Origin of the sequence: Actinomadura litoris (genome assembly GCF_009733595.1) — a bacterium.
Classification (GTDB): Bacteria; Actinomycetota; Actinomycetes; order Streptosporangiales; family Streptosporangiaceae; genus Spirillospora; species Spirillospora litoris.
Genome location: NZ_WOFH01000003.1, coordinates 402981 through 460651, shown reverse-complemented (window position 1 = coordinate 460651; position 57671 = coordinate 402981). Strand labels below are relative to the sequence as shown.

At 73.8% G+C, this 57671-nt stretch carries 41 protein-coding genes and 1 pseudogene (2 of these 42 cut by a window edge); 14 read left to right on the top strand and 28 right to left on the bottom strand.

What is annotated here, in order from left to right; translation table 11 throughout:
* Positions 1-689, top strand: the 3' end of a protein-coding gene (locus GNZ18_RS09720) for a glycoside hydrolase family 15 protein (protein WP_156215919.1). The gene continues 994 nt to the left of window position 1, outside the view; the window shows 689 of its 1683 coding nt (coding positions 995-1683); its start codon lies beyond the left edge, outside the window; the stop codon is at positions 687-689.
* Positions 665-1387: pseudogene (locus GNZ18_RS09715) on the top strand (SDR family oxidoreductase); the annotation flags it as partial. The gene GNZ18_RS09720 and the pseudogene GNZ18_RS09715, both read left to right, overlap by 25 nt.
* A gap of 36 nt (positions 1388-1423) precedes the next feature.
* On the opposite strand, the gene GNZ18_RS09710 reads toward GNZ18_RS09715, so the two are convergent.
* Positions 1424-3220 carry a thiamine pyrophosphate-requiring protein gene (locus GNZ18_RS09710; RefSeq protein WP_156215918.1) on the bottom strand — a complete coding sequence of 599 codons (1797 nt, stop codon included), beginning with the start codon at positions 3218-3220 and terminating at the stop codon, positions 1424-1426.
* Between the two features lie 139 nt (positions 3221-3359).
* On the opposite strand from GNZ18_RS09710, the gene GNZ18_RS09705 reads away from it, so the two are divergent.
* The 3 genes from GNZ18_RS09705 (at position 3360) to GNZ18_RS09695 (ending at position 6575) form a co-directional block, all read left to right on the top strand.
* Positions 3360-4217, top strand: coding sequence for a helix-turn-helix transcriptional regulator (locus GNZ18_RS09705; RefSeq protein ID WP_156215917.1), 858 nt, complete (start codon positions 3360-3362; stop codon positions 4215-4217).
* A 70-nt stretch (positions 4218-4287) separates the two neighbouring features.
* Positions 4288-5037 carry an SDR family NAD(P)-dependent oxidoreductase gene (locus tag GNZ18_RS09700; protein WP_156215916.1) on the top strand — a complete coding sequence of 250 codons (750 nt, stop codon included), beginning with the start codon at positions 4288-4290 and terminating at the stop codon, positions 5035-5037.
* On the top strand, positions 5034-6575 hold the full coding sequence (locus GNZ18_RS09695) for an MFS transporter (protein WP_156215915.1): 1542 nt from the start codon (positions 5034-5036) through the stop codon (positions 6573-6575). Before GNZ18_RS09700 ends, GNZ18_RS09695 begins: the two co-directional genes overlap by 4 nt.
* Here GNZ18_RS09695 and GNZ18_RS09690 read toward each other — a convergent pair.
* From GNZ18_RS09690 to GNZ18_RS43610, 5 genes are all read right to left on the bottom strand, one after another.
* Complete coding sequence (locus GNZ18_RS09690) at positions 6560-7333, bottom strand: SDR family oxidoreductase (protein WP_156215914.1); 774 nt, start codon at positions 7331-7333, stop codon at positions 6560-6562. The two genes, GNZ18_RS09695 and GNZ18_RS09690, sit on opposite strands and share 16 nt — an antisense overlap.
* Before the next feature lie 139 nt (positions 7334-7472).
* On the bottom strand, positions 7473-7715 hold the full coding sequence (locus tag GNZ18_RS09685; RefSeq protein WP_156215913.1) for a hypothetical protein: 243 nt from the start codon (positions 7713-7715) through the stop codon (positions 7473-7475).
* Between the two features lie 5 nt (positions 7716-7720).
* Positions 7721-7957 (bottom strand): NAD(P)/FAD-dependent oxidoreductase, encoded by a 237-nt coding sequence (locus tag GNZ18_RS41130; RefSeq protein WP_216651223.1) that lies wholly within the window; start codon positions 7955-7957, stop codon positions 7721-7723.
* A gap of 330 nt (positions 7958-8287) precedes the next feature.
* The gene (locus GNZ18_RS09675; RefSeq protein ID WP_216651222.1) at positions 8288-9712 is read right to left on the bottom strand and encodes an MFS transporter; all 1425 of its coding nucleotides are present in this window, start codon (positions 9710-9712) and stop codon (positions 8288-8290) included.
* A gap of 34 nt (positions 9713-9746) precedes the next feature.
* Positions 9747-10712 carry a helix-turn-helix transcriptional regulator gene (locus GNZ18_RS43610; RefSeq protein ID WP_173390708.1) on the bottom strand — a complete coding sequence of 322 codons (966 nt, stop codon included), beginning with the start codon at positions 10710-10712 and terminating at the stop codon, positions 9747-9749.
* A 375-nt stretch (positions 10713-11087) separates the two neighbouring features.
* Between GNZ18_RS43610 and GNZ18_RS09665 the strand changes: the two genes are divergently transcribed.
* Positions 11088-12449, top strand: a complete 1362-nt coding sequence (locus GNZ18_RS09665) for a carbohydrate-binding protein (protein ID WP_156215911.1) — start codon at positions 11088-11090, stop codon at positions 12447-12449.
* A 198-nt stretch (positions 12450-12647) separates the two neighbouring features.
* Here GNZ18_RS09665 and GNZ18_RS09660 read toward each other — a convergent pair whose 3' ends face one another.
* Both GNZ18_RS09660 and GNZ18_RS09655 read right to left on the bottom strand, forming a co-directional pair.
* Positions 12648-13829: a zinc-dependent alcohol dehydrogenase gene (locus GNZ18_RS09660; protein ID WP_156215910.1), complete on the bottom strand. Its 1182-nt coding sequence runs from the start codon at positions 13827-13829 to the stop codon at positions 12648-12650.
* A gap of 112 nt (positions 13830-13941) precedes the next feature.
* The gene (locus GNZ18_RS09655) at positions 13942-14805 is read right to left on the bottom strand and encodes a helix-turn-helix domain-containing protein (protein ID WP_156215909.1); all 864 of its coding nucleotides are present in this window, start codon (positions 14803-14805) and stop codon (positions 13942-13944) included.
* Positions 14806-14950: 145 nt separating this feature from the next.
* Between GNZ18_RS09655 and GNZ18_RS09650 the strand changes: the two genes are divergently transcribed.
* Entirely contained in the window at positions 14951-16387 is a 1437-nt protein-coding gene (locus GNZ18_RS09650) for an MFS transporter (protein WP_156215908.1), read from the top strand.
* Here GNZ18_RS09650 and GNZ18_RS09645 read toward each other — a convergent pair.
* The 3 genes from GNZ18_RS09645 to GNZ18_RS09635 are packed head-to-tail and all read right to left on the bottom strand — an operon-like array spanning position 16299 to position 17735.
* Positions 16299-16793 carry a Clp protease N-terminal domain-containing protein gene (locus tag GNZ18_RS09645; protein ID WP_156215907.1) on the bottom strand — a complete coding sequence of 165 codons (495 nt, stop codon included), beginning with the start codon at positions 16791-16793 and terminating at the stop codon, positions 16299-16301. The two genes, GNZ18_RS09650 and GNZ18_RS09645, sit on opposite strands and share 89 nt — an antisense overlap.
* A 7-nt stretch (positions 16794-16800) precedes the next feature.
* Positions 16801-16980 (bottom strand): hypothetical protein, encoded by a 180-nt coding sequence (locus tag GNZ18_RS09640; protein ID WP_156215906.1) that lies wholly within the window; start codon positions 16978-16980, stop codon positions 16801-16803.
* A 53-nt stretch (positions 16981-17033) separates the two neighbouring features.
* Entirely contained in the window at positions 17034-17735 is a 702-nt protein-coding gene (locus tag GNZ18_RS09635; protein WP_173390707.1) for a TetR/AcrR family transcriptional regulator, read from the bottom strand.
* 140 nt (positions 17736-17875) lie between these two features.
* On the opposite strand from GNZ18_RS09635, the gene GNZ18_RS09630 reads away from it, so the two are divergent.
* Positions 17876-18832, top strand: coding sequence for an ATP-binding cassette domain-containing protein (locus GNZ18_RS09630; protein WP_156215904.1), 957 nt, complete (start codon positions 17876-17878; stop codon positions 18830-18832).
* Positions 18829-19671, top strand: a complete 843-nt coding sequence (locus tag GNZ18_RS09625; RefSeq protein WP_156215903.1) for an ABC transporter permease — start codon at positions 18829-18831, stop codon at positions 19669-19671. Before GNZ18_RS09630 ends, GNZ18_RS09625 begins: the two co-directional genes overlap by 4 nt.
* A gap of 16 nt (positions 19672-19687) precedes the next feature.
* On the opposite strand, the gene GNZ18_RS09620 is transcribed toward GNZ18_RS09625, so the two are convergent.
* Complete coding sequence (locus tag GNZ18_RS09620; protein WP_156215902.1) at positions 19688-20254, bottom strand: PadR family transcriptional regulator; 567 nt, start codon at positions 20252-20254, stop codon at positions 19688-19690.
* Between the two features lie 120 nt (positions 20255-20374).
* Here GNZ18_RS09620 and GNZ18_RS09615 point away from each other — a divergent pair, with 120 nt between their 5' ends.
* Complete coding sequence (locus GNZ18_RS09615; protein ID WP_156215901.1) at positions 20375-21235, top strand: SDR family oxidoreductase; 861 nt, start codon at positions 20375-20377, stop codon at positions 21233-21235.
* A 4-nt stretch (positions 21236-21239) separates the two neighbouring features.
* On the opposite strand, the gene GNZ18_RS09610 is transcribed toward GNZ18_RS09615, so the two are convergent.
* The 3 genes from GNZ18_RS09610 to GNZ18_RS09600 all read right to left on the bottom strand — a co-directional run bounded on the left by GNZ18_RS09610 (position 21240) and on the right by GNZ18_RS09600 (position 23377).
* Positions 21240-22049 (bottom strand): SAM-dependent methyltransferase, encoded by an 810-nt coding sequence (locus GNZ18_RS09610; RefSeq protein WP_246249558.1) that lies wholly within the window; start codon positions 22047-22049, stop codon positions 21240-21242.
* 122 nt (positions 22050-22171) lie between these two features.
* The gene (locus tag GNZ18_RS09605; RefSeq protein ID WP_156215899.1) at positions 22172-22858 is read right to left on the bottom strand and encodes a S1 family peptidase; all 687 of its coding nucleotides are present in this window, start codon (positions 22856-22858) and stop codon (positions 22172-22174) included.
* 132 nt (positions 22859-22990) lie between these two features.
* The gene (locus tag GNZ18_RS09600; protein WP_216651221.1) at positions 22991-23377 is read right to left on the bottom strand and encodes a hypothetical protein; all 387 of its coding nucleotides are present in this window, start codon (positions 23375-23377) and stop codon (positions 22991-22993) included.
* Between the two features lie 475 nt (positions 23378-23852).
* On the opposite strand from GNZ18_RS09600, the gene GNZ18_RS09595 reads away from it, so the two are divergent.
* Both GNZ18_RS09595 and GNZ18_RS09590 read left to right on the top strand, forming a co-directional pair.
* A complete protein-coding gene (locus tag GNZ18_RS09595) occupies positions 23853-24941 on the top strand; it encodes a glycosyltransferase family 2 protein (RefSeq protein WP_216651220.1) in 1089 nt (362 codons plus the stop codon).
* Positions 24942-24972: 31 nt separating this feature from the next.
* Complete coding sequence (locus tag GNZ18_RS09590) at positions 24973-27351, top strand: beta-glucosidase (protein ID WP_156215898.1); 2379 nt, start codon at positions 24973-24975, stop codon at positions 27349-27351.
* Between the two features lie 57 nt (positions 27352-27408).
* On the opposite strand, the gene GNZ18_RS09585 is transcribed toward GNZ18_RS09590, so the two are convergent.
* From GNZ18_RS09585 to GNZ18_RS42000, 3 genes are all read right to left on the bottom strand, one after another.
* A complete protein-coding gene (locus GNZ18_RS09585; protein WP_156215897.1) occupies positions 27409-29907 on the bottom strand; it encodes an ABC transporter permease in 2499 nt (832 codons plus the stop codon).
* 4 nt (positions 29908-29911) lie between these two features.
* Entirely contained in the window at positions 29912-30694 is a 783-nt protein-coding gene (locus tag GNZ18_RS09580; RefSeq protein ID WP_312874403.1) for an ABC transporter ATP-binding protein, read from the bottom strand.
* Positions 30695-31043: 349 nt separating this feature from the next.
* Positions 31044-32150 (bottom strand): MFS transporter, encoded by a 1107-nt coding sequence (locus tag GNZ18_RS42000; RefSeq protein WP_173390706.1) that lies wholly within the window; start codon positions 32148-32150, stop codon positions 31044-31046.
* 204 nt (positions 32151-32354) lie between these two features.
* On the opposite strand from GNZ18_RS42000, the gene GNZ18_RS09570 reads away from it, so the two are divergent.
* Positions 32355-35480: an AfsR/SARP family transcriptional regulator gene (locus GNZ18_RS09570; protein ID WP_173390705.1), complete on the top strand. Its 3126-nt coding sequence runs from the start codon at positions 32355-32357 to the stop codon at positions 35478-35480.
* A gap of 673 nt (positions 35481-36153) precedes the next feature.
* Complete coding sequence (locus tag GNZ18_RS09565; protein ID WP_156215893.1) at positions 36154-38010, top strand: AfsR/SARP family transcriptional regulator; 1857 nt, start codon at positions 36154-36156, stop codon at positions 38008-38010.
* An 89-nt stretch (positions 38011-38099) separates the two neighbouring features.
* On the opposite strand, the gene GNZ18_RS09560 is transcribed toward GNZ18_RS09565, so the two are convergent.
* From GNZ18_RS09560 to GNZ18_RS43070, 10 genes are all read right to left on the bottom strand, one after another.
* Positions 38100-38609 (bottom strand): flavin reductase family protein, encoded by a 510-nt coding sequence (locus GNZ18_RS09560; RefSeq protein WP_156215892.1) that lies wholly within the window; start codon positions 38607-38609, stop codon positions 38100-38102.
* Entirely contained in the window at positions 38606-40375 is a 1770-nt protein-coding gene (locus GNZ18_RS09555) for an MFS transporter (RefSeq protein ID WP_156215891.1), read from the bottom strand. The genes GNZ18_RS09560 and GNZ18_RS09555 overlap by 4 nt, the downstream gene beginning before the upstream one ends.
* On the bottom strand, positions 40372-41415 hold the full coding sequence (locus GNZ18_RS09550) for a MupA/Atu3671 family FMN-dependent luciferase-like monooxygenase (RefSeq protein ID WP_156215890.1): 1044 nt from the start codon (positions 41413-41415) through the stop codon (positions 40372-40374). The genes GNZ18_RS09555 and GNZ18_RS09550 overlap by 4 nt, the downstream gene beginning before the upstream one ends.
* Positions 41416-41442: 27 nt before the next feature.
* On the bottom strand, positions 41443-42378 hold the full coding sequence (locus GNZ18_RS09545; protein WP_156215889.1) for a TauD/TfdA family dioxygenase: 936 nt from the start codon (positions 42376-42378) through the stop codon (positions 41443-41445).
* A gap of 41 nt (positions 42379-42419) precedes the next feature.
* Positions 42420-43226 (bottom strand): alpha/beta fold hydrolase, encoded by an 807-nt coding sequence (locus GNZ18_RS09540; protein ID WP_156215888.1) that lies wholly within the window; start codon positions 43224-43226, stop codon positions 42420-42422.
* Between the two features lie 7 nt (positions 43227-43233).
* On the bottom strand, positions 43234-44022 hold the full coding sequence (locus tag GNZ18_RS09535; RefSeq protein ID WP_156215887.1) for a phytanoyl-CoA dioxygenase family protein: 789 nt from the start codon (positions 44020-44022) through the stop codon (positions 43234-43236).
* 43 nt (positions 44023-44065) lie between these two features.
* Entirely contained in the window at positions 44066-44278 is a 213-nt protein-coding gene (locus GNZ18_RS09530) for an MbtH family protein (RefSeq protein WP_156215886.1), read from the bottom strand.
* Between the two features lie 98 nt (positions 44279-44376).
* Positions 44377-45135 (bottom strand): sulfotransferase-like domain-containing protein, encoded by a 759-nt coding sequence (locus tag GNZ18_RS09525; RefSeq protein ID WP_156215885.1) that lies wholly within the window; start codon positions 45133-45135, stop codon positions 44377-44379.
* A 23-nt stretch (positions 45136-45158) separates the two neighbouring features.
* Entirely contained in the window at positions 45159-55355 is a 10197-nt protein-coding gene (locus GNZ18_RS09520) for a non-ribosomal peptide synthetase (RefSeq protein WP_156215884.1), read from the bottom strand.
* Positions 55355-57671 carry the final stretch of a non-ribosomal peptide synthetase gene (locus GNZ18_RS43070; protein ID WP_156215883.1) on the bottom strand. The gene runs 10265 nt beyond the window's last position, so only the last 2317 of its 12582 coding nucleotides appear in the window; its start codon lies off the right edge, out of view; it ends in the stop codon at positions 55355-55357. Before GNZ18_RS43070 ends, GNZ18_RS09520 begins: the two co-directional genes overlap by 1 nt.

The following is a 57671-nucleotide window of genomic DNA, read 5'->3' as shown; positions in this document are numbered from 1 at the left end:
GCCGGTTCCAGCTCGACGGCTTCGGCGACGCGCTGCTGCTGCTCGGCGCCGCGGCCGAGCGCGACGGGCTCGACGCCGACGGCAGGCGGGCCCTGCGCACGGCGGTCGCCGCCGTCGACGAGCGCTGGCGCGACCCGGACGCGGGCATCTGGGAGCTGGACGACCGCCGGTGGACGCACAGCGCCCTCAACTGCGCGGCCGGGCTGCGCGCCGTCGGGGAGACCGGGCGGGCCGACGCCATCGTGGCGGCGACGGCGTCCCGCGCCGTCCACCCGTCCGGCCGCTGGCAGCGCTCGCCCGGCGACCCGGGGCTGGACGGCGCGCTGCTGCTGCCCGCGATCCGCGGCGCCGTGCCCGCGGACGACCCACGCAGCCGCCGCACGCTCGACGCCTACCTCACCGAGCTCACCGACGACGGCTACGCCTACCGGTTCCGGCACGCCGAGCGGCCGCTCGGCGAGGCCGAGGGCGCGTTCCTGCCGTGCGGGTTCCTCGCCGCGCTCGCCACCCACCAGCGGGGGGACGTGGCGGCCGCGCTGCGCTGGTTCGAGCGCAACCGCTCCGCGTGCGGGCCCGCCGGGCTGCTGTCCGAGGAGTACGACGTGGAGCAGCGGCAGATGCGCGGGAACCTCCCGCAGGCCTTCGTGCACGCCCTGCTCCTCGAATGCGCGGCACGCCTCGACCACTAGACCGGGTCGAGCGCACGCTCGGGCCGATCGGGGTGTGGGTGAACAACGCCTTCACCGGCGTCTTCGCGCCGTTCGACGAGATCACGCCCGAGGAGTACCGCCGCGTCACCGAGGTCACCTACCTCGGGACCGCGCACGGCACGCGGGCCGCGCTCGCGCGGATGAGGCCGCGCGACTCGGGCGTGATCGTCCAGGTCGGCTCGGCGCCGGCCTACCGCGGGATCCCGCTCCAGTCGGCCTACTGCGGCGCCAAGCACGCCGTCGAGGGCTTCACCGAGTCGCTGCGCGCCGAACTGCTGCACGACCGCAGCGCGGTCAAGGTGACGATGGTCCAGCTGCCCGCCCTCAGCACCCCCCAGTTCGACTGGGTCCGCTCCCGGCTGCCGCGCCGCCCGCGGCCGGTGCCGCCGATCTACCAGCCCGAGGTGGCCGCCCGCGCCGTCGTCCACGCCGCCGACAACCCCCGGCGCCGGGAGCGCTGGGTCGGCGGCTCGACGATCGCGACGCTGCTCGCCGAGAAGGTCGTCCCGGGGCTGCTCGACCGCTACCTCGGCCGGACCGGGTACCGGTCGCAGCAGACCGGCGCCCGGCGGCCCGAGGTCGACCCCGGCAACCTGTGGGAGCCGTGCGACGCCGACCGGGACCACGGCGCGCACGGCGCCTTCGACGACAGCGCCAGGCCGCGCAGCCTGCTGCTCACCCTCCAGACCTGGCGTCCCGGCCGCTCGTGGCCCTCACCTGCCGGAGCGGTGCGGGAGGAGCTCCCGCATCTTGACCTTGAGGCCCTTCTGGACGACGCCCCGGCGGTCCTCGTCGCCCTTCGCCATCGCCTTGGCGGTGTCCTTGGCCTGCTCGAAGGTCGCGTGCGGCGGGATCGGCGGGATGTCGGGGTCCACCAGGACGTCCAGCACGGTCGGCCGGTCGGCCGCGAGCGCCGCCTCCCAGGCCGAGGCGATCTGGCCGGGCTCCTCCACCTTGATCGCGTTGAGCCCGTTGCCCGCCGCGAACGCGGCGTAGTCGCACTCGGGCAGCGTCTGCGACTCGGTGAACTTCGGCGCGCCCTGCATCGCGCGCATCTCCCACGTGACCTGGTTGAGGTCGTTGTTGTGGAGGATCGCGACGACCAGCCGCGGGTCCTCCCACTGCTCCCAGTAGTGCCGGATCGTGAGCAGCTCGGCCATCCCGTTCATCTGCATCGCGCCGTCGCCCTCGAACACGATCACCGGCCGTCCGGGGTGGCCGAACTTCGCCCCGATCCCGTACGGGACGCCCGGCCCCATCGTGGCCAGCGTCCCCGACAGGGAGCCGCGCACGCCGTCGCGGAAGCTCAGGTTGCGGGCGTACCAGTTCGCCGCCGACCCCGAGTCGGCGACGACGATCGCGTCGTCCGGCAGCCGCTCCGACAGCTCGTGGAACAGCCGCATCGGGTTGATCGGATCGGCGTCCACCATGGCCTCCTCCGCCACGGTCTTCCGCCAGCGCCGCACGTTACCCTCGACGGTCTCGCGCCAGCCCCGATCGTCCTTGCGCTCCAGCAGCGGGATCAGCGCGCGCAGCGTCGAGGCCGCGTCGCCGACGAGGTTGACCTCGTAGGGGTAGCGCATGCCGATCAGCTTGGGGTCGATGTCGATCTGCACCCCGCGCGCCTGGTCCAGCTCCGGCATGAACTGGGTGTAGGGGAAGCTGGAGCCGACCGTGAGGAGGGTGTCGCAGCCGTTCATCAGCTCGTAGCTGGGCCGGGTGCCGAGCAGCCCGATCGAGCCGGTGACGTAGGGCAGATCGTCCGGAAGGACGTCCTTGCCGAGCAGCGCCTTCGCGACGCCCGCGCCGAGCAGGTCGGCCACCTGGCGCAGCTCGGTGGCGGCGCCCCTGGCCCCCGCGCCCGCGAGGATCGCGACCTTCCTGCCCGCGTTGAGGACCTCGGCGGCGCGGGCGACCGCCTCCGCGTCGGCGGCGATCGACGGCAGCGACACCCCCAGGCTGGAGGGGACCATCTTGAACGCGTGCGCGGGCGGGCTGTACTCCAGCTCCTGGACGTCGGCGTGGACGATCAGGGCGGTCGGCGTCCGCTCGGCCATCGCGACGCGGATCGCCCGGTCCAGCACGTTCGGGAGCTGCTCGGGCACCGTGACCACCTGGACGTAGTCGCCCGCCACGTCCTTGTAGAGCGACAGCAGGTCCACCTCCTGCTGGTAGGAGCCGCCCATCGCGCTGCGGTTGGTCTGGCCGACGATCGCGACGACGGGCACGTGGTCGAGCTTGGCGTCGTAGAGCCCGTTCAGCAGGTGGACGGCGCCCGGCCCCGACGTCGCCGCGCACACCCCGACCCGCCCGGTGAACTTGGCGTACCCGACCGCCTGGAAGGCGCTCATCTCCTCGTGCCGCGACTGGACGAACTGCGGCTCGTTCCCGGCGCGTCCCCAGGCGGCCATCAGCCCGTTGATCCCGTCGCCCGGGTACCCGAACACCTTCTCGACCCCCCACTCGCGCAAACGCGCCAGTAGGTGATCGGCGACCGTCGTCGTTGCCATGGATCCGCTCTCCTCTCACCGCCCGTCGTTCAGACGTGTCGTCCCGCCTACCCAGCCCGTCGACGGCCTACCACGGGGTGCCCCGCCACGGGGGGTCCCACCACGGGGCGTCCGGCCGCGGACCGCCTAACATGCGGGCATGGGTGGTGCGCGGCTTTCCGCGGAGGCGCGGCGGCGGCGCCGGGACGAGATCCGGGAGTTCCTGCGGTCCCGGCGCGCCCGGCTCACGCCGGAGGACGTCGGCATGGCGGCGGGCGGCGGCCGCCGGACGGCGGGGCTCCGGCGGGAGGAGGTCGCGGTCCTGGCCGGGGTCGGCGTCTCCTGGTACACCTGGCTGGAGCAGGGGCGCGAGATCAACGTGTCGGCGGAGGTGCTGGAGTCGGTCTCCCGGGTGCTGCGGCTGGACGGCGCCGAGCGGGAGCACCTCTACCTGCTCGCCGGGCTCAACCCGCCGAAGGCGGCGCCGGTGGAGCGGGAGGTGCCGGACGGCCTGCGGCGGCTGATCGAGGAGTGGTCGCCCCGTCCCGCCTACGTCATCGACCGGCACTGGAACCTGGTCGCGGTCAACCGGGCGGCCGAGGTCGTGTTCGGTTACGGCGCGGGCGACCACAACTGCCTGGTGAGCTTCTTCACCAACGCCCGGCTGCGCTCGACCGTGCGCCACTGGCGGGACGCGGCGCGCGCCATCGTCGGGCAGTTCCGGGCGGACGCCGCCCGCTACCCGGACGACCCGGAGTTCGAACGGCTTGCCGCCGACATGCGCGCCGCCAGCCCCGCCTTCGCCGAACTGTGGGCCGAGCACCATGTCGGCAGCGCCGCCCAGGGCGTCAAGGCCGTTCTGCACCCCTCGGCCGGGGAACTGCTCTTCGAGTACACGACCCTTCCGCTGACCGATCTGCCGGGACACCGGTTGATGCTCCACACCCCCGCCCAGGACGGGACGACGCCGTCCCGGCTCACCGCGCTGCTGGAGGAACCCGCGCCGCTCGCGGGCTGAGGGTGGTGGTGGCAGACCCAGGCCCACTGGACGCTGCCGGGTCCGCCGCGTCCGGCCGAGGATCGTCGGTATGCAGCGATTCACCGGCAAGACCGTTCTGATCACCGGCGGGACCAGCGGCATCGGCTTCGCCGCCGCGCGCCGCCTGCTCGACGAGGGCGCCCACGTCGCCGTCACCGGCCGCGACGAGAAGCGGCTGGACGACGCCGTCGCGCGGCTGGGGGAAGGGGTCCTCGGCGTCCGCGCCGACGTCGCCTCGCTCCCCGACCTCGACCGCCTGATGAGGCTGATCGAGACGTGGCGGGGCGGGCTGGACGCGGTCTTCGCCAACGCGGGGGTGGGCGTCTTCAAGCCGAGCGCCGACATCACCGAGGCCGATTTCGACGGGATGATCGGCGTCAACCTCAAGGGGGTCTTCTTCACCGTCCAGAAGGCGCGGAAGCTGATGCGCGACGGCGGCTCCGTCGTCATCAACGCGTCCTGGACCCTGCATCGCGGGCTGGCGATCGCCTCGGTGTACTCCGCCGGGAAGGCGGCGGCCCACAACCTCGCGCGGACGCTGGGCGCCGAGCTCGCCCCGCAGGGGATCCGCGTCAACTCCGTCAGCCCCGGCTACATCGACACCGAGATGTACCGGGCCGCCAATCCCGAGCCCGGGGCCGAGGCCCGCGACTCGGCGCAGGTGCCGCTCGGCGTCCTCGGCCATCCCGACGAGGTCGCGGCGGCCGTGGCGTTCCTCGCCTCCGACGACGCCTCCTACGTCACCGGGCAGGACCTGGTGGTCGACGGCGGCCTGCTCGGGTCGGTCCCCGCGGCATGACCTCGCGCACTCCGGCGGTCACCCTCGCCGCCGTCCTGCTGACGCTGGTGGTGCTGCCGACGTCGGTGACCGGGTCGGGGGTGGCGCTGCCGCACATCGAACGCGACACCGGCGCGTCGCTGGAGGCGCTCCAGTGGGTCGTGCACGCCTACAACCTGACCTTCGCGTGCTTCATGCTGGCCTGCGGCTCGCTCGCCGACCTGCTCGGCAGGCGGCGGCTGTTCGCGGCGGGCGCGGCGCTGTTCACGGCGGCGTCGCTGGCGAGCGCGGTGGCGCGGGACGTCCTGCTGCTCGACCTCATGCGCGCGCTGGCGGGGGTGGGCGCCGCCGCCCTGCTGACCAGCGGAAGCTCGATCCTCGCCACGGCGTTCGCGGGGCGGGCGCGGGTCCGGGCCTTCGCCGCCGTCGGCATCGCCACCGGCGGCGGGCTCGCGCTCGGCGCCATGGCGGCCGGAACGCTGGCCGACTCCCTCGGCTGGCGGTGGTTCTTCGGGTCGCACGCGCTGGCGATGCTGCCGGTGCTGGCCGCCGTGCCGCTTCTGCGGGAGTCGCGGGCCGAGTCGGCCGCGCGGGTCGACTGGGCCGGGACCGCGGCCTTCGCGGGCGGCGTGTTCCTGCTGATGTTCGGCATGGTCGAGGGACCGCAGTGGGGATGGGCCAGCCCCGGCGTGCTGGGGCTGCTCGCGGGGGCGGTCCTCCTGGCGGTGGTCTTCGTGCTGGTGGAGCGGCGCCGCCCCGACCCGATGCTCGACCTGGGCCTCGTCCGCAACCGGAGGTTCATGGCGCTGTGCCTGATCCCCGTGGTCGTGTCGTTCTCGTTCGTGATCCTGCTGCCGCTGCTGCCGAACTACCTGGTGGTCGCGAGCGGCATGTCCAGCCGGGCTGCGGGGGCCACGATGCTGCTGATGACCGCGCCGATCCTGGTCGCGCCGCTGCTCGCCGGGCTCCTGATCAGGCGCGGGCTGCCGTCGCGCGCCGTCTTCACGCTGAGCCTGGTGCTGCTGACCGGCGGCGGCGCGTGGCTGGCCGCCGTCCTGCGCCCCGACATCGGGCCCGCGGCACTGGCCGGTCCGCTGATCACGCTCGGGGTCGGCCTGGGCCTCAACTTCGGGCTGGTGGACGGCGCCGTCCTGACCGTCGTCGACCCCCGGGCCACCGGCACGGCGGCGGGGTTCCTCAACACGCTCCGGCTGGGCAGCGAGGCGGTCGTCATCGCGGCGGCGGGCTCGGCCCTGGTCAACCTCACCGAGCACCGGCTGAGCCGGGCGGCGCCGCCCGGCCGGGCCGAGGACCCGGGGGCGGTGGCCGACAGCGTGAACTCCGGCGACCTCGACGGCGCCCTGGCGGGCCTTCCCGCCGACGGGCGCGCGAGCCTCCTCGACGCCATCGCGCACGGGTTCACCGACGCCTGGCAGACCGTCCTGTGGGCGAGCACCGCCGTCTGCGCGCTGCTGTCCGCCGCGATCTACCTCCTCCTCGCCGACCGCGAACCGGCCGCGGAGCCCGCGGGTCGGCCCGGCACTCACTCGACCGTGTAACCGGACCGCTCGGCCAGCCACCGCTCGAAGCCCGTCCCCAGCAGGCGCGCGCCGGGGCCGGGCAGCAGCACGTCACCGGAGTACTCGGTGCCGAAAGGCCCGTCCCAGCTCGGGACGATACGGACCTCGTCCCCGCGCGCGGCGAAGGTCCGGCGGGCCATGTCCACCAGGTCCTCCCTCCCGGGGCCCGCCACCTCGATGATCTGCTCGCCGGCCGGGCCGTCCAGGGCCAGCCCGACCAGCACGCGGGCGACGTCGTCCACCGCGCACGGCTGCACGAGCAGCGGGGGCACCGTCACGGTGTCGGCCTTCCCCGGCTCGGACCGCCTGCTCCACGAGGCGACCTGCTCCGCGAAGCCGTGGAACTGGGTGGCGCGGACGACCGTGGCCGGGGCGGGCGCGCAGAGCGTCAGCACCTCCTGGACGCGCTTCCCGATGTAGCGCGGGCTGCCGACGATCCTGTCGACGCCGACGATCGACAGCAGCACGTGGTGGCCGACGCCCGCGCGCTCCGCCGCAGCCGTCAGCCGCAGCATCGTGTCGCGGAAGAAGGCCGGGGCGCCCTCCGCGTCCAGGAGCGGGGCGTCGAGGACGTCGACGACGGCGCCGGCGCCCTCCAGCGCCTCGTCGAGACCGGCGCCGGTGCGGAGGTCGACCCCGGCCGCGCCGCAGACCGACGCCACCTCGGCGCGGCCGTCCAGCAGTTCGACGACGCGACGGCCGACGAGACCGCTCCCTCCGATAACGGCGATCTTCATTTTCGTTCGTCCCGTCCTGAGTGTTGGTGCTTTTCGTCGGCCGATCAGCAAGACGGCACGACCATCAGGCTCTGGGACGGACACCGGCCCCACGATGTGACATGGCCCCCTGTTCGGGGCGCTCGACGCCTTCGCCCGCCTACGCGGGCTCCGGCCGACCGACCGTTCGCGGGAGGAGGGCGACCAGTGCCACCGGGACGAGCGCGGCGGTCACGCCCCAGCTCAGCGCGTCGGGGACGGCGGCGGCGGTCGCGGCCGGTCCGGCCGTGCGGCCGTGCGGCTCGCGGGTCAGCGGGTTCCCGAAGGCCGCCGCCCCGAGCGGCAGGCCGAGGCCGCGCACCGACACCCCCGGCGCGGCAGCGGACCTGGTCTCGGTCGGCATCGCGGTCAGCCCCCCGCCTTCGCGAAGGGGTGGGGCAGGTCGAAGTCGGCGCAGACCAGGTCCTGGTCGAGGACCGCGGCGGCGACGGTGCCGCTCGCGGCGGCGGCGACGACCGCCGACAGCGGCATCGGCACGCTGGTCCGGCCGAACTCGTCCACCTCCACGCAGCCGTCGGCGAAGGCGGCGCAGCCGAGGCGGGCCGCGAGGTCGGATGCCTGGCGCGGGACGTTGACGACGAACACGGCGCCTCGGGCAGGGGCGGGCCGCCGGCGAACTCGATCCGGTCGAGCCGGCCGTCGGCGCCGGTCAGGCGGGTGACGGCCGCGCGGCGGACGGAGACGCCGTTCGCGTCGAGCTTCGCCCGCAGCGCCGCGTCGAGCGGCTCCCCGTCGGCGCAGAGCGCGACCCCGGCGGCGAACCGGCTGAGCTGGAGCGCCGCCTGCGAGAGATCACGGCGTCCCGGACCCTGATCGGGCACCTCATGGAATGCGGCGCGGACGACTTCGCCCAGTGCCCCGACTACCGGCGCATGGTCGAGAAGGTCGCGGAAGCCCAGGACCCAAGCGGGTGCGTCACAGCGCGGACGTCTCGGCCGGACGCCTCAGCAGGAGGGTGATCAGGATCGTCACCGCCATCGCCGCCGCCCCGGCCAGGGCGGCGACGGTGTAGCCGGCCTCGTCAGGGAAGGTCGCGCCGGACCCCGTATGCGCTTCGAGCACCAGGCCGCCGAGCGCGCTGCCCACCGAGAACCCGACGCTGCGGACGACCTGGTTGAAGCTCATCGCGCTGGAGGTCTCCTCGGCCGGGGTGACGGCGAGGATCGCGGCCGGCATCGCGGCGGAGAAGGCGCCGACGCCCAGCCCGAGCAGGCCCATCACGGCGAACGCCAGCCAGAGGTGGCCGCGCGCGTACGCGAACACCAGCAGCGCCGCCAGGATCACCGCGCCCCCGGCGGCGAGCACGGTCGTGGGGGCGAGGCGCCCGCGCGCGAGCGGCACCAGCCTGCCGCCCGCGAACCCGAGGACCGAGAACGGCACGAGGACCAGGCCCGCGACGAAGACGTCCACGCCGAAGCCGTACCCGGCCGGGCCCGGCGTCTGGACGTAGCGGGTGACCAGCGTCAGCAGCAGGTACATGCCGACGCCGCCGAGGAGCATGCCCGCGTTCGCGCCGGCCACGGCGGGGTGCCGCAGCAGCGCGAGGTCCACCAGCGGGGCGTCGCTCCGGCGTTCGCGCCGCACCCAGGCGGCCAGGAGCAGCGCCGACGCCGCCGGCAACACGGCGAGGACCACCGGGTGGTCGGCCCAGAGGCCGGTCTGGCTGATCGCGAGCAGCAGCGCCAGCAGGGCCGCGCCGAGCAGCGCGGAGCCCGGCACGTCCACGGATCCGGACCGTCCGGGCGGCGCCTGCGGCACCGCCCACCAGGCCGCGACCAGCGCCACCGCCGTGATCAGCAGGCCGAGCCCGTACGCGGCGGGCAGCCCCGCCACGTCGGTGAGCAGCCCGGCGAGCGGGTACCCGATGCCGATGCCGGCGATCGAGGCGACCGACAGCAGCGCGATCGCCGCGCCCGAGCGCTCGGCGGGCAGGTGGTCGCGGGCGACGCCCATCATGAGCGCGGGCAGGCCGAGTCCGGCGCCCTGGGCGACGCGTCCGGCCAGCAGCCAGCCGAACGCGGGCGGCACCACGGTGAGCAGGCTGCCGGCCACCACGACGGCGAGCGTGCCGAGGACGACCCGGCGGCGGTGCGGCCCGGCGCCGAGGCGTCCGAGGACGGGGGTCGCGAGCGCGCCGACCAGCAGCGGCGCGGTCAGCGTCCACTGCGCCGCCGCGAGGGAGACCCCGAACCCGCCCGCGACCTCGGTGATCAGCGGCGCGCCGAGGCTGCCGACCACCGCGACGACGAGCGCCACGAAGACCAGCGCGGGCACCAGCAGCCGGGCCGCGCTCCCGGCCCGGACCCCGGCCGCGGCGCCGGTCACCGCTTCGTCTCCCACACCGGTGCTCCCTGCCGGCGGCCGGGCCACGGGGTCAGACCAGGCCGCGGCGGGCGGCGTGCACGCCCGCCTGGAACCGGGTGCGGGCGTTGAGCGTGCGCAGCAGGCGGGCGACGTGCCTGCTGACGGTGCGCGCCCCCATCCCGGTGTGGCGGGCGACCGCCTCGTCCTTCAGCCCGGCGGCGAGCAGGGTGAGCAGGTGCCGGTCGGCGTCCGACAGCCGGGGCCAGACGCCCGGCGGGCTCGACTCCTCGTCGTCGAAGCGCAGCGGGGTCGCCTGCTCCCAGCAGGTGTTGAACACGCTGATCAGGATGTCGAGCAGGGTGGAGGGGCGGATGAGCGCGGTGATCCCCGGCTCGTCGCCGCGCAGCGGCATCAGCGCCAGCTCGTCGTCGACGATCACGAGCTTGGCGGGCGGGTTCTCCAGGACGCGGGCGCGCTCGCCGATCGCGGTGTCGTCGCGGGCGATCTCCAGGCGCTCGGGGATGGCGAGCGCGTCCGGGGTGTAGATCGCGCGGTACTCGATGCCGTTGGCGATCCGGTCGCGCTCGATCTCGTTCGGACGCGACGGGTCGGTCGCGTAGGGCGGCTTGTCGATGGTCTTGACCTGCCGGGACGCGCCCCGCTGAACCTGCTCCCAGCGCTGGGCCACCGCCTCCCGCCCGTCGATGATCTCCACCAGCTTCTCGGGGTTGCCGCGCTGCTCGGCCGCCAGCAGGTCGCCGCTGAGGCGCTTGGCCTCGATGCGGGCCCGGATGAACTCCGTCTCGCGCTTGCGGATGAGCGTCTCGACGACGGCGTCGGGCGGATAGGGGGTGTAGGCGGGTTCGGCGGAGCCGTCGACCCCGACCATGCCGAGGGCCTGCAACTCCAGCAGCAGCCCGGCCAGCCTGGCGCGCGGCTGCTCGGTCAGCCGGGTCAGGTCGCTGAGCGTGCTGCCCGGGTGGTACAGCAGCGTTGTGTAAATGGTCTGTTGCGCAGCGGTGACACCGAGAGCCACGAATGGATTCTCGCTGGGGGCGGTCACGGGGAGCATGCAGGCGATTATCCAGCAGCACCCTGGGGCCGCCAAGTCTTTGCAGCTCAAAGCGGCTGAACCTGGCCATGCCCTTCGTCGTTACCGGCCCTGCGACCAGGCGCGCGACCGCAAATTCCGCCTTCAAACGCGAACCGCGCCGAAATTCTTCCGGCTTCGCGGCGGGCCGGACTAGCGACGAGCCAGCCCATTTTCCGCCGCCGCGGCGGGCCGGGCAAGCGCATGGATGGCGAGTTACCGACAGCGGCGACAACTCGCCATAACCCGGTCACGGAAAGGTCTTTTCTCTTTATGCGAATGCTTCTACGTTTACCGCACCCCCCACCCCTAGGAGAGATCATGTCCAACAGACGCGGTCCGCGCGTCGCCGTGCTCTCGGTAGGCGCGCTGTGCGCGGTCGGCATCCCCGGCATCGGGACCGCCCAGGCGGCACCGGCCGGACCGTCGCACCCGGCGCCGTTCTCCGCGGCCACCGCCGCGAACGTCCCGTCCGACATGCTCAGGGCGATGCAGCGCGACCTCGGCCTCACCCCCGCCCAGGCCAAGCAGTCGCTGGTCAACCAGTTCGACGCCGGTGTCACCGCGGGCAAGCTGCGGCTGCGGCTCGGCGGCAGCTTCGCCGGCAGCTGGGTCAGCGGCAAGACCAGCGAGACGCTGACCGTCGCCACCACCGACGCCGCCGCGGCCCGCACGATCACCGCGCAGGGCGCGCGGGCGAAGGTCGTGGGCCACAGCCTCGCCTCGCTCGACGCGGTCAAGGCCAAGCTGGACCGTGCCAGCAAGAGCCACGCGACGACCAGCTCCCCGGTCTGGTACGTGGACGTCAGCACCAACCAGGTCGTGCTGCTCAGCTCCTCCCCCGCCAAGGCGCGCGCCTTCGTGAAGTCGGCCGGGCTCGGCGCCTCCGACGTCACGATCAAGCGCTCCGACATCAAGCCCCGCCCGCTGTACGACCTTCGGGGCGGCGACGCCTACTACATGAACGGCCAGGGCCGCTGCTCCATCGGCTTCCCGGTCAAGCAGAACGGCCGGGCCGGGTTCGTCAGCGCCGGGCACTGCGGACGCCCGGGCACCTCGACCAGCGGCTCCAACCAGGCCCAGCAGGGCAGCTTCCAGGGATCCACGTTCCCGGGCAGCGACTACTCCTGGGTCGCGGTCAACAGCAGCTGGACCCCGACCGCGAAGGTCAACGGCTACGGCACCGTCGCCGACCGCGACGTCAGCGGGTCGACCGTCGCGCAGCAGGGCTCGCAGGTGTGCCGCTCCGGCTCCACCACGGGCTGGCACTGCGGGAGCATCCAGCAGCTCAACACCAGCGTCACCTACCAGGAGGGCACCGTCTACGAGGTGACCCAGACGAACGTGTGCGCCGAGCCCGGCGACTCCGGCGGCTCGTTCATCTCCGGCACGCAGGCGCAGGGCATGACGTCCGGCGGCGACGGCGATTGCAGTCGCGGCGGGACGACGTTCTTCCAGCCGGTGAACGAGGCGCTCTCGGTGTACGGGCTGACGCTCTTCACCGGCGGCGACCACGGCCCCGGCCCCGGGGAGCCGCCGACGGGCACGTGGGCCGCCGGCACCGTTTACAAGTCCGGCGACGTCGTGACCTACAACGGCGCAAGTTACCGGTGCATCCAGGGCCACCAGGCGCAGCCTGGCTGGACTCCCGCGAATGTGCCGGCACTCTGGGAGCAGGTGTGACGGTGACGGCCGCCATACGGCACCTGTAACGGCGTCCCAGAGCCGGGGTTTCCCGGTGCGCCGTTCCTCCGGACCTCCCCCCAGCGCTTCGCGCGCTGGGGGGAGGTCTGCTTTTCCCGCCTTTTCGAGGCGGATTTCATTGGCGCCTTTTCCCGGCCGCCGCCTTTCCCCGGACGTTTCGCGCGAGGCGGCGGGCGGTCAGGGACTGAGCAGGACCTTGATGGCGCCGTCCTGCTTCTTCTGGAAGATCTCGTAGCCGTGCGCGGCGGCGGTGAGCGGCAGCCGGTGCGTGGCGAGGTCCATCACGCCGAGCGGGTCGGCTTCGTCCGCGACCAGCGGCATGAGGTCGTCGATCCAGCGCTTGACGTGCGCCTGGCCCATCCGCAGCGTGAGGCCCTTGTCGAAGATCTGGAGCATCGGCAGCGGGTCGGCCATGCCGCCGTACACCCCGATGACCGAGATCGTGCCGCCCCGGCGGACCGAGTCGATCGCCTGGTTCAGCGCCGCCAGCCGGTCCACGCCGACCCTGCCCATCAGCGGGGCGGCGGCGCGGTCGGGCAGCAGGCCGGTGAGCGTGTGGGCGACCTTGGCCACGGGCGAGCCGTGCGCCTCCATGCCGACCGCCTCGATGACCGAGTCGGCGCCGCGCCCGTCGGTCAGGGTGGCGATCGCCTCCGGCACGTCGTCGGTCCGCGTCGGGTCGAGCACCTCGACGCCGTGCCGCCGGGCCATCTCCAGCCGTTCGGGGACGAGGTCCACGCCGATCGCCCGGCGGCCGAGGTGCACGGCGATCCGGGCGCACATCTGCCCGATCGGGCCCAGCCCGAGCACCGCGACCGTGCCGCCCTCGGGGATGTCCGCCCACTCGACCGCCTGCCACGCGGTGGGCAGCACGTCCGAGAGGTAGACGAACCGCTCGTCCGGCGGCCCCTCGGGGACCTTGATCGGTCCGAACTGCGCCTGCGGCACCCGCAGGTACTCGGCCTGGCCGCCCGGCACCTGCCCGTAGAGCCTGGTGTAACCGAACAGCGCCGCGCCCATGTCGTACTCGCGCACCTGCGTGGTCTCGCACTGCGCGAACAGGCCGAGTCCGCACATGCGGCAGTGCCCGCAGGAGATGTTGAAGGGAATGACCACACGGTCACCAGGGCGGACGTGCGTGACGTCGGCACCCGTCTCCTCCACCACCCCCATGGCCTCGTGCCCGAGGATGTCGCCCTGCCCGAGGAACGGCCCGAGCACCTCGTACAGGTGCAGGTCGGAGCCGCAGATCCCGGTGCTGGTCACCCGTATGATCGCGTCGGTGGATTCCTTGATCACCGGATCCGGGACGTCCTCCACCCGCACGTCCCGCTTCCCCTGCCAGGTGAGCGCCTTCATGTGAATCGCCTCCGACCGGCACACCGAAAGAGCCGCGGCCACGACCGGCCGCCGCTTGTGGGGACGGGGACTGCCCGCCGTCCCGGCGCCTAAACAACCCCGGCCCGGCCGATCAGCGGTCGGCGGGCTCGTCCTCGCGGGGGCTCGCCATGTCCAGCAGCAGCATCGCGTCGTGGTCGGGGGTGCCGGGCCTCGCCTGGTAGGTGACCAGGCGCTGGCCGTCGGTGCCGTGGATCGCCATCACCTCGATGTCCATGCACATCGCGCCGACCTCCGGATGCTGGAAGCACTTCGTCGCGCGGGCGCGCAGCTGCACGTCGTAGCGCTCCCAGAGCCGGGCGAAGTCGGGGTCCTTCACCACCAGTTCGCCGACCAGCCGGACCAGCTCCGGTTCGTCGGGGTCGGCGCCCGCGATCGCGCGCAGGTGCGCCGCGCTGTGCGCGGCGAGCGTCTCCCAGTCGCGGTACAGCGTGCGGGCCTGCGGATGCAGGAACATGTAGCGGGTGAGGTTGCGCCGCTCGGGCGGCCAGTCGGTGAGGCCCGGGAACAGGCGGAGCCCCGGCCGGTTGGCGGCGAGCAGGTCGTTGGCGTGGCTGGCGACGTACGCCGGTACCGGACGCAGCCGCTCCAGCAGGCCGAGCACCGGCTCCCGCACCTGGCGCGCCGGGCCCTGCGGCCGCGGGGGCGGCTGCCCCGCCGCGAGCGCCGCCAGCTCGTGCAGCCTGCGCAGCGCGTCGGCGGGCAGCCGCAGCGCGGCGCCGAGCGCGGCGAGGACGGCGGGCGAGGGCCTGGTCTCGGTGCCGCGCTCCAGCCGCGTGTAGTAGTCGACGCTGACCCCGGCCAGCGTCGCCAGCTCCTCGCGACGCAGCCCCGGGGTGCGCCGGAGCCCCGTGCCCGGGGGCAGCCCCACGTCCTGCGGGCGGATGCCCGCGCGGCGCGCGCGCAGGAAGCGCCCCAGCTCCGTCCCGTCAGCCATCCCTCCAGTATCGCGGCAGGTCACCCGTCCGTGGGAGGCCGTGTCAGGGCCCGGAACGGTGGTGCCCCTGATGGCCCGGTCTCCCACGGGCCGCCCCCGCCGGGCAGGCTGCCGCCTGCGACCTGCGAGCCGAGGGGGAGACACGATGGGACGGACGGAGACCCTGCCCGAGCGGACGGCGCGCGGCGGGCCGGAACGCCCGGTCTCCCCCACCGCGGCCCTGGTCGCGGCCGTCCTCGGCTTCTTCGTGATCACGCTCGACGTCTCCGGCGTCACGATCGCGCTGCCCGCGATCGGCCGCGACCTCGGCGGCTCGCTGTCCGGCCTCCAGTGGGTGGCCGACGGGTACACGCTGATGGTCGCGGCGCTGATGCTGTCCGCCGGGACGCTCTCGGACGCGGTCGGCGCGCGCCGCGCCTACGCCTGCGGCCTCGCCGCCTTCACCCTCGCCTCGCTGGCCTGCGGCGCGGCGCCGACGCTCGCGACGCTGACGGCCGCCCGCGCCGCGCAGGGCAGCGCGGCGGCGGTGATGGTCCCGGCGTCGCTGGCGCTGATCCGGCAGTCGTTCGCCGACCCGGGCGAGCGGGCGCGCGGCATCGCGCTGTGGACGCTCGGCGGCGCCGTCGCCATCGCCGCCGGACCCGTCCTCGGCGGGCTGTTCACCACGCAGTGGAGCTGGCGTGCCGTGTTCCTGCTCAACGTCCCCGCCGGGCTGGCCGGGCTGCTGGTCCTCCGGCGGGCGGCGCGCTCCCCACGCCGTCCCGCCGCGCTCGACCTGCCGGGGCAGCTCACGGCGGTGGTCGCGCTGGCGTCGCTGACCTACGCGGTGATCGAGGGCGGGCACCGCGGGCTCACCGGCGCCGTGCCGGTCGCGGCGGGGCTCGCGGCGGCGGCCGGGGCCGCGTTCGTGACCGTCCAGGCGCGGCGGCGGGCGCCGATGCTGCCGCTCGGCATGTTCCGGGACCGCGCCGTCGGCGTGCCCGTCCTCGCGGGCTTCGCGCTGAACGCCGCCTTCTACGGCGGGGTGTTCGTGCTGAGCCTGTTCTTCCAGGAGCAGCGGGGGTGGTCGGCGTTCGCGGCGGGGCTGATGTTCGCGCCGATGGCACTGGTCACGGCCGCCTTCAACCACCTGTCGCCGCCGCTGGTGGCGCGGCTCGGGGCCCGGACGGTGATCGTCGCCGGGCTGGTGCTCAGCGCGCTCGGCACCGGCGGGCTCGCCGCCGTCGGCACCGGCACGCCCGCGTGGGCGATCGTCGTGCCGACCGTCCCGCTGGGCGTCGGGGGCGCGCTGGCCATGCCCGCGCTGACGACGCTGATGCTCGACGGCGTACCGGCCGAGCGGGCGGGCGTGGCGGCGGCGCTGCTCAACACCGTCCGGCAGACGGGCGGGGCGCTCGGCATCGCGGTCTTCGGCGCGCTGCTCGCGCGGGGCTTCGCGGCGGGCATGCGAGCCAGCCTGATCATCGCCGCCTGCCTGCTGGCGGCGAGCGCCCTCACCGCGTCCGCGCTGCTCGGTCGTGCCGGGGAAGGTCCGCGCGGATCCTCCGGCGCAGCGCGTCGCGGTCGACGCCGAGTTCGGTGAGCAGGTCCAGGACGGGGTCGCGGGAGCGGGCGCCGAGCAGGGCCAGCAGCAGGTGCCGGGGTTCGAGCTGGGGCTGCCTGCTCCGGAACGCCTCCTTGAGGCAGCGGCTCATCGCGGCCTTGGCGGCGGCCGTGAGCGGGAGCTGCTCGCCGGTGGAGGGCAGCGGCGGGGGCGGCTCCCCGAGCCGGACGCCGGTGGCCTCAAGCGCGCGGCGGTCCATCCGGTCCAGGGCGTCGCGCGCGCCGTCGAGGTCGACGCCCAGCGCCTCGGCGGCGGGCGCGCCGGGGTCGCGGAGCAGGGCGAGCAGCAGGTGCTCGGTACCGGCCCGGCGGTCGCCGCGGCGCCGAGCCTCCTCCACCGCGGCGGCCACCACCTCGCGGATCTCCTTCGGGAAACCACCGAACATCGCCGCCTCACCTCCCGTGCTTGGTGTGGACCGCCTGCTTGGACAGCCCCAGGGCGTCGCCGATCTGCTCCCACGACCAGCCCCGCGCGCGGGCGTCGGCCACATGGACGGCTTCGAGGCGTTCGGCGAGGCGGCGCAGCGCGACCACGGCCCGCAGGCCGGTGGCCGCGTCCTTCTCCTCGGTCATGCCGTCAGATTAATTTGACGCTTGATGACCGTCAATCTGTTTGGACGTCGTAGTCAGGCGCCGGGCAGCATGGCGGAGATGCCGTCGAGCACGCGGTCGGCGCCGAACTGGAACGTGCGGTCGTCGTCCCAGGTCTCGGCCTCGGCCATGTACCGGACGGTCAGCGGATGGCGGCCCTCGGCGACCAGGCGCCGCGCCCACGGCACCAGCGCGTCCCCCGCGTCCGCCGCGACGCCCTCCTCGGCGAGCCGGGCGGTCACCGCGCCGAGCACGTAGGACTTCAGCAGCGCGACCAGCGCCTGCATGACCGTGATGTCGAGGTCGAAGCGGACGAGCGCGCCGAGCGCGAACTCGTTGATCCGCAGCGCGTTCGGGCCGATCGGCGGGCGGCCCACGGCCGTCTCGACCCACCACGGGTGGCGCCGCGCCACGCTCCGCTGGAGGCGCATGACCCGCATGAGGTCGGCGCGCCAGTCCTCGGACGGGCTCTCCGGCAGCTCCTCCTCGCCCAGCACCGCGTCGTTCATCAGCACGAGCAGGTCGTCCTTGCTCGGGACGTAGCGGTAGAGCGTCATCGTGCCGACGCCGAGGCCGGTGGCGAGGCGGCGCATCGACACCGCGTCGACCCCCTCGGCGTCCGCCTTGGCGATCGCGGCCTCGACCACCTTCCGGCGGCTCAGCAGCGGGCGCGGGCCCGGCGGGGGCGGCTCCTCGTCCCACAGGTAGCCGCCGTTCCCGCCCTCCGGTTGTCTCACGTCGCGACCAGCCATCCCCGGTTCCCCATTGAAGGCACGACCCGCCGAATGTACGCTGTACGTCAGATGTACACCGTACGCTAGGCGTAGATCGTACGAACGAAGTACGTCGTACGAGGTCAGACTACTGGGGACGGCCCATGGGACATGAGACCGCTGTGCTCGTCGAGGGCGTGGCGAAACGGTTCGGCGCCACGCGCGCCCTGCGCGGCGTGGATCTCCGGGTACCGGCGGGCGGCGTGTTCGGCGTCCTCGGCCCGAACGGCGCGGGCAAGACGACCCTGGTCCGCGTGCTCACGACGCTGCTGCTCCCGGACGCGGGCCGCGCGTTCGTCGACGGGATCGACGTGGTCGCCGACGCCGAGCGGGCCCGGTTCCGCTTCGGCCTCGCGGGCCAGTACGCGGCCGTGGACGAGCAGCTCACCGGACGCGGAAACCTTCGCATGTTCGCCCGCCTCTACCGGCTCTCGCCGCGCGCCGCCCGCCGCCGGGCCGACGAGCTGCTGGAGCGCTTCGAGCTGATCCCGGCGGCCGACCGGATCGTGGCGACCTACTCCGGCGGCATGCGGCGCAGGCTCGACCTCGCCGCGAGCCTGGTGGTGTCGCCGTCGGTGCTCTTCCTGGACGAGCCGACCACCGGCCTCGACCCGCGCGGGCGCGCCGAGGTGTGGACGGCCGTCCGCGACCTCGTCGCCACGGGGACGACGGTCGTGCTGACCACGCAGTACCTGGAGGAGGCCGACCGGCTCGCCGACGCGGTCGCGGTGATCGACTCCGGCCGCGTCGTCGCGCGCGGCGCCCCCCGGGAACTGAAGGCGATGACCGGCAGCGAGCGCCTGGAGATCACCGTGCCCGCGGTGGACGACATGGCGCCCGCCGCCCGCGTGCTCCGGGCCGCGACCGGGATCGAGCCCGTGCTCCGCCCCGGGTCGCGCACGGTGGACACCGGGATGGGCGGCGCGCCCGGAGAGGTGGCCCGCCTCGTACGCGAACTCGACGCCGCGGGCGTGGTGATCGCGCACCTGAACGTCCGCCGGCCGAGCCTGGACGACGTGTTCCTCCGGCTCACCGGCCGCGCCACCGGGCAGGCGGCATGAGGGCCCTCGACGCACCGCCGCCCGCCGCCGCGTCACCGGGGACGCACCCGGTCCGCATCCTCGTCGACGGTGGCGTCATCGCGCGCCGCCAGATCGAGCACCTGCTGCGCAGGCCCGCCGGGCTGGTCGGCGAGCTGGCGCTGCCCGCGATCATCGTCCTGCTGTTCGGGTACGTGTTCGGCGGCGCGATCGAGGTCCCCGGCGGCGGCGACTACCGCGAGTACCTGCTGCCGGGCGTGTTCGCCATGCAGGCCGTCAGCGGCATCGGCGTCACCATCACCACCGTGGCGGGCGACCTGGCCCGGGGGGTCATGGACCGCTTCCGCGCGATGCCCATGGCCCGCTCGGCCGTCCCGGTCGGGCACACCACCGCCTCCCTGTTCACCGGCCTGGTCAACTTCCTCGGCGCGGCGCTGTGCGCGCTCGCCGTCGGGTGGCGGGCGCACCGCGGCGTGTGGCTGCTGCTCGCCGCGTTCGGCCTGCTGTGCCTGTTCCGCTACGCCACCGGCTGGATCGGGGTGGCCGTCGGCCTGTCGTTCAAGGACGAGGCGGGCGCCGACCACGCCGTCCCGCTGCTGTTCCCGATCAGCATGATCGCCAACACCTTCGTGCCGACCGACGGCATGCCGGCCTGGCTGCGCGTCATCGCCGACTGGAACCCCGTCAGCGCGGTCACGGCCGCGTGCCGCCAACTCTGGGGCAACCCGGGCATGGACCGGACGCACACCGCGCTGCCGCTGCAACACCCGGTCATGGCGACGATCCTGTGGTCGGTCGGCATCATCGCCGTCTGCGCGCCGACGGCCGTATGGCGCTTCCGCGTCGCCGGCCGCCACTGACCTCCCCGCCGGCGCCCTATTCGCCGTCGGCGGGCTTGGGGACGCCGAAGTCCTCGGCGGTCATCGGGTCGGTCTCCCGGGCCCACCGCGCCCACTCCGCGAGGGCCTCGTTGACGCGGATGCCCGCCTCCAGCGCGATGCGCATCGCGCGCGCCTGGCGGCCGGTGCCCCATTCGCCGCGGTCCTTGCCCTCGGCGTAGCCGCGCAGCCGGTGGGCCAGCTCGCCGTAGAACTCCTCCTCGGACGCCAGGTGCGCGGCGAGGTCGTCGGCGTCCATCAGCCAGAAGAAATAGGAGCGGAACAGGGTCTCCATGCGGAAGGTGTGATCGACGTCCACCTCCGTCAACCAGCGGCTGACCTCGGCGCGGCCCTCACCCGTGATCCGGTACGCCTTGCGCCCGCGCGGGCCGTGGCTGTCGACCTCGATGAGGCCCGCGGACTCCAGCCGGTTCAGCTCCAGGTAGATCTGCGGATGGCGGGCGGGCCACACCAGCCCGAGGGCCTCGGAGAAGCGGCGCGCCAGGTCGTAGCCGCTCGCGGGCCCCTCGGCGAGCAGGCCGAGAAGGCCGTGGCGCAGCGACATCCGCACACTCCCCGCGATGAGATCCGGCCCCCGTCGCGAACATCTTGACACATCGCGACACACCGATAAACGATGACATGTAACAACCAACATGTTCCTTGAATCAGCTGAGGTGGTCGCATGCCGAACACGGACGACGCCCGCGCGGTCCTGCTGACCGGGGCGAACGGCGGGGTGGGCCGCGCCACCGCGCGGGCGCTGGCCGAGCACGGCTTCCAGGTCTTCGCGGGGACGCGGAGCGAGGCCGGCGGCCTCGCCGAGATCCCGGGCGTGCGCGTGCTCCCGCTGGACGTCACCGATCCCGGGAGCATCGCGGACGCGGTGCGCGAGGTGCGCGGCGCGGCGGACGGGGGCCTCCACGCGGTGATCAACAACGCCGGGATCATCGTCCAGGGGCCCCTCGAACTCGTCCCGGCCGAGGAGCTGCGCCGGCAGTTCGAGGTCAACGTGTTCGGCCCGGCCGCCGTCACCCGGGCGTTCCTGCCGATGCTGCGGTCGGGGCGGGGGCGGGTCGTCAACGTCAGCGCGGCCACCGCGCGGGTCGCGGGCCCGTTCTTCGGCCCGGTCTCGGCGAGCAAGGCCGCGCTCGCCTCGATGTCGGACGCGCTGCGCCTGGAGCTGGCGCACTGGGGCATCCACGTGGTGGTGGTCGAGCCCGGCCTGCTGGACACGCCGATCTTCGCCAAGTCCGCCGCGTCCACCGCGCGGACGGTCGCCGCCCTGCCGCCCGAGCAGGTCGCGATGTACCGGGAGCAGCTCGCCGCGGTGACCGCCGCGATGGGCGCGGGCAAGCCGGCGCCGCCCTCGATCGTCGCCCGGGCGGTGGTGCGGGCGCTGACCGCGTCCAGGCCGAGGGCCCGCTACACCGTCGGCCCCGACACGCGGCTGCTCGGCCTGGTCGCCCGGCTGCCGCTGCGGACCCGTGACCGGCTGCTGTCCCGCGTCGTCGGCCTGCGCGGGATCGCCCCGGCGAAGGGCTGAGGGGCTACAGGGCGGCGACCCCGCTGAAGTGCGGGACCTCGGGCTCGGGCCACGGGGACGGGTCGGGATGCCAGCGCGAGCACGACACCACGCCGGGCGGCAGCAGCCGGGCCGCGCCGAACAGGGCCTCGATCTCCTTCGGGGAGCGGGCGCGGATGGGCGTGCCGCCGCGCTCCATCACCTCCCGGACCGCGCGCCGCATCGCCTCGCCGTCCAGTTCCTCGGTGGTGGCGTCGCAGGTGTGGGAGATCACCAGGTAGCTGCCGGGAGCCAGGCCGCGCAGCAGGTCCGCGACGAGGCCGTGGGCCTCGTCGTCGTCGAGGATGTGGTTGAGCACCCCGAGCATCATCAGCGCGACCGGGCGGTCGAGGTCCAGGGTGGCGGCGGCGCCGTCCAGGACCGCGCGGGTGTCGCGGATGTCGGCCTGGATGTAGTCGCAGGCCCCCTCCTTCGTGCTGGTCAGCAGCGCCCGCGCGTGCAGCAGCACCAGGGGGTCGTTGTCGACGTAGACGATCCGCGACTCGGGCCGGGCGCGCTGCGCGACCTCATGGGTGTTGTCGACGGTCGGCAGCCCCGTCCCGAGGTCGAGGAACTGGCGTATCCCGTTCCCCGCCACGAAACGCACGGCCCGGCCGAGAAAGGCGCGGTCCTGCCGGGCCGACAGGGCGATGCCGGGCAGATGCCGCAGGACGGCCTCACCGGCCTCGCGGTCCACCGGATAGTTCTCCTTGCCGCCCAGCCAGTAGTCCCAGACCCGGGCCGAATGCGGCACGTTCGTGTCGATCCGCGAGTTCACTTCAGAGCCATCGGACAATGGGATCCACCTCCACCGGAAGATCATCGCAGAAGGGCGACGCGCTTTCCGCCCATCGCCGCGAAAAGGGCGGACGCCCGGCCGGGAGGGGGATCCGGCCGGGCGTCCTCAGGGGCCGGGGGTCAGACACCGGCCGTGGCGCGGATCCAGGCCCGGCTCGGGGCCACGCTCCCATAGGTCTGCTCCGACCGCCCGTCGGCGGTGGAGGCGACCGCGACCTGCTTGCCCTCGTAGCGCTGCGGCCCGCCCGAGTCACCGCTCCAGGCGTTGCCGGTGATCTTGCTGGTGCAGATCGCCGGGCCGTAGCGGTGGTCGTAGCAGGTGGTGGAGGTGACCTTCACGTCGGCGCATTTGAGCTGGTCGGGGAAGGGGCCGTTGGTGCTGGTCCGGCCCCAGCCGCAGATCTGGTTGGTCGAGCCGACCGGCGGATCGGCGTCGGCGAGTGGGGAGTAGGCGGTCTGGTGGGCGGCGGCCAGGTGCACGAGCGCGAGGTCGCCCTTCGGCGCCACCTGGTAGTCGCTGACGTTGACCGTGGTGGCGCGCGACCGGTAGACGCTGCCGACGTTGACCGTGAGTCCGGAGCCGACGCAGTGGGCCGCGGTCAGGACCCAGGTCGGCGCGATGATGGTGCCCGAGCAGGTGAAGTTGCCGCGCACATAGATCGCGGCGGCCCAGGGGGCGTCGGTGACGAAGTCGCCGCCGATGATGGGCGCCTGCGGGCGGGGGCCGTCGGCGGCGGCGGGAACGGCGATCCCGCCGAGCAGGGCCAGCGCGGCGCCCATCAGGGCAATGGCGCGTCGGGGAGGCATGCACAGCTCCTTTGCTGGTATGCATGAGCCCCGTCAAAATAGACCAGCGGCCACCTTGCGCAGCCCTTCGAACGCGCCCTGGTTTTTCAGGCGGTGTTCGCTTGGCGTCGAAGGGCGCGGTGCGGCGGACCGCTACATGTAGGGCGGCGCGGCGGCGGTGATGGCGCGCGCCTGCGCCACCGCGTTCGCGGCCCACGCGCCCGACTGCGGCCCCGCCGGGAACTGCGCGGTGTGGTGGAAGCCGGGGCCGGTCACCGACACCGAGACGAAACCGACGTAACGGCGTTCCTTCATCAGCAGGAAAAGGAGGCCCAGCAGGCAGAACCAGACGAAGATGATGGTCAGCACGATGGCCACGACCGGAATTCCGTCGGTGACCTGGGTGGAGTCCTGGACGGTCCAGGTGGCGCCGTGCAGCGGGTACCGGCCGTACGGGAGAAGGACGTGCGTGCTCGTCAGGGCCATGTCGCCGATCTGCAGCAGAACGGGTTCGACTCCGCCTTGAGGAACCGGATACATCCCACCACCCCTGCCCGAACGAACCGCCAGCCACCCTGAGCGATCACCCCACCCTAAAGGGCCGCCCGAACCGGGGCAGCCCCACGGCCACGACCGGCCGCCCAGCGCCGTCTCGCCGCCGTCCAGCCTCCTCGCAAGATGATCATACTTGGGCGTTTTCTACCCATTCAGTCCATGCACATGGACGGGACCGATCAGCCGCGATACCGAGGACCGCTTCGCCATCGTCGGGTTCGACCCGGTGCGCGATCCTGGCGCGACCCGGCTTCTGGACGAGGTGATGACCAAGACCGAGAACGGCCGTCGCCGGTGTTCCTGGAGACGCCGCGCGGGGCCCGCCGCCCGGCGGAACCCCAGGAAGCGACCCGGCCTTTCCGGGACATTTCGGGAATGCCACGCCGCTGCCCCCCGGACGCGCCCGCCATGCCCGGTCCTTCATAGGCGGTGTATAGAGGGCGATGCCAGCGTGCTGTGAATGATGGGTGAAGAGGCTCCTCCGGCGTGGGTCGATGTGATCTGCCCCGCCTACAACAGGTCGGGCGCCATTCGCGAGACGGTGGACAGCGTGCTCGCGCAGACGGTCGGCGACTGGCGGCTGATCGTCGTCTCCGACGGGTCCACCGACGACACCGACGAGGTCGTCCGCTCCTACTCCGATCCGCGCGTGCGGCTCGTCCGGACCGAGCACCACGGGGCGCCGGGAGGGCCGAGGAACATCGGGCTCGCGGTGTCCGACGCGCCCTACGTCGCCTACCTCGACAGTGACGACCGGTGGCTTCCCGGCCATCTGGAGGGCCTGCTCCGGCATCTGGAGGCGGGCGCGCGGCTGGTGGTGATGGGGAGCGTCGCGGTGGACGGGGACGGCGCGGAGGTGGCCCGGTCCGACCTGCTCAACCGGGTGTGGCACCCCGACCTCCAGCTCGTCTGGCCGCTGTACGAGCCGTCGCGGGTCGGGCATGTGCGCGGGCTGGTCGAGGCCGCGGGCGGGTGGTCCACGGGGGTCAGGGGCATGGAGGACTGGGACCTGTGGCTGCGGCTCGCCGATCGCGGCGAGGACTTCACGGTCGCGTCCGAGCACACGGCCGTGATGCGGCTGAACCCCGGGTCGCGGCGGCACACGACCGCCGTCGCCGACTACCTCCCGCTGGGCGCCGTCGCGACGGAGGACGACGCGAAGGCCGTGCTGGAGACGGTGTTCTCCGGCGAGAACCAGGACAGGCTGCGGCGGTCGTGGGCCGAGATGACGGTGGGCTGGTACCGGTCGATGGCCGCCTCGGACCGCCTCTCCAAGGCCGAGGACGTCGACATGGAGAAGGTCTACGAGCAGCTGAGGTGGTACGCGCTCAAGGGCCACGACCGGCTCATGCTCGGCGACCTGACCTATGTCGAGGACGGCGGCGAGTTCGTCCTCGTGCGCCCGCTGCGGTGCGTCGACGGCGCCCACGCGGAGCGGCTGCGGGCCTTCCTCTGGACGGGCGACCACGCCCGGAACTCGGTCGTCCACGAGGCGGTCCGCCGGCGCGGGGGGAGGCCCATCGCGGCGGCCGGCGAGCGGACCAGGTAGCGCACGATCACGAACACGGGAGAACCCCCACATGTGGAACGACGAGACGGAGCTGCGGGCGCGCGTCGCCGGGCTCCCGCTGGAACGCAAGGTCGAGGCCCTCACCGGGATCGACTACTGGCGGCTGCCCGCCGTCCCGGAGGCCGGGCTGGAGACGGTCGTCATGTGCGACGGCCCCGCCGGGGTGTTCGGCACGACCTATGACGAGCGGGACCCGAGCCTGCTGTTCCCCAACCCGACCGCGCTGAGCGCCACCTGGGACCCGGCGCTGACGGGCCTCGCCGGACGGCTGATGGGCGCGCAGGCGCGGGCCAAGGGCGCGCACGTGCTGCTCGCCCCCGTCCTGAACCTGCACCGGTCGCCGGTCGGCGGCCGCAACTTCGAGAGCTTCTCCGAGGATCCGCTGCTCACCGCGCGGATGGCGGCCGGGTTCGTCACCGGGATCCAGTCGGCGGGCGTCGCCGCCGCCGTCAAGCACTTCGTGTGCAACGACTCCGAGACCGAGCGGCTCAGGTACGACGTCCGGATCGGTGAGCGGCTGCTGCGCGAGGTGTACCTGCGCCCGTTCGAGGCGGTGGTCGAGGCGGGCGCCTGGATGATCATGGCCGCGTACAACCGGGTCAACGGCACGATGATGACCGAGAACGAGCGGCTGCTCGGCGGCGTGCTGAAGGACGAGTGGGGCTTCGACGGCGTCGTGGTCTCCGACTGGACGGCGACCCGCACCACCGAGGCGAGCGCCAACGCCGGGCTCGACCTGATCATGCCGGGGCCGAACAACAAGTGGGGCCCCAAGCTGGTGGCGGCGGTGCGCGCCGGAGACGTCCCCGAGTCGCTGGTGGACGAGAAGGTCACGCGGCTGCTGCGGCTGGCCGGGCGCGTCGGCGCGTTGAAGGACGGCCCGGAGCCCGCCCCCGCGCCCCTTCCCGCCGACTACCGGGACCGGCTGCGGGCGCTGGCCGCGCGGGCGTGCGTCCTGCTGACCAACGACGGCGTGCTGCCGCTGGCGGCCCCGGGCTCGGTCGCGCTCATCGGCCCCAACGCCGTGTCGCTCACGGCGCAGGGGCGCGGCAGCTCGCTCATCCATCCCGAGCACGTCGTGGAGCCCTACGACGGGCTGCGGCGCGCGCTCGGGCCGGGCACCGGGATCAGCCTGCACCAGGGGTGCCGGCCGCGGCGGCTGCTGGCGGCGCTCCCGGCCGAGGAGTGCCGCGACCCCGAGACCGGGGAGCCGGGGCTGCGGCTCGACTACCTCGACTCCGGCGGCGGGCTGGTCGGCTCGGAGAACCGCAGGTCGGCGCGGCTCGTCTACGCGGGGACGCTGACGGCGGAGACGACCGGGATCAGGGCGCGGGGCGTGCTGACGCCGGCCGAGACCGGGACGCACCTGTTCTCGGTCTGCGGCGTCGGGGTCTACACGCTGACGGTCGGCGACACCTCCGAGACGTTCACGCTGAAGCCCGCGGGCGACTACCTCGACACGATGACGCGCCCGCCCGAGCACCGCGTGGCGGTCGAGCTGACGGCGGGCGTGCCGGTGGCGATCGAGATGCGGCACACCCGCGACGAGCTGTTCGTCCAGCTCGGCATCGCCGCGTTCGGGCTCGGGTACGGCGCGCCGAGGCCGGACGAGGACGCGGAGATCGAGGCGGCGGTGGAGGCGGCCCGGCGGTCGGACGTGGCGGTCGTCATGGTCGGGACCGACGACGAGGGCGAGGCCGAGGGCCGCGACCGGACCGGCCTCGCGCTCCAGGGCCGCCAGGACGAGCTGGTCAGGCGGGTCGCCGCGGCCAACCCGAGGACGGTCGTCGTCGTCAACGCCAGCGGCCCGATGCTGCTGCCGTGGCGCGACGAGGTCGCGGCGGTCCTGTGGTCGTGGTTCCCGGGGCAGGAGGGCGGCGACGCGATCGCGGACGTGCTCGTGGGCGCCCTGGAGCCGGCCGGGCGGCTGCCGACCACGCTGCCCGCGTCCGAGGCGGGCGTCCCGATCCTCGACGTGGCGCCGGTCGAGGGCGTCCTGCGCTACGACGAGGAGGCCGTCGGGTACCGCGCGTACGCCGAGGACGGCGTCGCGTTCCCGTTCGGGCACGGCCTCGGGTACGGGCGGTGGGAGTACGAGTCCGCCGCCGTCGAGGGCGACACCGTCTCCGTGACCGTGCGCAACACCGCCGAGCGTGACGCGCTGGAGGTCGTCCAGGTGTACGCGGAGGGGCCCCGGCTCGCCGGGTTCGCCACCGTCCGCGCCGGTGCCGGGGAGCGGGTCACGGTCGAGGTGCCGCTGGACCGGCGGACGTTCCAGGACTACGACACCGGACTGCCCGGCTGGCGCACACGGCCCGGCCCGCACACCGTGCTGATCGGACGGTCGAGCGCCGACCCGCGGCTCAGCGCCGAGTACGACCCCCGCTGACGCGCGCGAACGCCCCGCCGCGTCCGCGGCGGGGCGTTGGCGTGCATCACCGTGTGCTCACTCCGAGGCCAGCGACTCCACGATCGACGCCTTGGACGCGCGGCGCGCCGGGAGGACGGCGGCCAGCATCCCGGCCGCGCCCGCCAGCACGACGAACCCGATGATCTGGAGGACCGGGACGGCGAAGATGGCGCTCTTGGCCATCGCGTTGGTAGCGGCCCAGCCCAGCGTCATGCCGAAGCCGACCCCGGTGAGCGCGCCGATCACGCCCATGACCAGCGCCTCGACCGACAGCATCCGGCGGAGCTGGCGCTTGGTGATGCCGAGGGCGCGCAGCAGCGCGGACTCGCGGGTCCGCTCCACGACCGAGAGCGTCAGCGTGTTGGCGATCCCGAACAGCGCGATGATGATCGCCAGGCCGAGCATCCCCGCGAAGATCATCAGAACCATGTCGATGATCTTCGTCAGCTCCTTCTTGACCTCCACGACCGAGCGCACCTTCACGGTCGCGTAGGGCTTGGCCGCCTGCTCGACCGCCGAGCGGGCGTCGGCCGCCGGCACCCCCTCCTTGGCGTTGACGTAGATCTCCGTCGGTTCCACGGCGCCGAACTGCCGGCCGAAGTCGGGCTCGGTCATCAGGATCGAGGGCGCCGGGGCGTCGCCACCGAAGACGCCGGTCACCTTCGCGGGGACCACGCCGCGCCGCGTCTTGATCTTGATGGTGGCGCCCGGGCCGAAGCCGCGCGACTTGGCGACGTCGCTGTTCACCGCGACCGTCCCCGGCTTCAGGTCGGCGAGCGCGCCCTCGGAGAAGTCGAGCTTGATGATCGTGCCGAGCGCCCCGGTGTTGAGCGTGCCGACCTCCTCGGGCCTGCCGTCCACCTCGCTCCGCCGCACGCGCATCTCGCCGACCTCGCCCACCTGCGGCACGCCGCGCAGCGCGGCGGCCAGCTCGTGCGGGATCGTGCGGGGCGTCTCGCCGTCGGAGAACTGCGCCTCCAACTGGAAGTCGACGGGGAACTCCTTGTCGAGCTGCGCGGACGTGCTGGCCTTGGCGCTGGAGGCGATCACCGCGAACAGGCTCATCAGCCCGATGCCGATCGTCAGCGCGATCGTCGTGGTGGCGGTGCGGCGCGGCGAGCGGCGCGCGTTCTCGACCGCGAGCCGTCCGGGGACGCCGCCGATCCGCGCCGGGATCGCGCCCACCAGCCAGCCCAGCGGACGGACGAACGCGGGCATCATCGCGATGATCGCGAGGAAGACCAGCAGCCCGGCGATGCCGACCATCGAGATCGCCGACCCGCCCTTCTTCATGATCAGCGAGCCGTGCACGCCGAGGGCGAGGCCCGACACCCCGAGCACGCCCGCCGCGGTGGCGCGCGGCCAGGCGAGCCGGAACCGCCCGCCGCCCGGCTCGTGGTCGGTGCGCAGCGCGGCGATCGGCGCGACCCGGGTCGCGGCGCGGGCGGGCAGCAGCGCCGACACGACGGTCACGAGCACGCCGACCAGCAGGCCGATCACGACGGTGCGCGGCGACAGCCCGAACCCGGCGGTGGCGATCTCGGCGCCCATCGCGTTGAACAGCGCGATCGAGCCGTGCCCGAGGCCGAGCCCGGCGACCACGCCGAACACCGACCCGGCGAGGCCCACCGCCGCCGACTCGGCGACGACGCCGCCGAACACCTGCTTGCGGCTGGCGCCGACGCAGCGCAGCAGCGCCATCTCCCGCGTCCGCTGGGCGATCAGGATCGAGAACGTGTTGTAGATGACGAGCGCGGACACCAGCATCGAGATCAATCCGAAGATCAGCAGCCCGATCCGGATGATCTCGGTGTCGCCGCCGACCTCGGCGACGAGCCGGTCGCCCAGCTCCTTGCCGGTCAGCACGTCGAAGGAGCCGCCGACCGCGCCCGCGACCGCCGCCTTGTCCCCGCCGAGGACGTCGATCTCCTTGAGCGTCCGCATCCCGGTCATGCGCAGCGCGGTCGGGGTGTCGAAGCCGACCGCGCCGTTCATCGCGGTGCCGGAGGCGACGCCGAAGTCGACGACCCCGACCATCGTGAACCGGTGCGGGCGCTCCCGCCTGTCCAGGATGGTGATGCTCTGGCCGAGCCTGAACTTCTGCGAGGCGGCCGTCCCGTCGTCCACGACGGCCTCGGACGGCCCGCGCGGCGCCCGGCCCTGCTTGATCTCATAGCGCTGGAGGGTGCCGTCCGACACCGACAGCCCCGCGGTGGGGCTGTCGCCGACGACCTTGCCGTCGGCGCCGACCAGCGCGGCCTCGCCCTGCACCATCGCGTGCGCCTCGGTGACGCCGGGCACCGCGCGGACCCTCGCGAGCAGCGCGGCGGGCAGCTCGGGCCCCGGCTTCTTCGGCAGCACCGCGACGTCCACCCGGTCGGCGGACGCGGCGAACTGCGCGTCGATGCCCTTCTCCACCGTGTCGGTCAGCACGAACGTCCCGGAGATGAACCCCACGCCGAGCGTGATCGCCACCCCGGTCAGCACGAGGCGAAGCTTGTGGGCGAGCAGGCCCGCGAGCACCGTCTTCAGCATCGGCTCAGGCCCCCAGGCGCTTGAGCGTGTCGAGGACGGCGTCGGGGGTCGGCCGGGTCAGCTCGGTGACGACCATCCCGTCGCGCAGGAACACCACGCGGTCGGCGTAGGACGCGGCGACCGGGTCGTGCGTGACCATCACGATCGTCTGCCCCATCTCCCGGACGGACCCGCGCAGGAAGCCCAGCACCTCCGCCCCCGCGCGGGAGTCGAGGTTGCCGGTCGGCTCGTCGGCGAAGATGACCTCGGGCCGGGCGACGAGGGCGCGGGCGCACGCCACCCGCTGCTGCTGGCCGCCCGACAGCTCGCTCGGCCGGTGGTTCAGCCGGTCGCGCAGCCCGACGACCTCGACGACCTGCTCGAACCAGCGCTGGTCGAGCGCGCGCCCCGCGAGCTCCAGCGGGAGCTTGATGTTCTGCTCGGCGGTCAGCGTCGGCAGCAGGTTGAACGCCTGGAAGATGAAGCCGATCCGGTTGCGGCGCAGCAGCGTGAGCTGCTTGTCGCTCATCCGGGTGATCTCGGAGTCGCCGAGCCGGACCTGGCCCCCGCTGACGGTGTCGAGCCCCGCCAGGCAGTGCATCAACGTGGACTTGCCCGACCCCGACGGGCCCATGATCGCGGTGAACACGCCCCGGGCGAACCCGACGCTGACCCCGCGCAACGCGTGGACGGCCGCGTCGCCCGAGCCGTACACCTTCGACACCTCGGTCGCGACCACGGCCGGCGGCGCGGGCGGCGCGGCGGCGGGGGGGTATCCGCCGGGCGGGCTGGCATACGCGCTGGTCACGGTGGCTCCTTCGGCGAGAGATGGCTGCTCCCCCGACACGCTAGGTATCCGCGCCGTCCCCGGCATCCACCCCGCGGCTACTGATTTCCTCGTCACCACGGCCGACAAAACACGATTCGATACGACCTAGGTGGTACCCGAGAATCGTTCCAGCGGAGTATTGAATTCACTTCGGTAAGGCTATATACGGGCCATTCAGAAGGCCCGCCGCCCGCACCCGGGAAGCACCGCTGACCACCAGTGAATATAGCACCAATATAGCGCGAGCGTTTCTCCGCGTGCTTCCCTTGTTCTTCGGCGGAACCATAGGCGTGCGACAAGTGGAAAGGCGGCGGTGATGGTCACGGGATCAGGACGTCGCCAACCGCCGGTGCCGCTGGAGCGGGCCGGAGGCGAGGCGTCCGGCGAGGGCCGCCACCACGACGAGGGCCACCGCGGCGACCGCGTATCCGGCGCGGTAGCCCGACAGCGGATGCACGGCCGCGACCATCGCGGTGCCGCACACGAACCCGATGTAGTTGAAGATGCCGACGCGGGCCACGGCGACGCCCCGGCCGCCGGGGTCGTGCCGTCCGGCGGCGGCGTAGGCGCTCGGCGCCATCGAGCAGAGGCCGAGTCCGGCCAGCGCGAACCCGCCGATGGCGACCGCCGGGCCGGGGGCGGCGGCGACGGCGAGCAGGCCCGCGGTCGTGACGAGCGCGCCCGCCCGCACCAGCCTCGGCACGCCCCAGCGGCCGATCGCGCGGTCGGCCAGCGACCGGCCGAGCACGGTGGTCAGCGCGAACGCCGCGATCGCCAGCGGCGCGACGGCGGCCGAGCCGCGCAGGTCCCCCTGGACGTACTTCACGGCGAACCCCATGACCGCGCCCTCGGCCACGTACGCGCAGGCCAGCACGCCCCCGATCACCAGGAGCGGGCGCCAGGGCACGGCCTGGCAGGCGGGTTCCTCCAGGCCGGGCGCGGCCGCGCCGTCCTCGGCGGGAAGCCGGAACCGGACGGTGGCGAGCGCCACCAGCAGGCCGAGCGCGGCGGGCGGCGCGAACCCGGCGGACAGGGAGACGCCGGTGCCGTTGGCGAGCGAGATCCACAGCGATCCGGCGATGCCCATCGCGCTCCACACCGCGAAGAAGCCGTTGACCACACTGCGCCCGGCGCGCGCCTGGACGGCGACGGCCTGCGCGTTCATCGCCGCGTCCAGCGCCCCCACCGACAGCGCGAGCGCGACCAGCGTCACGACCAGCGCGGGGACGCCGCGGACCACTCCGACCGCCAGCACGGACGCGTGGAACAGCACCTGCGCGCACCGCAGCAGCGGGCCGGGGCCGAAGCGCGCCGCCACCCGCGCGGCGAGCAGGCCCCCGGCGATGGCCGTCGCCGGGACGCACGCCACGAGGAGGTTGATGGCGTCGTCGCTCAGCCCGTGCGCCAGCTGTATCTCCGGGGCGCGGGAGGTCACCGCGGCGAACGACAGTCCTTCCGCCGCATAGATCGCATAGACCGCGAAAACCCCGCTCCGGTCGGAACGGACGGCCGATGAGGTCGTTTCCTCCGTGGCCGCAACCCCGAAATCGGACATCGCGCCATGCTATACAGGGACGGATCCGCGACAGCGCTGGAACGCGGCCGTCGGTGTGTAAAGACACGGGTTGGCATGCCAGAGGTGAGACCCGATGAAGCTCCCCCCGCCACGACCACTGATACGACCCCCGACACCTCGACGAGGGCCGTTCGCTTCGAGGTCCTCGGCCCGCTGCGCATCGAGGCGCGCGGCGCCCCCGTGCCGCCGCCGCGCTCACCGATCCTGCGGGGGCTCCTCGGCGCGCTGCTGATCGCCGGCGACCGCCCGCTGAGCACGGCCCGGCTGATGGACCTGGTCTGGGACGACCGCGCGGAGCGCGTCGGCCCGGGAGCGGTCCAGGTGGCGGTCTCCCGGCTGCGGCGCTGGCTCGGCCGGTTCGGGCCGTCCACCGAGTCCACCTGGACGCTGACCAACGACGGCGTCGGCTACCACCTGCGGCTGCCCGAGGGCGCGGTCGACCTCGGCCGCTTCCGGACGTCGGTGCGGCGGGCGACCAAGGCGCGGCAGGTGCTCGAACGGCTCCGGTCGCTGGAGTCGGCGCTCGCGCCCTGGCGCGGGCCCGTGCTGGCCGACCTCGCCGCCGCCGACCTCGCCGACCCGCTGTTCCGGTCGGTGGACGACGAGGTGCAGTCGGCGGCGATGGAGCTGGCGGGGCTCGCGCTCGCGGCGGGGCGTCCCGGCACCGCGATCGGACGGCTCACCGCGCTGGCCGAGGCGTATCCCCTGCACGAGGGCCTCGCCGGACGGCTGCTGGAGCTGCTGACCCACGACGGGCGGGCCGCCGAGGCGCTCAGCCGCTACGGGGTCTTCCGCGACCGGGTCGTGGAGGAGCTGGGCGTTGAGCCGGGCGAGCGCGTCCACCGGGTGTACCTGTCGGCGCTGAGCCGCGACGGGCGGACCGCCGAGGCGCCGCGCCCGCGCGAGCCCGCCGACGACGAGCGCGCGCCCACGGTACCGGTCCCGGCGCAGCTGCCGCCGCCGGTGCCCGACTTCGTCGGCCGCGAGGAGCAGGTGCGGGCGCTGTCGCAGGCGCTCGCCCGCCGCCGCACGCCGTCGGTGACGGTCATCACCGGGATGGGCGGGGTCGGCAAGTCGACGCTCGCGCTGCACGTCGCGCAGGCGCAGTCCGCGACGTTCCCCGACGGCACCCTGTACGCGAGGATGCGCACGCCCGACGGGGGGCACGCCTGCGTCGGCCGCGTCCTGGAGGGCTTCCTGCGGGCGCTCGGCATGGCGGGGCGCGACATCCCGCCGTCCGAGGAGCACCGCGAGGCGCTGTACCGCAGCCTGCTCGCGAGCCGCCGCGTGCTGGTCGTGCTCGACGACGCGCTGTCGGAGCGGGACGTGCGGCCGCTGCTGCCGAGCTCCAGCGGCTCGGCGGCCATCGTGACCAGCCGGGTCCCGCTGACGGGGCTGGACGGCGCCGCGTCCGCCGACCTGGACGCCTTCTCCTCCGAGCAGGCGGTGCGGCTGCTCGGCCGGATCATCGGGCCCGCCCGGCTCGCCGCCGAGCCCGAGGCGGCCGCCGAGATCGTGCGGCTGTGCGCCTACACGCCGCTCGCCGTGCGGATCGCGGGCGCGCGGCTGTCGGGGCGGCGGCACTGGCGGTTGGAGCAGCTCGCCTCCGCGCTGCGCGACGAGCGCCGCAGGCTCGACGAGCTGAGCACCGGCGACCTCGCGGTGCGGGCGTGCTTCGAGCTGAGCTACGCGCGGCTGCCCGCCGCGACGCGGCGGCTGTTCCGGCTGCTGGCGCTGCTGGACGCCCCCGACTTCGCCGACTGGGTCGCGGCGGCGGTGCTGGAGGTGCCGTTCGAGACCGGCCGCGACCATCTGGAGGCGCTGGTCGACGCGCAGCTGCTCACGGTCGCGGACATCGACGCGACCGGCGCGCCGCGCTTCCGCTACCACGACCTCGTGCGGCTCTACGCGCGCGAGCTGGCCGCGGGCGAGGAGGACGGCGACACCCGCGCGGCGGCCGTCCGGCGCGCGCTCGGGGGCTGGCTGTGGCTGACCGAGCGCGCCGCCGAGCGCGTGCCCGGCCCCTGCTACGCGCTGATCCACGGGACGGCGACGCGGGTGCCGCTGCCCGCCGCGGCCGCCGAGCGGCTGCTGGCCGACCCGATGGCCTGGTTCGACGCCGAGCGGGACGCGTTGTCGGCCGGGGTGCTCCAGGCATGCGACCTCGGCCTGGACGAGCTGGCCTGGGACCTCGCCGCGTCCCAGGAGAAGTACCTCGACATCAAGGGCATGGCGTCGGGCTGGCGGCTGATGCACGAGCGCGCGACGCGGGTCTGCCGCGCGGCGGGCAACGTCCTCGGCGAGGCGGTGCTGGCGCGCGGGCTGATCGAGGTGACGACGTGGCTCGCGGCCGACCGTCCGGGCGAGGCGATGGTCAACCTCTACGAGGGCGCGGGCGAGCTGCTCCGGCTGTTCGAGGCGGCCGGGGAGCGGCGCGGGATGTCGGACGCGCTGGTCATGCGCGGCTGGGGCCTCGCGGCCATGGGCGAGCCCGCGCGGGCGATGGAGTCGGCGCGGCGGGCGCTGGAGCTGGCCCGCGAGACCGACCACCTCGGCGGCGAGGCCCGCGCCCACCATCTGATGGGCCTCGCCTACGGCGAGCGCAACGCGGAGGCCGCCGCCGCCGAGCTGACCCGCAGCCTGGAGCTGGCCCGGCTGCTCGGCAACCCCCGGGTCGAGGCGACCGCGATGCAGTTCCTCGGCGTCGCGCAGTGCCTCACCGGACGGGTCGGCGAGGGCCACGACCTGCTCGTGCGCTCGCTGGACCTCTGCCACGCCCTCCAGGACCGCTACGCCGAGGCGTTCTCGCTGCTGTACCTCGGGAAGCTGTACGCGGCGACGGACGACCCCCGGGTGCGTCCCGCCATCGGCACGGTCATCTCCATCAGCCGCCGGTACAGGATGAACCACCATCTCGCCGACGCGCTGAAGGTGCTCGGCGAGCTGGAGCTGGCCGCGGGCCGCCCCGCGGAGGCCGTGGACGCGCTGGAGGAGTCGGTGCGGCTGTGGCGGGCGCGGGGCTGGCAGGCGTTCCTCGCCGCCGCCCTGACCGCGCTCGGCCACGCCTACCGGGGCACCGGCGCGGACGACGCGGCCGGGAAGGTGTGGCGCGAGGCGCTCGGCATGTTCGAGCGGCTGGAGGACACCGGTGCCGCCGAGAACGTGAAAGCCCTGCTCGACGGCGTGTGACCGGGTTCGGACGCGCCGCGCGTCCCGGTGGTAAGCGATCTGTAAGGGACGACCGCGACACTTGGGGTGTGCCCTCCGCCAGAGTCGTCACCGCGCAGTCGCCTTCGTGCTCCCCGCGACGCGCCGCCGTTCCCCGCCGTGCCCCCGGGTCGTCCCGGTGGGCGCCGCCGGTCGGAACGTCCTGACGTCGCCTGGGATCCGGCGAGGGCTCCGGGGGAGGCGGCCGTGCCCGCCCCTCCCCCGCGCGTCCGGAGGCACTGCGGCTCCCCCGCGGCCGCGCAGGTAAGCACAGTCTGAAACACGGTTCCAACCGAAACACAACGCAGCTCGAACACACTACTCACCGGAACACGGTGGTCACTGAAACGCAGTGGTCACCAGAACGCAGCACAAGACAGAACACGAGAGAGCCGAGGCCCGACGCATGCCTCGGCGCGGCGACGAGGGGTGAAGCGAGCAGGACACGGTGTACGGGGCACCGAAGGCGGTGACCCGGCCGAGGACGTCGCGGACGGCGGCGACCGGGCCGGGGGCACCGGAGCCGGAGGCCGGGCGGGGACGCCGGCCGCCGGTGGACGGAAGTGAAGGCGTCCGCGCGGACGTCGCCCAGTGTGCGGGCGACGCGGGCGCCGACCCACCTCCGTCGACAGGAACTACTACTGGGGGATTCAGCGTGGAATTTCGCATTCTCGGCTCCATCGAAGCTCGCCGCGATGGGCGCCTCATCGCGTTGGACGGTGCCAAGCAGAAGACCGTCCTCGCCTCCCTGCTCCTCGCGCGGGAGGGCATTCTTCCGGACGACAGGCTGAGCGCGCTGCTGTGGGGGGAGAACCCTCCGGCGACGTCCAGCGCGCAGATCTACACCTACGTGTCCCGACTCCGCAAGTATCTGGGGTCGGAGGTGAGCATCGCCCGCAAGCCGCCCGGCTACATGATGCGGATCGGCCATTCCGAACTCGACCACGAGCGCTTTCTCCGGCTGTCGGAGGCGGGCGTCGAGGATCTTGGTAAGACGCGTTACCGGGAGGCGAGCATCCGGTTCCGGGAGGCGCTGTCGCTGTGGCGCGGGCCCGCCCTCGCCAACGTGACCGAGTTCCTCGCCGAGACCGAGCTGCCCCGGCTCGACGAGGCCCGGATGGCCGTGCTGGAGCACCGCATCGACGCCGACCTCGCGCTCGGCGACCACCTTCGGCTGATCTCCGAACTGACCGGGCTGGTGTCGGAGTACCCGCTGCGCGAGCGGTTCCGCGGCCAGCTCATGATCGCGCTGTACCGGAGCAGCAGGCAGACCGACGCGCTGGCCGTCTTCCAGGAGGGCCGGCGGATGCTCGCCGAGGAGTACGGCATCGACCCGGGCGCCGCCCTGATGGACATCCACCAGGCGATCCTGACCAGCGACGCCTCGCTCAAGCACGTCCCGGGCGGCGAGCCGGCGCGGGTCGGCGGGCGGCGCGGGCCCGCCCGGCCGCGGCTGCTGCCGCCCAACGCCGTCGACTTCGCCGGGCGTACGGAGGTCCTGAACGGCCTCCTCGACCTGCTGACCTCGCGCGACAACTCCGCCCCCGCCACGTTCCAGATCACCGGGATGGCGGGGTCGGGCAAGACGGCCCTCGCCGTCCGCGCCGCCTACGCCGCGCAGGACCAGTTCCCCGACGGGCAGCTCTACGGCGACCTCGTCACGGCGGAGGGGCGGATCGTCCCCCCGGCGGCGGTGCTGCTGTCGTTCCTGCGCGCGCTCGGCATGTCCGACCAGGAGATCCCGGAGGGGCTCGCCGAGCGGGTGCAGCTGTTCCGGAGCCTCGTCGCCGACCGCCGGGTGCTCGTCGTGCTCGACAACGCCGTCGACGAGATGCAGGTGACGCCGCTGCTGCCGAGCGGCCAGGAGTGCCGGACGATCGTCACCACCCGGCGGGACCTCGCCACCCACGCCTCCGTCCGGACGATCCGGCTGGACACGCTCGGCGCCGAGGGCGGCGTGGCGATGCTGAGCCGGATCGTCGGCGAGGAGCGGGTGGGGCGCGACCCCGAGAGCGCCCGCAGGCTCGTCGACCTGTGCGGCGCGCACCCGCTGGCGCTGCGGATCCTCGGCTCCCGGCTGTGCGCGAAGCCGCACTGGAGCCTCGCGATGGTCGCGCAGCGGATCGCCGCGTCCGGCAGCAGGCTCGACGAACTGCGCTACGGCCGGATGGACCTGCGCGCCCGCATCCAGGCCGACTACGACGACCTGGAAGAGCCGGCGCGGGAGGCGTTCGCGCTGCTGAGCCTGCTCGACGCCGAGGAGTTCTCCGCCCGGACGGCCGCGCTCGTCCTGGACGTCCCGGAGGACGCCGCCGAGGAGATCGTGGAGTCGCTCGTGGACGCCTGGATGCTCCAGGTCGGCATCTGCCCGATATCGGGCATGCCGCGCTACCGGTTCCACGAGCTGTACCGGGAGTTCGGGCGGGAGCGCGCGGTCAGCGGCGTCGGGTCGCTGCGCCCCTGCCCGCCGCTGCCCGACATCGCCGACGTCCGCCTGACGGCCGTCTGCTAGGACCCACCCCAAGCGGCGCCTCTCCGCCGCGAGGAACCGGTCAGGGGCTCGGGCCCCTGACCGGTTCCTCACTTTCCGGGCCCGTCCTCCTAGGGGAGCCTCGGGCCGAGGCCGTGGTAGCCGCGGCGGTGGTAGAGCAGCGGCTCCCGCTCGCCGTAGTGCGTGATCGCGCCGACCAGCGCGGTCACGATGAGGTGGTCCCCGGCGGGGACGGCGGCGGCGACCTCGCAGTCGATCGCCGCGATGGCGCCGGCCGCGACCGGGCGGCCCGCCGGGGACGGCGTCCACTCGACGCGGGTGTGCTTGTCGGGGTCGCGGCTGGCCATCGCGTCCGCGACCGAGCGCTGGTCGCGCGCCAGCAGGCTGACGCACAGGGCGCCGCCGTCCCCGGCGAGCCCGGGCCAGGTGCGGGACGCGGTCGCGACGCAGAAGCCGACGAGGCGGGGCCGCATCGAGACCGAGAAGAAGCTGCTGGCGGTCAGCCCGGCGGGACGTCCGCCGCGCAGCCCCGCGATCACGACCAGGCCGCTGGCGACGTGCGACATCACCTCGCGGAACTCGTCGGCCGGGGCGCTCGTCCGGGTCGTCAGGTTGCTCATGTGCGCTCCATGTCACCGGGGGGACGGCGCCGCGGCAGCGGGATGTCGCTCCGCGTGGTGGTCTTGGCCGGGTCGGCGCGGTAGGTCCCGGAGTCCGCGGGCTCGGGGGACTCCGGGCGCTCCGGGGGCGGGGCGGGGCCTCCCGCGACGCGCTTCTCCTCGGCGGGCCGCTGCGGCGGCCTGATGACGGGGATGTCCCAGCGCGTGGCGTTGGGGTCGGACGGGTCGTGCTGGTTGGGGATGTAGGGCGGCGGCGCGAACGGGTGGGCGGCGCCGAGGTTGGGGAGCTTCAGCGGGATCGTGAGGCTCTCCGCCGACACCGGGACGCGCAGCGTCCGGGCCTGGGTGAGGTAGGTGTCCATCTCCTCGGCCCGCTCCTCGCGGCGGTGCCGTCCCGCGTAGACGGTGAAGGCGGGGTCCCTGGCGCCCGCGCGCAGCCCCGGGCTGACGATCGCGATGACGGTCAGGAACAGCATGACGCCGCTGACGGCCCAGATGGTGTGGACCGAGCCGAGGCCCTCCAGCGCGAACCCGGCGCCGAGGGAGCCGAGCGCGGTCGCGCCGAGCACGAGCAGGCCGACGGTGGCGCCCGCCCGGCCCTGCATGTCGGCGGGGGTGACCTTCATCTGGTAGACGGCGCCGACCACGCCGAACAGCGCGGTGACGACGTTGAGCCCGGCGAACACCGCGCCGATCGCCATCGGCGTGCGGGCGAACGCCATCGCGACCATCAGCAGGAACCAGCTCACGTGGACGCCGATGAACAGCGGCCGGATCCCGAACCGCTTCATCAGCCAGTTCGTCGCGGCCGACCCGATGATGCCGCCGATGCTGCTGACCGCCGAGACCGCGCCGACGGTGGCCGGGCCGCGCCCCTCCTCGACGACCAGGATGACCGGGACGCCGAGGCTGATGAACGGGAACAGCGCGCTGGTGATCGAGTAGAGGAGGATCGCGATGCGCAGCGTCTTCTGCCGCCAGAGCCAGACGATGCCCTCGCGGATGTCGGACATCAGCGACGGCTTCTTCTGCGGCGCCTTCTGCTGCGCGGCCGGCGCGGCGGGGGCGGCCGGGGCGGCCGGTGCGGCCTGCTGCGGTTGCGGCTTCGCGGGCGCCTTCTCCGGCTTCTTCGCGCGGATCCGCATGATGGCGAGGACGGAGATCAGGTGCGCGAGCGTCGCGACCATGAACGGCACGCCCTTGGCGAGGCCGAAGATGGACGTGCCGAGCGGCCCGCCGACCAGGCCGGCGACGCGGCTGCGGACCTCGTTCTGGGAGAGCGCGTCGGGGAGTTGGCGGCGGTCCACGACCTGGCGGATGATGGCCCGCTCCGCCAGCGTGTAGAAGATGGTCAGCGAGCCGTCCACGAAGACGACCACGACCAGGTGGATCAGGTTGATCTTCCCGACCAGCAGGACGGGCGGGACGCTGCCGAGCACGAGGAAGCGCCCGAGCGCGCACACGATCATGACGCGCTTGCGGTCCCAGCGGTCGACGAGCGCCCCGGCGGGGAGCTGGAACACGAGGTTCGGGGCGGACGCGGCGAACGCGATGATCCCCGCGTAGGCGGCGCTGCCGGTGGCCCACAGGACCAGCAGCGGATAGGTGACCTGGGCGACCCGGGAGCCGAGGAACGACACCCAGGCCCCGCTCCACAGGAGGCGGTAGTCCCTGTTCTTCCGGAGCGGGCGGAGCCCGTCGCCGCCGCCGCTCCCGCGGGTTGCGCGGGTGCGGCGGCGGGCACCTCGGGTGCTGTCCCTGCTCATCCCCGGGGCAGCACCGAATGGAGCTTGCCGAGGTGTTCGAGGCCGGCGAGGGCGGCGAGGCCGTCCACGCCGAAGTCGATCAGGCAGGCCAGCTCGTCCACGCCGATCCCGGCGGCCATCTCGACGACCTCGACGGCCTGCTCGATGGTGCCGAACAGGCCGCCGGTCGGGAAGTAGCGCTCGAAGGCCTTCTCGATGAGGAAGTCGACGTCGTCGGCGTTCATCGTGGACACGTCGATCTCGCCGCCGACCAGCGAGGAGGCGAACAGGTGCAGGGAGCTCTTGAGGTAGGCGCGGAACGGCGCGTCGACATGCCGCCTGACCTGCTCCAGGTCGTCCCCGAGCAGGGTGTGCAGCATCAGCACGACGTGCCCCTGCCAGCCGTCGTGCTCGGCGGCGGCGACCCGGCGGTACTCGGCGATCTTCGCCGCCAGCTCGGCGGGGGTCTGCCCGAGCACGTGGGTGAGCACCCCGGCCTTGAGCTTGGCGGCGGCGCGGAAGGTGTCGATGCCGCGCGCGGCCGTCACCCAGACGGGCAGCTCGTCCTGGACGGGCGGCGGGTAGGCGCGGACCTCGATGTCGCGGCCGCGCCCGTCGGTCGCGGCCAGGCTCTCGCCGCGCCACAGCTTCCGGACGGTGTGGACGGAGTCGACGACGGTCTGCCGCCGCCCCTCGTACGCGCCGGGCGCGAGCGCGAAGTCGACCGCGTTCCAGCCGGAGGCGAAGGCGAGGCCCACGCGGCCGTTGGAGAGGTTGTCGACGACCGACCACTCCTCGGCGATGCGCAGCGGGTGGTGCAGCGGCGAGACGACGCTGCCCGCGCGGATCGCGACGTTCTCGGTGATGGCGGCCACGGCGGCGCCGAGCACCGAGGGGTTCGGGTAGGAGCCGCCGAACGGGTGGAAGTGCCGCTCGGGCGTCCACACGGCCGAGAAGCCGTGCACGTCGGCGTAGCGCGCGCCCTCCATCAGGAGGTCGTAGCGCCCTCCGCCGCTCGCGGCGGTGCTGTCGTTGGCGAAGTAGAACAGGCTGAGGTCCATGGAGGTCTCCCGCGAGATGGGCGTGGGTCAGGACATGGCGACCAGCACCCGCCGGTCCCCGGTGAACGGGCGGCGACCGTGGCCCACGGCGACGTTGTCGATGATCATGAGGTCGCCGGCGACCCAGTCGACGTCGACCGCGACGTCGAGCGCGACGTCCCGGACGTGGATCACGTGCTCCGCGGGGATCGGGGTCCCGTCGGCGTAGGTGACCGACTGGGGCAGCTCCTCCGGCGGGAGGATCTCGGCCAGCTCGGCGGCGGTCTCGTCGCCGAGCGCGGCGGGGTGGAACTGGTCGGCCTGGTTGAACCAGACCTCGTCGCCGGTCACGGGGTGGCGGATCGTGGCCGGGCGGTGCTGGACGATCCGCAGCGTTCCGTCGGACCGCCACTCCCACTCCGCCTCGGTGTCGGCGAGGAACTTCTCCACCTCCTCGCGGCTCTCGGTCTCGAAGGTGGTCTTCCAGCTCAGCCCGAGGCCGAGGCCGTCGTGCAGGTTCTGGGTGTAGCGGACGCCGCCCGCGAACGCGTCGCGGACCTCGGCGTCCAGCGACCCGAGCCAGCGGACGCCGTCGACCACGGGCGTGGCGCCGCCGCTGCCGGGCGTGGTCGTGCAGCAGAACATGAGCCGCGACGGCCACCTGTGCGCGTACGACAGCTCGTTGTGCATCGAGATCGTCAGTTCCTGCGGGTACTCCGTCGAGGTGTAGACGTTGTCGCCCACCTTGGTTCGGGGGGACGTCCCGTGCAGGTAGGCGAGGCGGCCGGGCAGCAGTTCGTCCATCACCGGTTCAAGGGTGTCCTCGGCGAGCCCGAAGCCGCGGAACACGACCGCCTTCGACTTCACCAGCAGGTCGCCGAAGTCCCCGGACCGGACGTACTCCAGCACACCGTCCGCGCCGGACGGCAGGCCCTCCGCGTCCGCGTGGACCTCCAGGGGGCGCCATTCACGGCTTTCGGACATGGGAACATCCTCCATTTACTGACAGGGCTGTCATTGTGAATTCATACGGGCGCGCGGAGGAATTCGATGACGCTCTTGTTGACCGCCTCGGGGTCCTCCAGGTACCCGTAGTGGCCGCAGCCGCCGATCAGCTCGAAGGTGGCGCCCGGGATCGTCGCGGCCAGCTCCCGGCCGAGGTGCGGCGGGGTGAGCAGGTCGTCGGCGAACGCGATGACGTGGCAGGGCACGGCGATCGCCCGGTAGGCGGCGAGCCGGTCGGGGATCGGCTCCAGCCCGAGCTGGGCGCGCACGCCGGGCCCGGCGGGCGGCGTCGCCTCGAACACGTCCAGCCAGTCGCGGACGGCCTGCGGGTCGTCCAGCGTGCGGGGCGAGAGGTTCTGCGCCGCCCGGACGGCCGCGAGGTAGGACGGCGGCAGCGCCGCCCCCGAGTCGTAGAGCTCGGCCTCGGCCCGCGCGAGCGCGTCGCGCATCTCGTCGCCGCGGCCCCGGGTCGCCATGAGCACGGCCCGGGACACGAGGTCGGGACGGGCGAGGGCGAGCTCCTGCACGACGTAGGCGCCCATCGACGTCCCGACCAGGCGGCACGGCCCGAGCTCCAGCGCCTCGATCAGCGCGGCGACGTCGCCGACCAGGTCGTCGACGCCGAACCCCTCCGCGCACTCGTCGCTCGGCGCGATGCCCCGGTTGTCGAGCGTGATCGTCCGGTAGCCCGCGGCGGTGAGCGCCGGGACCTGGTGCAGGTGCCAGGCCCGCGCGCCGCCGCCCGTCCCCATGACCATCACGACGGGTTCGCCGTCGCCGTCGTCGAGGTAGTGGAGCCGGACGCCGTTGACCGGGATCAGGGGCATGGGTCCCTCAGCGCCGTTCGAGGGGGGTGGTGTCGCGGTCCACGAGGAACTCGGGCCGGGTGACGTGCGCGGGCACGTTGTCCACCGCGTTGTAGGTGATCAGGAGCAGGGCCCGCCGCGTCTCGGACGGGTTGTTGGTCGAGGAGTGCAGCAGGCTCGGGTGGAAGGCGACCACGGTGCCCGCCGGGCCGAGCAGCGCGCGGCTCGGGTGGTCGCGCTCCAGCTCGGCCGCCCGCGCGTCGTCCACGGTGTAGGTCAGCTTCTCCGACACGTGGTCGCGCCAGTCGCCGCCCTTGGCCGGGGGCACCGCGCCCGGCGACTCGATGATGCCGAGCCGGTGGGTGCCGGGCAGGACGGTCAGCGGCCCGTTGTCCTCGTGGACGTCGTCCAGGAAGATCCCGATGTTGAGCGCGCGGGGCGCGGGCATGCCGTCCTCGTGGTGCCAGAACGGGTAGTCCTGGTGCCAGGGCCATTCCTTGCCCTCGCGGGGCTGCTTGACGTTGACCTTGAACTGGTAGACGTAGACCGGGCCGCCGAGGACGGCCTCGGCGAGGTCGAGCAGCATCGGGTGCCGCACCAGCTCGGCGCACGCGGCGTCGAAGCGGTGGCATCCGTGCAGCGCGCGGACGACGTCGCCGCCCGCCTCGTAGACGACCTCGGGGCGCGTCTCCTTGCTGATCCGGTCGATGCTCGCGCGCAGCTCGTCCACGGTGGCGGTGTCGAGCCGGCCCGCCGCGACGCAGCCGTTCGCCTCGTACTCCGCCACGCTGTCGGCGAGCGCTGTGGGGTGGTTCATCCGCGCCGTCCCTCCGCTGTCCGGCTCGATCCGCCGCCCGATCTCAGCCACGCTCCATGGCCGCGACGAGGCTCTTCGGACGCATGTCGGTCCAGTTCTCGTTGATGTAGTCGAGGCATTCCTGGCGGCCGGTCTCGGGCAGCGCCACGCTCCAGCCCTGCGGGACCTCGGCGAACGCCGGCCACAGCGAGTGCTGGCCCTCGTCGTTGACCAGCACCAGGTACCTGCCGTCCGCGTCCTCGAACGGATTCGTCATTTAGGCGCTCTCCTCTCGCGCTCGCACATCACACCTGCGATGCCATTTTATTCAGGCCGCGCTAGATAATTTCTATATCGGGTCTATTGCTGTTCTTCTCAGACTTTGATTCGGTTTTCCAGAAGATATTCGTAGTGCGGCAGGCAGGCGTTCACGGTGCGTTCCGCGCTGGCGGGCAGCTCTCCGGCGCGCGGCCGGTGGGGCTCGAACCCCGTGGACTTCCAGACGCGGTCGTAGCAGGACGCGCCCCAGACGCCGTCGGTCGGGCGCGGGCCGGGCGGCCACGACAGCATCCGGTCGGTGAACTCGATCCCGGCGTGGTCGCACAGCGCCCGCAGCACGGTCTCGGGCTCGTTGAGCAGGTCCATCGCGTCCACGACGGGGGGCCGGGCGCCGATCTCGGTCAGCTCGTCGAACAGCGTCACCTGCTGCGGGACGCCGATGTCCTCGGGCGTGACGGCCAGCTCCGCGTTCTTGATCGCCGTCCTGACGTAGGACGCGACGACCTGGCGCGGGTCGCGGATCAGGATGACGTTGGTCAGCTCCTTGATCCAGGAGCGGTCCATGCCCGGGAGCAGGTGGTGCGCCATGTGCTTCTGGTAGTAGACGGGGTGGCCGCCCGGGACCGGCCCGAGGAGCCTGTCGACCATCGCCCGCCAGTCGGGCTCGCCCTCGGCGATCACCTTGTCGGCGTCGACGTGGTCGAGGCCGGTGGCGGCCAGGTAGTGGGCGTAGAGCGGCTCGTCCACGACGACGGTGTCCTCGCGGTTCTCCCAGGCCCGCATGAACGCGGTGGAGATGTTGCGCGGCCCCGACCATCCGGCGATCCGCACGGGCTCCTTCGTGCCGTCCTTCATTGGGGTTCCTTTCCGTTCTCGGTTCATCGCAGGCGGCGGGACAGCTCGGCGCCGATCCGCTCCACCGACTCGGGCGCGGTCAGCAGCTCCTCGTGGCCCCGGTCGATGTCGTGGCCGTCGATGGCGCCGTCCACGTAGGGCTCCCACAGGTCCCGTCCGAGCGGGCCCGTGGACTCGAAGAACAGCACCTCGCCCTGGTAGCGGCCGGGCGTGGAGTGCCACAGCAGCCGCGCGTTGTTGAGGAACACGTCCTTCATCGCGAACAGCTCGTCCTCGTCGAGGTAGCCCGCCGAGTTGTTCTCCTGCCGCAGGTACTCCAGGTACCGCTCGACGGGGAAGCGGCCCGCCTCCAGGTCGCTCTCGTCGTAGTCGAAGCCGACGGCCTTGAGGATCATCTCCACGACGCTGCGCTCGGTGGGCTCGGGGACGCCCCGGTCCCGCCCGCTCGGGTAGGAGTCGACGAGCGCGAGCAGCTCGACCTCCGCGCCGCGGCTCTGCAACTCGGTCGCGATCGCGTAGGCGACGTTGCCGCCGAACGACCAGCCGAGCAGCCGGTAGGGGCCCTCGGGCTGGATCTCGCGGATGCGCTCGACGTACCCGGCGGCCATCTCCTCGACGGTGCCGGGCAGGCCGCCCGCGTCCCCGGCGACCGCCTGCAACCCGTAGACCGGGTGCTCGGCGCCGAGGTGGTGCAGCAGCACCGAGTAGCACCAGCTCAGCCCGGACGCGGGGTGGACGCAGAACAGCGGCGGCCGCGTCCCCGCGCTGCGCAGCGGCAGCACGACCTGGTAGGAGTCGTAGGCGTGGTCGGCGGTGATCACGTCGGCGAGCCCCGCGGCGGTCGGCGCCTCGAACAGCCGCCGCACCGCGAGCTTGACGCCGAGCGTCGCCTCGACCCGGCGCATCAGCCGCGCGGCGAGCAGCGAGTGGCCGCCGAGCTCGAAGAAGTTGTCCTCGGGCCCGACCCGCTCCAGCCCGAGCGCCTCGGCGAACAGGCCGCAGAGCAGGTCCTCGTGCGGGCTCATCGCGGGGCGTCCGGGCGCCACGTCGTCCTGCGGCTCGGGCAGGGCGCGCCGGTCGAGCTTGCCGCTCGGGGTGAGCGGCAGCGCGTCCAGCTCCACGAACGCGGCGGGGACCATGTAGTCCGGCAGCCGCGCGGCGAGCCCGCCGCGCACGGCGGCGAGGTCGAGGGCGGCGCCGGGCCGCGCGACGACGTAGGCGACGAGGCGGGCGGGGCTGCCCGCCGCCGCGACGGCGGCGTCGCCGATGTCCGAGCGCGCCGCGAGGGCGGCCTCGATCTCGCCGGGCTCGACCCGGAAGCCCCGGATCTTGAGCTGGTCGTCGGCGCGGCCGAGGAACTCCAGGTCGCCGCCGCGCGTCCAGCGGACGCGGTCGCCCGTCCGGTACATGCGCTCGCCGGGGCCGCCGAACGGGCACGCGACGAACCGCTCGGCGGTCGTCCCCGGGCGGTTCAGGTAGCCGCGCGCGAGCGCGTCGCCCGCGATGTACAGCTCGCCCGCGACGCCGGGGGCGACGGGGCGCAGCGCCGCGTCCAGCACGTAGGCGCGCGTGTTCCACATCGGCCGGCCGATCGGCGCGTCCGCGCCGGACCCGGGGTCGACCGGGGCGGTCGTGACGGCGTGGGTCTCGCTCGGGCCGTAGTTGTTGCGGAGCGTCCGGCCGGGGACGGCGCGCAGGAACGCGCCGACCTGCGGGGTGAGCCGCAGCGCCTCGCCGCCCTGCCCGAGGTCGAGCAGGTCGGGCAGGGTGAGCCCGTCCTCGGCCGCCGCCTCGCACAGCGCCGCGAGCATGACGTTGGGCATCCGGATCTCCTGGACGCGGTGCCGCTCCAGCCAGTGCGCGAGCGCGCGCGGATCGCGCCGGACGTCCTCGTCCATGATCATCAGGCACTTGCCGCCGGCGAGCGCGGTGAGGATCTCCCGGGCGGAGGAGTCGAAGCCGAGCGCCGCGAACTGCGCGACCCGCGTGCCGGGGCCGCCGCCCTCGGCGTTGTGCCAGGCCACGAGGTTGGCCAGCGCGCCGGACGGCATGACGACGCCCTTGGGGCGTCCCGTCGAGCCCGAGGTGTAGATCACGTAGGCCGGGTGGGCGGGATGCCGGGCGGCGCCGTCCGGCGCGTGCTCGGGGAGCCCGGCGAGCAGGGCGGGGTCGTCGAGCAGGACGCGGGGCAGGCCGGCGCCGGGCAGCGCCGCGTCCGCCGTCGTGATCACGCAGGCCGGACGGGTGTCGGCGAGCATGAACGCGATCCGGTCGGCCGGGTAGCCGAGGTCGAGCGGTAGGTAGGCCGCGCCGGTCTTCAGCACGGCCAGCACCGCCACGACCTGGTCGAGGCCGCGCGGCAGCGCGATCGCGACCGCCTGCTCGGGCCCGATGCCCCGGCCGGCCAGCAGGTGCGCGAGCCGGTTAGCGCGGGCGTCCAGCTCGGCATAGGTGAGCAGGCCGGTGTCGGTCGCCACCGCCATCGCGTCGGGGGTGGCGGCGACCCGATCCTCGACCAGCTCGACGGGCAGCCGCGCGGGGACCGGGCGCGCGGTGGCGTTCCAGTCGTGCAGGACGCGGCGCCGCTCCCCCTCGTCCAGCACCTCGATCCGGTCGAGCGGCGCGTCGGGGCGCTCGGCCACCTGCGCGAGCAGCCGGACGAGCCGGTCGGTGATCGCCCGCGCGGTCTCCGCGTCGAACAGGTCGGCGCTGTACTCCAGCGTCCCGCCGATGCCGCCCTCGGCCGAGCGCCGCTCCTCGACCACGAACAGCAGGTCGAAGCGGGCCACGCCGGTGGCGGCCGGGTGCCCGGCGACGGTGAGGCCGGGCAGCCGCCGACCGGAGTCCTCCAGCCCGCGCGCGTCGTTGTTGTTGAAGGCGATCATCGTCTGGAACAGCGGGTGCCGGGCCATCGACCGCGCCGGGTTCACGACCTCCACGAGCCGCTCGAACGGCACGTCCTGGTTGGCGAACGCGGCGAGGTCGCCCTCGCGGACGCGGTCGAGCAGCTCGCCGAACGTCGGGTTGCCCGACGTGTCGGTGCGCAGCACCAGCGTGTTCACGAAGAAGCCGATGAGGTCGTCGAGCGCGTCGTCGGAGCGGCCGGCGACCGGCGTGCCGATCGGCACGTCCTCGCCCGCGCCCAGCCGCGACAGCAGCGCCGCGACGCCCGCCTGCACCACCATGAACAGGCTCGCGCGGTGCCGCCGCGCCAGCTCGTTCAGGCCCGCGTGGACGTCGGCGGGCACCTCGAACCGGAGCCGCTCCCCCTGGTGCGACGGCGTCGCCGGACGCCGCCGGTCGAACGGCAGCGGCAGCTCCTCGGGCAGGCCGGCCAGGGCGTCGCGCCAGTGGGCGAGCTGCGCGGAGACGAGGCTGTCCGGGTCGTCCTCGGAGCCGAGCGTCCGCTGCTGCCAGAGCGTGTAGTCCGCGTACTGGACGGGCAGCGGCGCCCACGCGGGGGCCCCGCCCGCGCACCGCGCGGTGTAGGCGGTGATCAGGTCCCGCACGGTCAGCGGCATCGACCAGCCGTCGGTCGCGATGTGGTGCGCGACCAGGAGGAGGACGTGGTCGCCGGGGGCCGTCTCGACCAGATGCGCCCGCAGCGGGAGGTCGGTCTCCAGGTCGAACGTGACGCGGGCGGCGCGGCGCAGTTCCGCGTCCAGCTCGTCCTCGGCGGCGGCCGTGACCCTCAGCTCGGGACGGGCCTCGCCCGCGCCGATGATCCGCTGGAACGGGCCGCTCGCGTCCTCGGCGAACACGGTCCGCAGGCTCTCGTGCCGGTCGGCGAGGTCGGCGAGCGCGTCGCGCAGCGCCTCCACGTCCAGCGCGCCGGTGAGCCGGACCGCGACCGGCTGGTTGTAGGTCGGGTTCGGGCCCTCGATGCGGTGCAGCAGCCACAGCCTGTTCTGCGCGAACGACAGCGGCAGCCGGTCCGGGCGGACGGCCCGGGTCAGCGGGGCCCGCGCGCCGCCCAGCTCGTCGAGCGTCGCGGCCAGCGCGGCGACGGTCGGCGCGTCGAAGATCTGCCGGACCGACACCTCGATCTCCAGCTCGGAGCGGATCCGCCCGGCGAGTCGGGTGACCAGCAGCGAGTGCCCGCCGAGCGCGAAGAAGTCGTCGTCCACCGAGACCCTCGGCAGGCCGAGGACCTCGGCGAACAGGCGGCACAGCACCTCCTCGCCGGGCGTGCGCGGCTCCCGCCCCGAGGTGGCGGCCGCGTACTCGGGCGCGGGCAGCGCGGCGCGGTCGAGCTTGCCGTTGGGCGTGAGCGGCAGGCCGTCCAGCAGCACGACCGCCGAGGGGACCATGTACTCCGGCAGCGACAGCCCCACGTGGTCGCGCAGCGCGGCCGGGTCGGGCGCCATGCCCTCGGCCGCGACCGCGTAGCCGACCAGGCGGCGGTCGCCCGGCTGGTCCTCGCGCTCGACCACGACGGCGCGCGAGACGCCGGGGTGCGCGGTGAGCACGGCCTCGATCTCGCCGGGCTCGATCCGGAACCCGCGCACCTTGACCTGGTGGTCGACGCGCCCGAGGTACTGGAGCTCGCCGTCGCGGGTCCAGCGGACGCGGTCGCCGGTGCGGTACATCCGCTCCCCCGGCCCGCCGAGCGGGTCGGCGACGAACCGCTCCGCCGTCAGGCCCGGCCGGTTCAGGTAGCCGCGCGCGAGCCCGCCGCCCGCGAGGTACAGCTCGCCGACGACGCCGGGCGGGACGGGGCGCAGCCGCGCGTCCAGCACGTACGCGCGGGTGTTGTCGATCGGCCGCCCGATCGGCGGCGTGCCGGTGACGGGACCGTCGCAGTACCAGGCCGCCGCGTAGACGGTCGCCTCGGTCGGGCCGTAGATGTTCGCGATCCGGGACGCGCCGACGGCCGCGCGGATCTCGGCCGCCGCCCTGCCCGACAGCGCCTCCCCCGCGAGCACCGCGCAGTCCGCGGACGTGTCGAGCAGCCCACCGGCGATCAGCTCGGCGAACGCCGAGGGCACGCCGCTGACCAGCGTCGCGGTGCGCGGCCGCCCGGACAGCGCGAGCAGGTCCGCCTCGATCTCCACGGTCCCGCCCGACAGCAGCGGGCCGAAGATCTCGAACACCGACACGTCGAAGTTGAGCGAGGTGGTCGCGAGCACGTGCCCGAGCCGCCCGCCGAACTCGGCGGCGGCCCACGCGGCCAGCTCCCCGACGCCGCGCTGCTCGACCACGACGCCCTTGGGACGTCCCGTGGACCCGGACGTGTAGATCGCGTAGGCGGGGTGGCGGGGCAGCGGCTCCCCGTTCCGCCGCGGTGGGGCGGCGGGCTCGGCGGCGATCGCGGACGCGACGTCCGGGTCGTCCAGGACGAGGCCGCCGCCGTCCACCAGCCCGGCCGTCGCGCGCGCCGTCAGCACGAGCACGGGGTCGGCGTCGGCGAGCATGAACGCGATCCGGTCGGCCGGGTAGCCCGGGTCGACCGGCAGGTAGGCGCCCCCGGCCTTGAGGATCGCCAGCAGCGCGACGACCGCCTCGTGCGAGCGCGGCATCGCCACCGCCACGAACCGCTCCGGCGCGACGCCCCGCGCCACCAGGTGGCGGGCGAGCCGGTTCGCGCGCGCGTCGAGGTCGGCGTAGGTCAGCGAAGTGTCGCCGTGCACCAGCGCGACGGCGTCCGGGGTGGCGGCGGCCTGGCGCTCGAACAGCTCCGCGACGCTCGCCTCGGGCACCGGACGCGCCGTGTCGTTCCACTCGACCAGCACGCGGTCGCGGGTGGCCTCGTCGAGCAGCGTCAGGTCGCCGACCGGGGTGTCGGGCGCGTCGGCGGCCGACTCCAGGACGCGGACCAGGCCCTCGGCGATCGCCCGCGCGGTCTCGGGGTCGAACAGGTCCGACCCGTACTCCAGGTGGCCCTTCACCCCAGCGGGCGAGCCGTCGGCGGCGTAGGCGTCGCCGAGCGCGAACAGCAGGTCGAACCGGGCGCCGCTGGCCCCGACCTGCTGGGAGGCGACGCTCAGGCCCGGCAGCCGGACGGTCCCGCCCATCGTCGCCTGCTGGTCCACGTTGTTGAACGCGATCATCGTCTGGAACAGCGGGTGCCGGGCCATCGACCGCGCCGGGTTCAGCACCTCGACCAGCCGCTCGAACGGGACGTCCTGGTGGGCGTAGGCGGCGAGGTCGCTCTCGCGGACGCGGTCCACGAGCTCGCCGAACGTCGGGTCGCCGGACACGTCGGTGCGCAGCACCAGCGTGTTCACGAAGAACCCGATCAGGTCGTCGAGCGCGTCGTCGGTGCGTCCCGCGACCGGCGTGCCGATCGGCACGTCCTCGCCGCCGCCCAGCCGCGACAGCAGCGCCGCCACGCCCGCCTGGACGACCATGAACAGGCTCGCCTGCCGGGCCTGCGCCAGCTCCACCAGGCGGCGGTGCAGGTCGGCCGGCAGCATGACCGGGGTGGTCCCGCCCTGGTAGGTCGGCATCGGCGGGCGCGGACGGTCGGCCGGGAGCGTCAGCTCCGCCGGGAGGTCGGCGAGCGCGTCCCGCCAGAACGCGACCTGCCTCGACACGACGCTGTCCGGGTCGTCCTCGGACCCGAGCAGGTCGCGCTGCCACAGCGTGAAGTCGGCGTACTGCACCGGCAGCGGCTCCCAGCCGGGCGCCCGCCCGGCCGTGCGCGCGGTGTAGGCGGTCGTCAGGTCGCGGATCATGACCGGCGCCGACCAGCCGCCGTCGCTCGCGATGTGGTGCGCGACCAGCAGCAGCACGTGCTCGTCGGTGCCCAGCTCGAACAGCCCGGCGCGCAGCGGGATCTCCGCCGACAGATCGAACGGCTGGCCCGCCGCGCGCTCCAGGTCGCGGTCCAGGAACTCCTCGGTCGTCCGCGCCACCACCAGCTCGGGCCGGACGTCCTCCAGGACGATCTGGTGCAGGCCCTCGGCGTCCTCGGCGAACACCGTCCGCAGCGTCTCGTGCCGCTCGACGAGGTCGCCCAGCGCGGCCTGGAGCGCGGCGCGGTCCAGCGCGCCCGACAGGCGCAGCGCCGTCGGGACGTTGTAGACGGGGCTCGGGCCCTCCAGCTGCTGGAGGAACCACAGCCTGCGCTGCGCGAACGACACCGGGAGCCGCGCCGGGCGCGGACCCGCGACGATGCCCGTCCGCGCGCCGCCGGCGGTCTCCAGGACGTCCGCGAGGCCCGCCACGGTCGGCGTCTCGAACAGCCGCCGCATGGGCAGCTCGACGTCGAGCGTCGACCGGATCCGGCTCATCAGCCGCAGCGCCATCAGCGAGTGCCCGCCGCGCTGGAAGAAGTCGTCGTCGATGGACACCTTCGGCAGGCCCAGCACCTCGGCGAACAGCCCGCACAGGATCTCCTCGCGGGGGGACCTGGGCTCGCGTCCGGCCTTCACCATGCCGAACTCGGGCTCGGGCAGCGCCTTGCGGTCGATCTTTCCGTTGGGGGTCAGCGGCAGCTCGTCCAGCATGACGAACGCCGACGGCACCATGTAGGGCGGGAGCGCGGCGCCGAGGTGGCGGCGCAGGTCCTGCTCGTCCACGGACTCCTCCGGGACGACGTAGGCGACGAGGCGCGCGGCGCCCACCGCGTCCTCCCGCGCGACCACGACGACGCGGGAGACCTGCGGGTGGGTGGCGAGGACGGTTTCGATCTCGCCGAGTTCGATCCGGAACCCGCGGATCTTGACCTGGTGGTCGAGACGTCCGAGGTACTCCAGTTCGCCGTCGCTGGTCCAGCGGGCGAGGTCCCCGGTGCGGTACATGCGCGTCCCGGCGGCCCCGAACGGGCACGCCACGAAACGCTCAGCCGACAGTGCCGGACGATTCAGATAGCCGTGCGCCAGACCATCACCCGCGATGTACAGCTCACCCGCGACACCAGGCGCGACCGGCGACAGGCCCGCGTCCAGCACGTAGACCTGGGTGTTGCCGATCGGACGACCGATCGAGAAGTCCGAGGACTCGACCTCGTCAGCCGTCGACCAGATCGTCGTCTCCGTCGGCCCATACAAGTTCGTCACCGAACGCCCGGCCTTGGCCAACTGACCGGCGAGATCGGAAGGCAGCGCCTCACCACCCACCAGCACCCGGACATCGGAGAACGCCGAGACATCGTGCTCGACCAGCGCACGCCACAACCCCGGCGTCGCCTGCAACGCCGTCACACCGTGGCGGGCGACCAACTCCACCAACTCACCAGGGTCAGCAGCCTGGTCGCCGGTCGCCAGCACCACACCCGCACCCGTGACCAGCGGCAGGAACAACTCCAAGCCCGCGATATCGAACCCGACCGTCGTCACCGCCAGGAGCCGATCCCCGGCGTCCAGACCGAACCGGTCCTGCATCGAGGAAAGGAAGTTCGTCAACGCCCCATGCGGAATCACCACACCCTTAGGGCGGCCCGTCGAACCCGACGTGAAGATCACGTAGGCGGGCTGTGCGGCGTTGATCTCCGGCAGCGCGACGTCCGCCGCCTCGTGGGACTCCGCCATCGACAGATGCGCAACGCCCGGGACCGCGTCGCGGGTCGAGTCGTCCACCAAGGCGAGTACGGGCGAGGCGTCCTCGATCATGAACGCGATCCGGTCCGCCGGATACGAGGTGTCGATCGGAACGAACGCCGCACCCGACCGCATCACCGCCAACAACCCGACGACCAACTCCACCGAACGCGGCAACGCCACCGCCACCAGGTCGCCAGCACCCACACCCCGACCCACCAGGACACGAGCCAGCGCGTCCACCCGCGCGTTCAACTCCGCATACGACAGCTCCACGCCATCGCACACCAACGCCACACCATCGCCGCGTCCCGCCAACAAGGACGGCACCGAACCGGGCGCAACATCCAAAGCCGTCGCGTTCCAGGCCGACACAACCCGCTCGCGCTCAGCCGCGCCCAGGACGTCGATCTTCGACACGCGGAGTTCGGGCGCCTCGGCGACCGCCGCGAGGACGCGGCGGAACCGCTCGACCAGCGTCTCGGCGGACGACCGCTCGAACAGGTCGGTGCTGTACACGCAGGCACCCGCGAGCCCGAGGGGCTTGCCGGAGGCGTCGAAGCGCTCCTCCAGGCTGAACGACAGGTCGAAGCGCGCGGTGCCGGTCTCGGCGGCGTGCGCGGCGACGGTGAGCCCGCCGAGCCGGGACGCGGCGTTCTCGGCGGCCGAGCGGTCGTTGTTGTTCCAGGTCAGCATCGTCTGGAACAGCGGGTGCCGGCCCATGGAGCGGGTCGGGTTCAGCTCCTCGACGAGCCGCTCGAACGGGGTCTCCTGGTTGGCGTAGGCGTCCAGGCTGTAGTCGCGGACGCGGTCGAGGAGGTCCAGGAACGCGGGGTCGCCCGAGAGGTCGGTGCGCATGACGAGCGTGTTGACGAACAGGCCGACGAGGTCCTCCATGGCCTCGTCGGTGCGGCCCGCGACGGGCGTGCCGATCGGGACGTCCTCGCCTCCGCCGAGCCGGTTGAGCAGCACCGCGAGCGCGGCCTGCACGACCATGTAGACGCTGGAGCGCCGCTCGCGCGCCAGGTCGTGCAGCCGGACGTGCACCTCGGCCGGGACCTGGAAGGCGAGCACGTCGCCCCGGTGGGACGGCTCGGCCGGGCGCGGGCGGTCGTAGGGCAGGTCGAGTTCCTCGGGGAGCCCGGCGAGCGCCCGCGTCCAGAAGGCGAGCTGCCCGGAGATCTCGCTCTCGGGGTCGTCGGGGGATCCGAGGACCTCCCGCTGCCAGAGCGTGTAGTCGGCGTACTGCACCGGCAGCGGCTCCCAGCCGGGCGCGCCGCCCGACAGCCGGGCCGCGTACGCGGTCATCAGGTCGCGGGCCAGCAGCGGCATGGACCAGCCGTCCCCGGCGATGTGGTGCACGAGGACGAGCAGCACGTGCTCGCCCGGCCCGGTCTCGAACAGCGTCGCGCGCAGCGGGATCTCCGCCGTGAGGTCGAAGCCGTGCCGGGCGGCCCGGCCGAGGTCGGCGTCGATCCGGTCGGGCGTGCTGCGGACCTCGGCCAGTTCCGGCTGGACGCCGTCCAGGATGACCTGTTCGGGGCCCTCGCCCTTGTCGGCGACGAGGGTCCGCAGGCTCTCGTGCCGTTCGGCGAGGTCGCCGAGGGCGGCCCGGAGCGCGGCGCGGTCCAGGGCGCCGGTCAGCCGCATCGCGGTCGGGAGGTTGTACAGCGGGCTGGGCCCCTCCAACTGATGGAGGAACCAGAGCCGCTCCTGGGCGTAGGAAAGGGGGATCATCAGCTCTCCTTGTTCCTGGGCATCCGCCGGAGTGCCGGACGGGCCTTGGCGGGACGGTCGAGCCGTCCCGCGAGCCCGGCCACGGTCGGGGCCTCGAAGAAGCCGCGAACGCTGATCTCCTGGCCCAATGTGGAGCGGATCCGGCTCACCAGCCGCAGTGCGAGCAGGGAGTGTCCGCCGAGTACGAAGAAGTCGTCGTCGATGGAGACCTTGGGCAGGCCGAGGATGTCGGCGACCAGCCCGCAGAGGATCTCCTCGCGCTCGGTGCGGGGCGCGCGGCCCTGCCCGGCGGTGCCGAGTTCCGGTTCGGGCAGCGCCTTGCGGTCGATCTTTCCGTTGGGGGTGAGCGGCAGCCCGTCCAGCTCGACGAACGCCGACGGCACCATGTAGGCGGGGAGTGTGCCGCCGAGGTGGCGGCGGAGGTCCTGCACGTCCACGGGGCCGTCCGAGGGGACGAGGTAGGCGACGAGGCGGGCGGTGCCCGCGCCGTCGTCCCGGGCGACCACCACGACCCGCGACACCCCGGGGTGCCCGGCGAGGACCGACTCGATCTCGCCCAGCTCGATCCGGAACCCGCGGATCTTGACCTGGTGGTCGACGCGGCCGAGGTACTCCAGCTCGCCCCCGGCCGTCCAGCGGACGAGGTCGCCGGTGCGGTACATCCGCTCCCCCTCGGCGCCGAACGGGCAGGCCACGAACCGCTCCGCCGACAGCGCCGGACGGTTCAGGTAGCCGCGCGCCAGCCCGTCGCCCGCGATGTACAGCTCGCCCGCGACGCCGGGGGCGACCGGCGACAGGCCCGCGTCCAGGACGTAGACCCGCGTGTTGCCGATCGGACGGCCGATCCGCGCGTCCGGGGACGTCACGTCGGCGGCCGTGGACCAGATCGTCGTCTCGGTGGGCCCGTACAGGTTCGTCACCGAGCGTCCGGCCTTCGCCAGCTCACCGGCGAGGTCGGGCGGCAGCGCCTCGCCGCCGACCAGCACCCGGACGGCGGCGAACGCCGCCGCGTCGTGCTCGACCAGCGCACGCCACAGCCCCGGCGTCGCCTGCAACGCCGTCACGTGGTGGCGGGCGACCAGCGCGGTCAGCTCGGCGGGGTCGGCGGCCTGGTCGCCGGTCGCCAGCACGACGCCCGCACCCGTGACCAGCGGCAGGAACAACTCCAGGCCCGCGATGTCGAACCCGACGGTCGTGACCGCGAGGAGCCGGTCGCCCGCGTCCAGGCCGAGGCGGTCCCGCATCGAGGACAGGAAGTTCGCCAGCGCCCGGTGCGGGACCACCACGCCCTTGGGACGGCCGGTCGACCCGGAGGTGTAGATCACGTAGGCCGGGTCCAGGTCGGCCACCTCGGGCAGCGCGACCTCGGGCGCCTCGGGGGCCTCGCCGACCACCAGCGCCGGGACGCCGGGCACCGCGTCGCGGGTCCGGGCGCCGACCAGGGCCAGCACCGGCGCCGCGTCCCGGACCATGAACGCGATCCGGTCGGCGGGGTAGGCGGTGTCGAGCGGGACGAACGCCGCCCCGGACCGCATCACCGCGAGCAGCGCCACCACCAGCTCGACCGAGCGCGGCAGCGCCACCGCGACCAGGTCGCCGGGGCCGACGCCGCGTCCGGCCAGGACCCGGGCCAGCGCGTCGACCCGGGCGTCGAGGTCGGCGTAGGACAGCTCCTCGCCGCCGCACACCAGCGCCGTCTCGCCGGGGGCGTCGGTGACGCGCTCCTCGAACCAGGCGGGCACCGAGCCGGGCGGGACGGCCGCCGCCGTGGCGTTCCAGCCCGACACGACCCGCTCGCGCTCGGCCGCGTCGAGGACGTCGACGTCCGACACGCGCAGCTCGGGGGTCTCGGCGACCGCGACCAGGACGCGCCGGAACCGCTCCACCAGCGTCTCGGCGGACGCCCGGTCGAACAGGTCGGTGCTGTAGACGCACGCTCCAGCGAGGCCCATCGGCTTGCCGGAGGCGTCGAAGCGCTCCTCCAGGCTGAACGACAGGTCGACCTTGGCGGCGCCGGTCCGGGTGCCCTCGCGGGCGGCGGACAGCCCGGAGAGCGCGTCCTCCTCCGCCTGGGCGTCGCTGCTCCAGGTCAGCATGGTCTGGAACAGCGGGTGCCGGGCCGTGGACCGCGCCGGGTTCAGCTCCTCGACGAGGCGCTCGAACGGCACGTCCTGGTTGGCGTAGGCGGCGAGGTCGACCTCCCGCGTCCGGCGGACCAGCTCGCGGAACGTCGGGTCGCCGGACAGGTCGCCGCGCAGCACGAGCGTGTTCACGAAGAACCCGATCAGGTCCTCGACGGCCGCGTCGGTGCGGCCC

What these genes read in the sequence shown, in the direction of transcription:
- GNZ18_RS09710 (WP_156215918.1), bottom strand. Translation starts at nt 3,220, where the DNA reads ATGGCAACGACGACGGTCGCCGATCACCTACTGGCGCGTTTGCGCGAG.
- GNZ18_RS09705 (WP_156215917.1), top strand. Translation starts at nt 3,360, where the DNA reads ATGGGTGGTGCGCGGCTTTCCGCGGAGGCGCGGCGGCGGCGCCGGGAC.
- GNZ18_RS09700 (WP_156215916.1), top strand. Translation starts at nt 4,288, where the DNA reads ATGCAGCGATTCACCGGCAAGACCGTTCTGATCACCGGCGGGACCAGC.
- GNZ18_RS09695 (WP_156215915.1), top strand. Translation starts at nt 5,034, where the DNA reads ATGACCTCGCGCACTCCGGCGGTCACCCTCGCCGCCGTCCTGCTGACG.
- GNZ18_RS09690 (WP_156215914.1), bottom strand. Translation starts at nt 7,333, where the DNA reads ATGAAGATCGCCGTTATCGGAGGGAGCGGTCTCGTCGGCCGTCGCGTC.
- GNZ18_RS09685 (WP_156215913.1), bottom strand. Translation starts at nt 7,715, where the DNA reads ATGCCGACCGAGACCAGGTCCGCTGCCGCGCCGGGGGTGTCGGTGCGC.
- GNZ18_RS09665 (WP_156215911.1), top strand. Translation starts at nt 11,088, where the DNA reads ATGTCCAACAGACGCGGTCCGCGCGTCGCCGTGCTCTCGGTAGGCGCG.
- GNZ18_RS09660 (WP_156215910.1), bottom strand. Translation starts at nt 13,829, where the DNA reads ATGAAGGCGCTCACCTGGCAGGGGAAGCGGGACGTGCGGGTGGAGGAC.
- GNZ18_RS09655 (WP_156215909.1), bottom strand. Translation starts at nt 14,805, where the DNA reads ATGGCTGACGGGACGGAGCTGGGGCGCTTCCTGCGCGCGCGCCGCGCG.
- GNZ18_RS09650 (WP_156215908.1), top strand. Translation starts at nt 14,951, where the DNA reads ATGGGACGGACGGAGACCCTGCCCGAGCGGACGGCGCGCGGCGGGCCG.
- GNZ18_RS09645 (WP_156215907.1), bottom strand. Translation starts at nt 16,793, where the DNA reads ATGTTCGGTGGTTTCCCGAAGGAGATCCGCGAGGTGGTGGCCGCCGCG.
- GNZ18_RS09640 (WP_156215906.1), bottom strand. Translation starts at nt 16,980, where the DNA reads ATGACCGAGGAGAAGGACGCGGCCACCGGCCTGCGGGCCGTGGTCGCG.
- GNZ18_RS09630 (WP_156215904.1), top strand. Translation starts at nt 17,876, where the DNA reads ATGGGACATGAGACCGCTGTGCTCGTCGAGGGCGTGGCGAAACGGTTC.
- GNZ18_RS09625 (WP_156215903.1), top strand. Translation starts at nt 18,829, where the DNA reads ATGAGGGCCCTCGACGCACCGCCGCCCGCCGCCGCGTCACCGGGGACG.
- GNZ18_RS09620 (WP_156215902.1), bottom strand. Translation starts at nt 20,254, where the DNA reads ATGTCGCTGCGCCACGGCCTTCTCGGCCTGCTCGCCGAGGGGCCCGCG.
- GNZ18_RS09615 (WP_156215901.1), top strand. Translation starts at nt 20,375, where the DNA reads ATGCCGAACACGGACGACGCCCGCGCGGTCCTGCTGACCGGGGCGAAC.
- GNZ18_RS09605 (WP_156215899.1), bottom strand. Translation starts at nt 22,858, where the DNA reads ATGCCTCCCCGACGCGCCATTGCCCTGATGGGCGCCGCGCTGGCCCTG.
- GNZ18_RS09600 (WP_216651221.1), bottom strand. Translation starts at nt 23,377, where the DNA reads ATGTATCCGGTTCCTCAAGGCGGAGTCGAACCCGTTCTGCTGCAGATC.
- GNZ18_RS09595 (WP_216651220.1), top strand. Translation starts at nt 23,853, where the DNA reads ATGATGGGTGAAGAGGCTCCTCCGGCGTGGGTCGATGTGATCTGCCCC.
- GNZ18_RS09590 (WP_156215898.1), top strand. Translation starts at nt 24,973, where the DNA reads ATGTGGAACGACGAGACGGAGCTGCGGGCGCGCGTCGCCGGGCTCCCG.
- GNZ18_RS09585 (WP_156215897.1), bottom strand. Translation starts at nt 29,907, where the DNA reads ATGCTGAAGACGGTGCTCGCGGGCCTGCTCGCCCACAAGCTTCGCCTC.
- GNZ18_RS09560 (WP_156215892.1), bottom strand. Translation starts at nt 38,609, where the DNA reads ATGAGCAACCTGACGACCCGGACGAGCGCCCCGGCCGACGAGTTCCGC.
- GNZ18_RS09555 (WP_156215891.1), bottom strand. Translation starts at nt 40,375, where the DNA reads ATGAGCAGGGACAGCACCCGAGGTGCCCGCCGCCGCACCCGCGCAACC.
- GNZ18_RS09550 (WP_156215890.1), bottom strand. Translation starts at nt 41,415, where the DNA reads ATGGACCTCAGCCTGTTCTACTTCGCCAACGACAGCACCGCCGCGAGC.
- GNZ18_RS09545 (WP_156215889.1), bottom strand. Translation starts at nt 42,378, where the DNA reads ATGTCCGAAAGCCGTGAATGGCGCCCCCTGGAGGTCCACGCGGACGCG.
- GNZ18_RS09540 (WP_156215888.1), bottom strand. Translation starts at nt 43,226, where the DNA reads ATGCCCCTGATCCCGGTCAACGGCGTCCGGCTCCACTACCTCGACGAC.
- GNZ18_RS09535 (WP_156215887.1), bottom strand. Translation starts at nt 44,022, where the DNA reads ATGAACCACCCCACAGCGCTCGCCGACAGCGTGGCGGAGTACGAGGCG.
- GNZ18_RS09530 (WP_156215886.1), bottom strand. Translation starts at nt 44,278, where the DNA reads ATGACGAATCCGTTCGAGGACGCGGACGGCAGGTACCTGGTGCTGGTC.
- GNZ18_RS09525 (WP_156215885.1), bottom strand. Translation starts at nt 45,135, where the DNA reads ATGAAGGACGGCACGAAGGAGCCCGTGCGGATCGCCGGATGGTCGGGG.
- GNZ18_RS09520 (WP_156215884.1), bottom strand. Translation starts at nt 55,355, where the DNA reads ATGATCCCCCTTTCCTACGCCCAGGAGCGGCTCTGGTTCCTCCATCAG.